This window comes from Arthrobacter glycogeni (assembly GCF_054511155.1).
Genome location: NZ_JBTNDE010000002.1, coordinates 57,672 through 114,178, shown reverse-complemented (window position 1 = coordinate 114,178; position 56,507 = coordinate 57,672). Strand labels below are relative to the sequence as shown.

Below are 56,507 nucleotides of genomic sequence, written 5' to 3'. Positions count from 1 at the left end.
AACGGCTTTGTTTCCAGGCATGAGCTTCCCTTCCAATTCCGAACAGCCCTGTCGTCGGTGACGGGGCCCATGGCGAACGTACCGTGAGGCGGGTTGCACGAAGGTTGCATTCAGGTTGCATGGCTGGTTAACGTTGCGTTCGCTGTTGCGTGGGCGTGTGGCAACCCTTCGAAGGTAGCCAGGGGTTTCGCTTCCTATAATGGGGGGACCACAGCAGTAGCCTTCTAATATTCGTGCACCGTCCCGACAGGCTTTTACACCAAGTCTCTGCCGAGATTGCTCAGCACTAACCGAGGCGCACAGCGCGAGCACCGCGGCTGACCCGGTCGGTTGCCAACTGCAAAGTAGTGGTTAGTACGTTCCAGGTCACGCCTGAGAAGCCGCCGATGAACAGTGCGATGTCAATGAGATCGATGTTCGAGGTCAAACCGGCTACGACAAACCAAATGGCCCAGCCGACCAACGACAGGATCAACAGCACCCGCATACTTCGGGCCCTTTTCCCGATACGGGTCTATCCGAATGGGCTGGCCAACTACCCGCGGCTGTATGTGTCTACATCGTATGGGGTTCCAAAATGGCGCGCTATGTGGCCGTTCGATGTAGCACCTTCAAGCCTCGTGACATTGCATTCGATGGCGTCGAGACGCAGCGGTTCTGAGAATCAGCTGCCCGCGCGGATCCCGTTTTGGCGAACTGGCCACCTGGCGAGGCCGGCTGCTCGAGACCCGGCCGGCGATAAAGACTAACGGGGTCTGTAAATGCTGGACCGGTGTTCGATGCGGTGAACGTACAGGATGTGTTTTTCGACATCGAGGGTGAACAGCACCCGGTAGTCACCCCGTCGCGCGGTGCGAAATCCCAGGACTTCATGGGGGTGCTTCGACGGCGTCGGCCAGGTCGTAGGTGCGGTCAATGACGGGCCGGTACCGACCGGTCTTCGCAAGGTGGACGACGAAGGCCAGGTTATCCGCTGTGAACGCTGCGCTCGCGGTGATCAGCTTTCCGCTCCTGCGGCTCCGGACGGACGCGAGCATCATGCCTTTGAGGCTGGAGGTGACTAGCAGCAGCGCCCCGCCAGGCTTCAGCGAACCCTCGGCCCTCTCAAAGCATGCGGTGCCTGCGCAGTCGACGACGACGTCGTACTTGATTCCCTCGGCGGTGAAGTCATGGCGAGTGTAGTAGATAACGCGGTCAGCCCCGAGTGATCGAACGAGCGTCGCGTTGGCGCCGCTGCACACGGCTGTGATCCTGGCGCCCGAGTGCTTCGCCAGTTGCACCGCCGCCGTTCCGACAGACCCGGAGGCGCCGTTCACGAGCACCGAATCGCCCGGATTGATTGGTACCCGATTCAGGAAGCCACGGGCCGTGGTGCCGCCGAAAACGAGTGTGGCGGCCTCTTCGAAGCCGAGGTTGCGCGGCTTGGCCGTAATGTGCCGTCCTCCGGTACGCACACGTACTCGGCGTGACCGCCGAACCAGGACCCGAGCATCGCGGTCACCTCGTCACCGGGTGTGAAGTGTCTGACGCCAGCGCCTACCGCCTCGATGACGCCAGCGACATCCATTCCCAGGATGGGCTGACGCGGCCTAAAGAAGCCGAGTGCGAGGCGTGCGAGGATCCCGAGGCCGGCGGGCACGTCGCGGGTGCGCGCTCGGTAATCGGCCGTGCTGACGGTGCTCGCGTGACTTTCACGAGGGCCTTGTTGCGGGTGGGATAGGGTGCTGGTTCCTCGGTGACCCCGACAACCTCCGGCGGCCCGAAGCGCCGGAGTGCCGCAGCTCTCACCGGGCGGCCGTGGCTGGGACGGGACCGGAGGCAGTGTTGGTGAGGATGCGCACCGGGCGGAAGCCCTTGACGATGAGCCACAGAGCCAGACTCAGCTCCCAGGCGAACACGGGCAGTGCGACGATCAGGCCAAGGGTGGAAAACTGTTCATAGGCGCCCAACATCACCGCGACTGCGGAGAGGGAGATCAGGAACCCGCCGGCCAGCCCGAGGGCGGCGATCGGGCGCGGTACCAGCCGTGATGAGTACATCAGGACGGCCAGCAACAGCGAGGCGGCGCCGAGTGCGAAGTTCGGTCCGAACAGGTAGGTCCACTCGCGCAGGGCCACCAGCGAGGAGCCGATGGTGGAGAGTACCTCCGGGTCAGCGCCTGCGTTTTCGGCGAACTGCCGACGTAGCGTGACGATCGACAACAGGCTGAGGGTTCCGACGAGAATGACTACCGCCTCCAGCAGTCGGGCTGCGACGAAAGCCAGAGCGAGCCCCTCGTTCTGGCGCTTCACGATCGGATAGAGCGTCACTGCGGTGCCGACGGCGGCGATCACCAGGAGTAGTTCGAAGAGGCCGCCCAGGAGAATCCTGTTGTCCACCCCGGCGCCGGTGATGTAGCCGGTGTCATTCAGGATCGGACTGTAGAGGGCGGCTCCTACAATGGCGCCCACTTCAGTGAGCAGGAAGAACACCCCGGCGGTGACGGCGGTTGGTCTGGACAGGTTCATGAGGATTCCCTTGAATAAGGGTGTACGGCATACACTAGGTGGGAACCACGCTAAGGAGTACGCTGCACTCCTGTCAAGAGGATCGTCGAGGTCATTTCCGGAGCATCGGGGAGGAATGCGGCGGATCCAGGGACGCTGCTCTCCACAGAAGTGGGGCCCAATACGGATCACGGATTGGCGCATCAACTCACCCGTAGGAGGACGGTGATTTTCGGCGGGTGACTGTCACTCCTTGATGGTGGTGACGTGCGGCGTATATCGTAGGCAATAGGGAGCAAGGTGAACGCTGTACTCCCCGCTAATGAACTCTTTGGTGGATGGCGGGAAGGCTGTAGGGAGTGACCGAAGAACCCGGATTGGACCAGCGTGTCCGCCTCAACAGGGATCGTGTCCTGCAGGCCGCCGTCTCTCTTGCCGACGAATTCGGTGTTGACTCGCTGAGCATGCGCCGGCTCGCGCGGGAGCTCCGCGTAGTGCCGATGGCACTCTACAAGCATGTTTCAAACAAAGAGGAGCTTCTCGACGGCATGGTCGAGACCATCGTCGCCGAGATCGATCCTCCTGCAACAGGTGTTGACTGGAAAAGCGCAGTCCGGCTGCGGGTGCTCTCGGCCAGGCACGCACTGCAGCAGCACCGGTGGGCGCGCCGGGTGATTGAATCCCGCACTACGAAGACCCCGGCCGTCCTCGCCTATATGGATACTTTCATTGGCATGTTCCTCGCGGGTGGCTTCTCCGCCGATCTCACTCATCACGTCATGCATGCTTTGGGCGGACGCATGTGGGGTTTCACTCAGGAATTGTTCGATGACCATGACACGTCCGTCGATCAGGCTGCGATGCCACCGGCAATCCAGGATGTGACGCTCCAGAGGATGTCCGAGTTTTATCCAAACATTGCTGTCCTCGCCGCGGCAAGCGCCCACGATAGTCTTACGGTTGTGGGACAGGGCTGCGACGACCAGTTCGAGTTTGAGTTTGCCCTCAAATTGCTCCTGGACGGGTTCGAGCGGCTGCACCAGGAGGGCTGGACCTCCCGGTCCGGACTGCGCGTCAAGTCGTAACCACCGGGATCTGACGACGTGTTGATCAACCAGCCAGACCGCCAGCCCCCTCCTTCCGCCAATCAAGCCAAGCCCCCTTGCCCCCAGAAGTGAGAACGACCCCTTGAATCCGGACCTCGCCGCGATCCGCAGCCTTGCCCAGCCGACCGCGACGTAGCCGTCCAATGTCGCCGATTAATGAAAATTGCCTTGCACCGAATGGATCGGTGCAAGGCAAACTGTTTATGATCTGGACCGACGGCCCCTCTAGGTGTTGGTTGATTGGCCACCTCCACGGTGACGGGCGATATGCGCGATGGCTAGAGCGCCGGCGATCAACGCGATGATCAGGTGCATCCAGTTGCCTGCCGCATTGAAGGACAGGAAGTTGGCCGTCGACTCAAGATCGATGACCACCCCGTAAATCCACATGACCAGGAAAAGGGCGCCGCTGCCCAACAGGAAATTACGGGCCCCCGTACTATCCCTGCTCATGATGACCCCGGCCGCTCCGACAATCAGATAGACGAGGTTGAGCAGGATGGACACCTGGAAGACGCCGAAAAGCAGCGCCTCGGAGCCGCTGGCGAAGGCCAGCGATCCGTACTGTGTCGTCAGTCCTGGCACGAAGGCCAGGACGCCCAAAAGCAGAAGGACTACGCCTATTCCCATTGAGCCGGTACGAACCAGCTCGTGGGTCACATGAAAGTCACGAGCATGTGGTGATGCGGTAGTCATTTCCCCTCCCTTGAATCGAGAAAAGAACCTGTGAAAATTGGAATCTATTCGCCGAGCTTTTACAGGGCCGTTGGCGCCGGGATGGCTACCGTGCCAGCAGTCCCATTTTACCGCCGGTAGCGGAAATGGGGGAAGAAAACGACTGCCAGATTTCGCTGCGCGAAACGATGGGAGGTGGTCGTCGTGACCAGGAGGCGGTGACCGACGGGCCCACTCTCGTTCCAAGGTGAGCCGGTCGGCACGGCGGACGGAGTCGGGCCAAACTCATTCCCGCATAGTGGCAGAATTTCGCTCCGGCGGACGGGAAAAGATTTGTTTACCCGGATCATATCCAGCGGACCTGCGGATCCATAGTATGAAGGTACCCGTTCAGACATTCCTTACAAGGAGGTAAGAAAGTGTCAGGCTACTTCAAAATAGTGGATGCGCACGATGGTGGTTACCGGATCAAACTGATGGCAGGTGACGGAGCACTGGTCGCCGTCTCCACATACTATCCAACCAAACCCGAGGCGGTCGCTGGCATTGAGCAGATGCGAGAGATCGCCGGTACCGGACCGGTCACCGATCAGAGCCGCGGAAATCACATCAGCGCAAGCGCCGCGGGGAAGAAGGCTTTCAGCGATCAGCGCCGGTAACTGAGATTCAGGCGGTGTCGTTCAGCCGGCGGGCCAGGTAGGGCGCCGTCCGGCTGACGGTGTTGGAGGCGACCGACGACGGCGTCCCGGCGGCGACAATCGTGCCGCCTTCATCGCCGCCCGAGGGGCCCAGGTCTATGACCCAGTCCGCCGCGGCGATGACTGACATGTCATGCTCCACGACGACGACGGTGTTGCCGGCGTCGACCAGGTTGTTGAGTTGAATAAGCAACAGTTGCACGTCTGCCGGGTGGAGACCGGTGGTGGGTTCGTCGAGCAGATACAGGGTGTGCCCGCGGCGGGCGCGCTGCAGTTCGGTGGCGAGCTTGATGCGTTGTGCCTCGCCGCCGGAGAGTTCGGTGGCGGGTTGGCCGAGCCGCAGGTAGCCCAGCCCCACCTGGCGGAGGGTGGTCAGGCTGCGCGCTGCCGCCGGAACACCGGCAAGGAACTCTGCGGCGGCATCGACGGTGAGTCCGAGCACCTCGGCGATGGTCTTGCCCTGGTAGGTGATCTCAAGGGTCTCCGGGTTGTAGCGTGACCCGGCGCAGGTGGGGCAGGGACCGTAACTGCCCGGCAGGAAGAGAAGTTCAACGGAGACGAACCCCTCGCCGAGGCAGGTCTCGCAGCGGCCGCCGGTCACGTTGAAGGAGAACCGGCCAGCCCCGTACCCGCGGGATTTGGCTTCGTCGGTGGCGGCGTAGACCTTACGGACGGCGTCAAACAGACCCGTATAGGTGGCCAGGTTGGATCGGGGGGTCCTCCCGATCGGGCGTTGATCCACCCGGACCAGCCGGTCAATCAGGTCGAGGCCCTCGATATGCCCCACGGTCATATGGTCGCCCGGTGCACAGTCGCGGTCGCTGCCGTCACTGTTGTTGTCACTGTCGGATTCCTCCACCGGGACGTCGGCGTGCAGGTAGTCGTTGACGACGTCGGCCAGCACCTGGGAGACGAGGGTGGACTTGCCCGACCCGGACACACCGGTGACAGCGGTCAGCACGTTGAGGGGGACCGCGGCGTCAAGGGCGCGGAGGTTGTGACGGGTGATGCCGTTCAACGTCAGCCAGCGCTCCGGTTGACGTTGAACCGCTTCGGCGGCGGTCGGTGCCTGTTCCGGGAAGAGGAACGGGCGGGTGACCGACTCGTCGACGCCGGCGAGGCCGGCCACGGCACCGCTGTAAAGGACCGATCCGCCAGCCTCACCAGCCCGCGGGCCAACGTCGACCACCCAGTCGGCGTTGCGGACCACATCCATGTCGTGTTCGACGACGAACACCGAGTTGCCGGACGTCTTGAGCTGTTGCAGGACCTCCAGGAGAGGTTCCGCGTCCGCCGGGTGCAGCCCAGCCGACGGCTCGTCGAGCACGTAGATCACCCCGAACAGGCCGGAGCGGAGCTGGGTGGCGATCCGGAGCCGCTGCATTTCGCCGGGGGACAGGGTGGGGGTGGGCCGGCGGAGGCTCAGGTAGCCGAGTCCCAGATCCAGGAGGACGCCGACGCGATGGTGCAGGTCCTTGGTTAGGGTGACCGCCACCTCGGTGGTCTCACCGGAGCTCAGCGCGCGGGAGCTGGATCCAGCGTGTTGCAGGGTGGCCGTGGGCTCGACGATCGCCGCGAGTTCGGCCAGGGGGACGGCGGTGAGCTCGGCGATCGAATAGCCGGCGAAGGTCACGGCCAGCGCGGCCTGCTGCAAGCCGCTGCCGTCGCAGAGTGGGCAGGGCCCGCTGTGCATGAATTGGAGGACTCGTTCCCGCATGGACTGGCTGGAGGAGTCGGCGAGGGTGTGCAGGACGTAGCTCTTCGCGCTCCAGAAGCGGCCCTTGTAGGGTTTCGCCACGCGGTCCCGTTGGGGGGTGACCTCAACTACCGGCTGTTCCTCGGTGAACAGGATCCAATCGCGGGATCCCTGGGGTAGCTGGTTCCACGGGGTGTCGATGTCGTGACCGAGTTCGCCCAGGATGTCGCGGAGGTTCTTGCCCTGCCACGCTCCCGGCCAGGCGGCGATGGCCCCGTCCCGGATGGTCAGCGACGTGTCCGGAACCAGCGATTCCTCGCTGACCGTGTGGGCGATGCCCAGCCCATGGCACTGGGGGCAGGCGCCGGCGGCGGTGTTGGGAGAGAAGGCATCGGAGTCCAGAGACTCGGCGCCGTCGGGGTAGGTGCCAGCCCGGGAGAAGAGCATCCGTACCGAGTTGGACAGGGTGGTGACGGTGCCGACCGTAGAACGGGAACTAGGAGTGCCCCGGCGCTGCTGCAGGGCGACCGCGGGTGGCAGGCCGGTGATCTCGTCGACGCGCGGGTTGGACCCCTGCTGGATCAACCGCCGGGCGTAGGGTGCCACCGATTCAAAGTAGCGGCGCTGCGCTTCGGCGTAGATGGTGCCGAAGGCGAGCGAGGATTTTCCCGACCCGGAAACCCCTGTGAAGGCCACGATGGCGTCTCGCGGGACGTCGACGCTGACGTTGCGGAGGTTGTTCTCGCGGGCACCCCGCACTTTGACGAATCCGGTGCTGGGGGAGATAGCGGGCAGGTCGGCTGATAGTTGTTGACTCACCCTTCGACTTTAGCCCTCCAGCAGGCCCCGGATGTCGTCGGCGGTTAGCGCGGAGCTGAAGACGGCGTCGTCGTCCAGCACTGAACTGAACAGCTTGGCCTTCTGTTCCTTGAGCTTCATGACCTTCTCCTCGATGGTGCCGGCGGCCACCATCCGGTACACCATGACGTTGCGGGTCTGGCCGATCCGGTGGGTGCGGTCGACGGCCTGCGCCTCGGTGGCGGGGTTCCACCAGGGGTCCAGGAGGAACACGTAGTCCGCCTCGGTGAGGTTCAGGCCGAACCCACCGGCCTTGAGGCTGATCAGGAAGACCGGGGCGTCGCCGTCCTTGAAGCCGTTGATCACGTCACCGCGGCGCAGGGTGGAGCCGTCGAGGTAGCTGTAGGCGATGCCTTGGGCGTCAAGCCGCTCGGCTGCCTTCTTCAGAAAGGAGGTGAACTGGCTGAAGACCAGGGCCCGGTGGCCCTCGGCGACCACATCCTCAAGCTGCTCGAACAGGACGTCGAGCTTGGCGGAGGGGACGCCGTCGTACGCCTTGTCCACCAGCGACGCGTCGAGGCTCAGCATCCGCAGCAGCGTGAGTGACCTGAACACGATCATCCGGTTGCGGTCCAGGTCCTCGATCAGGCCGAGCAGCTTCTGGCGTTCCCGTTGCAGATGGGTCTGGTAGATCTTCCGGTGCCGGGAATGCAGCTCCACCTCCAGCACCTGCTCCTGCTTCGGTGGCAGGTCGGAGGCGACGGCCTCCTTGGTGCGCCGCATCAGCAGCGGCCGGATCCTGCGGCGCAGCCGGGCGAGACGCTCGGTGTTGCCTGTCTTCTCGATCGGGTTGCGGTAATCCTCGGTGAACCGGCGGGCGGAGGGGAACAGGCCCGGCGCGGTGATGGAGAACAGCGACCACAGCTCCATCAGGTTGTTCTCCATGGGGGTGCCGGTGATGGCGAGCTTGAACGGCGCCGAAAGCTCTTTGGCGCACAGATGGACCTTCGCGGTCCGGTTTTTCACAAACTGTGCCTCGTCGAGGATTAGCCCGGCCCATTCCTGCGCCTGGTAACCCTCGAAATCGAGGCGGAACAAGGTGTAAGAGGTGATGACGACGTCAGCTCCTCCGATTAGGGTCGCCAGATCCGTGCCGCTTTTCGCCTGGGTGTCGGTGATGCCGGTGACGGAGAGGCCGGGGGCGAAGCGCTGGGCTTCGGACACCCAGTTCGGGACCACCGAGGTGGGGGCGACGACGAGGAAGGGCCTGGTTTCGCCGGTTTCATGTACATGGGTGAGGAGGGCCAGGGTCTGCAGGGTTTTGCCGAGGCCCATGTCGTCGCCGAGGACACCGCCGAGTCCGTGCTGATAGAGGAACGCGAGCCAGTTAAAACCGTCCTGCTGGTACGGACGGAGGGTGGCAAACAGGGTGGGGGGCAGGGGAGCGGGGGAGATTTCCTGTAGATCGTTCAGGCCCGCCACCGCTGACCGCCACCCCTGGGCCTCCTCGGTTTCCTCGGCCAGGTCCTCGAACTCGGCCCACAGCCCCGCCTGGTAGCGGCTGATCTTCAGTCCCGGTTCCCATTCGTTGAGGGAGCGGGCTTCCTCGATCAGTTCGCGCAGCTGTTCGAAGATGGGCTGGTTTATGGACAGGTAGCTGTTGTCCACCAGCTTGATTTTCTTTTTCCCCTGGGCGAGGGCACGGAAAATGTGGTCGAACGGGACCTTGCGGCCCTGGACGGTGACGAGCACGCCGAGGTCAAACCAGTCGCGGTTGTCGGTCTCGACGGTCGTGATGGTGAGCTGGGCGGGCTCGGTGAGCTCCTCATAGGTGGGCTTCTCGCCGATCACGTCAACCCTGATGCCGTCGAATCCCGTCAGCTTCGGCAGGGTGTCCTCGGTGAACTCGACGGCTGCCATGTCCTCCAGGGTGAGTGCCTTGAGCGGGGTGGACCCGAGCTGGGTGCGTGCGGCGTGGAGCAGCTCTTCCTCGGCAGCGGCGTCGCGGTAGTCCTGGGCGCCGGGTTCGGCGAGCAGTGATTTACGGGTTGGTCCGTCGCCGAGCCGGTACTCCCAGTCCCAGTCGAGTTCCAGCCGGTCATCCGCGGTGTAGTGGGCGGTGAGGATGAGCAGTGGGGGCGCGATGTCGGGGAAGTTGACCGACTCGTCGCTGCTGATGACCTCGATCGCCTGGCGAAGCCGTGGGTAGAAGCTGTCGAGGAAGAGGGGAGTTTCCTCGGCGGGGATGATTACCGGGGCAGTTTGCAGCAGGAGCCCGATGTCGTGATCGGTGAGCCGTTTCGCCGACGGTGCCAGTGTAATGACGGTGCTTCGGGTGGGAGTTCCGGGGTCGACGGTGTAGATGCCGTGGGTGCAGATTGGCCGGGCAGTGTCGGGCGGGTGCTGGTGACCGTCGATTTCCAGGACCGGGCATAGGCGCAGCTGGAGGTCGGTGGTGGCGGTGGCATCGAGTTTGAGGGTGGCCGTCCCGCCCAGCACCACTGCGACGCCCTTGGTGGAGCCGACAAATTCGATGCCGAGGCGCCGTGCTTCGCGCAGCAACTGCCACAGGAGCGGGTTGCTGAAGTCTTCGAGGTACAGCCAGGAATCGTTGTTGCCGAAGTAGCTGACCCCGGTTCCACGGTGGAGTGAGGGGAACTGGGAGAACCAGCGGTGCTGGTCGGGGTCGAGGAGGATGCCGTACGTCTGATAGCTGATGCTGCCCCAGGTCAGGTTGTTCTTGACCCAGTTGCCTTTGCTGTTGCGGACCACCGGGCGGACACCCAGCCGAGGCTTGGTGGCTTTTCGCGATGAGCCGTTTGACGACCATCCCGGGCGGGAGTTGGGGGCGGACCGGAGCTCAAACTGGAGCGCGAGAGGGGTGAACGCAGTGGCGGCCCGGGCGGCGTCGTCGGGCGCGGGCTCGATCAGCCCGGTGAGGGAGCTCTGCCAGCCCTGCGGCTCTGCTCGCCGAAGGGGGGTAGTGAGCTCCGCACGGGAAAGGAGATGCTCGGTGTTGCTTTGCAGCGCCGTGGCGGCCACATGCTTGCAGTCGAGGCTGATGGGGCAGCTGCAGAAGCTGTCCCTGAGGCGGTAGCGACCGTCGCCCTTTGCTGACAGGAAAAGGCGCGTGCGGTACGCGGCGGGTGAATTTCCCTGGACCCGGGCGTCAAGAGTATTGCTCGACGGATCCCAGGCAAGCTGGGACACTGCACCCTGCTTCGCGTAGGTCTGTCCACGCTGGAAGGAGGCGCCGCCCACCATGCGGATGATGTCGGTGACATCGATCATGGGAGAGCTGGTTGGGGGCATGCATTAATGCTCTCACGCGCTACTGGCGGAATTGTGTGAGGTCCGCGGGCCGCCCAGAAACTGTAGACCAAAAGCGGTGACGTGAAACCCGTCCGGGAGTAAAATTGCCCAAGAGGGCAGGGAGCGCGCCATGAAACTAGGCACAGGTGCACGTTGCAGATTGGTGTGTTGCGTAGCCATGGTGGGGCTCATCGCCCCGACCTTAACAACAGTGGCGGTGGCAGCACCACCCGGAGGCACGCAGCAGGAAAACCTGCGGTACTACCAGGCTGCGGTCAACCTCCTTCCCGCGACGGACGGAGCCTACGCCGGTGCGGTCTCCTTCCGGCAGGAGGTCGGTGCTGCTGCGACGGTTGATGTTTTCCTGTCCCGGGCGGCCACCATCACCTGCCCAGATCTGAGCGAAGACATCGCCACCACCACGGTCCAAACCGAAACCCGGGACGCGAGCGAGCCGGGTCCGGTAACCCTCGATATCGGGCATAGCCTCGACCAGGCCGTCGGGCACGCGGTCGTCAACCTGGTTGTCACCGCCAACCCCGGGTGCGGCGACACGGGATCAACCACGACGCTGCCCGCACAGGAGGTGCAGATTACGGTGATGGGTACTTCGGTCAGGTTCTTTACGGGTATCGGAGGCACCACGTCTGCTGGCGCCGATCGTACGACTGGTCGGTCCTACAGTTTCGCCCGCGATGGCACCGGCTCCGTTAGCGTGGGCTCGCTCATCGTTGAGGCGGAGAGCCCCGCGGCGTTCCTGAAGTACGCTGTGGAGCGGCAGCGAACCCACGGCGACGCCCCGGTTGCCCCCGACCCGGTCGCACCGCCGGGCGGCACAGGAGCGCGGGGCGACTACAGCGCCGAGTTTGACCCCACCGGTCCGGGTGTCCTCCTTGAGGACGCCATTGTGCAGGCCAGCACCACCAGCCCGCCGGGGCGTGCGACGACGGTCAGTGCGTCGAGCTTCACCGCCGAACTGATCGACTGTGGTGACGGTACGACAGGTGTCCGCGAGCAGTTCGTCGTCGGGTCGGGACCAGGGGTGCTGACCATCGGCCGCAAGCTGGGAACAGCCACCGCCTCCGGATCCATCCAGTTCGAGCGGTTCATCACTGACGAATGCCAGGGTGGCGTGACGGTATCCGACACGGTTATCCTTCCCGTGGCGCTGGACCTCGTAGCGACGGCGCCGATCGTGCGGGTCAGCGACACTCGATGGCAGGTCCAGCCTGGCGGAGGCACCGAGCGCATGCACGGATGGTACCTCGGGCGAGAGGCAACCGGCACAGTAGCGATCGGCGCGGTGACCGCGACGACTCATCTTGCTGCCATCGGTTCCTCTGGCCCCTGACCTGCCCAAAAGGTGCAGGCTGGTTTTGAGCGTACCGCGGCAGACGGAACGGCTGGCGGTGTCGATCGACACTGGTCACATGTCCAGCCGTCCCGTCCTGTGGCTAGTTCAGGGCCGGGGTATCGGCCGGAATGACCCCTGACCCGTATAGGTCGGTGGCGAGATCCCGAAGTGCGTGCAAGGCAACCCGCTGGGTGAAGGGTCCATAGGAGATGCGGGCTACCCCGAGGTCCTGCAGCTCGGCTGCTGCAAGGGCGCCGGGGGCTCCGATGACTGAAAGCTTTCCCCGTCCTAGGCCATCAACAAGAGGCTCGATAACGTCGCGGGTAAGAGCCCCGGGGACGAATACCAGGGCGGCGCCGGCGTCGAGAAAGGCCCGGCCCCGGCTGATGGCGTCGTCAATGCTGTCCTTCAGCGGGCGGTCACCGCCGCGCACAATCGCGTCCGTGCGCGCGTTGAGCTGAAATGCGATACCCTCGTCGTTTGCCGCAGCGACGATGGCGTGCACGCGGGCAACTGACTCATCAAAAGGTCGGAGCCGGTCTTCAACGTTGGCGCCAACGACGCCGAGCCCGATCGCCCGGCGAATGGTCTCAGCCGGATTCTCGTATCCGTCGTCGAGATCGGCAGTGACCGGGAGGTCAACGGCGTCAACGATCGTCTTCACCCCGGCCAGTGCTGTATCCAGCGGCATGGCGCCGTCGGCGTAACCGTAGGCCGCAGCGATCGAGTGCCCCGCAGTAGCAATCGCTTTTGTCTCCGGCAGCGCGGCGACAGTTGCGGCGCTGATGGCGTCCCAGACGTTGACTACCCGCAGGATCTCCGGTGCCGTGTGTAACGCTTTCAGCTGCTGGGCGCGGTCCAGTGTGTGTTTGTCAGTCATTGCTCTTCTCCGTTTTCTGTCGGTTACTTAGCGAGAAAGCTGAGGAGGATGTTGTTGACCTCAGCGGCATGCGTCCACAGCATGCCATGTGGGGCTCCCTCGATCTCAACGTAGTCGGCATCAGGGAGGGCTTTGTGGAACTCACGTCCTGTCGAGTCGATCGGCAGAATATTGTCTGCTGTGCCGTGCACGATCAGGGCGGGCACCGAAATCTTGGCTACATCTGCCCGGAAGTCGGTGAGCCAGGTGGGTTGCGCCCACACAGAGGCGTAGGACGAAGCCGCATTGGCAAGGTTCTTGTTTGCCGCCAATGCTTCCTCGCTGAGTCGGTTGCCGAGGGTGTCTTTGGTATTGAAGAAGTTGTCGAAAAAGTCGGTGAAGAACGCATACCGGTCCGATTTGGCCGCGTCAAGCAGCCCGTCAAAGACCTCCTGAGGAACCCCAGCAGGATTGTCATCGGTCTGCAGCAGGAAGGGCTGAAGCGAACCGAGGAATGCTGCTTTCGCGACCCGGTCCGAACCGTAGGTACCCAGGTAGCGTCCCACCTCGCCGGTTCCCATGGAGAACCCGACCAGGACTGCATCCCGAAGATCGAGCGATTCCATCACAGCCTGCAGATCAGCGGTGTACGTGTCGTAGTCATGGCCGGTAGTCGGCTTGGAAGACTTGCCAAAACCGCGCCGGTCGTAGGTAATGACCCGGTAGCCGGCATCCAGGAGGGCTGCGCTTTGTTTCTCCCAGGACGACCCGTCAAGCGGGTACCCGTGGATCAGGACGACTGGCTGGCCGTCCCCGTGGTCCTCGAAATACAGCTGAATAGGTGCTGAGTTTTCGTTTCCGGCAGTAATGAACGGCATTCTGTGTCCTTCCAGAGGATGGAGAACGTACGTTCTCCTGAATATTATTTTACGGGAACGATGGTTCTCCCGCAAGTACACTGGGGTAATGGATGAGGAAAAGGTGCGCAACAGGGTTATTGAGGCTGCTGACGAGCTGTACTACGGGCGCGGCATCCAGGCTGTAGGAATGGATGATGTGCGGGAAGCTTCCGGGGTATCCCTGAAGCGGCTATACCGGTTGTTTTCGTCGAAAGAGGCGATAGTGCTTGCGGTACTGCAGTATCGGCACCGGCTGTGGACCGACGGAGTCACAGCCTCCGTTGACCGAGCCGCCTCCCCGCGGGGCCGCCTCCTGGCTGTCTACGATTACCTCGCCGACTGGTTTGCCAGCGACTCATTTCGGGGCTGTGGATTCATCAACGCCTTTGGGGAGCTCGGCGCCGTTTCGCCTGCGGTCGCCGAGGTGGCCCGACTCCATAAGCACTCCTTTCAGGAATATCTCTCCGGCCTCGTCGCGGACGTCGGTGGGACAGCGGAACTTGCGGCCCAGTTGGCGATCCTGGCCGAAGGCGCGCAAACCACCGCCGCAATCAGCGGAACCACCGAACCCGCAAGGCAGGCCCGCCGGGCGGCTGAGATACTGATCGCCTCGTCGATTCCACACCAGGCTCAACCCTGACCGCACGGCAGCTATGCGCGCCGGTACGTCAGCCGGGACCTCCACCAAGAACGTCCACGTGCACATGATCGAGATGGCGCAGGATCTCGTTGCCGGGAGCAGGCGCCTCGTAGTCGTGCCACCGCCCGCGGGCGAGATGTGCGCTCCAGAACTTGTCATCGAAGATGACGTATTGGATGTCCAGGTCGTCCGCATGCGCAACGAGCCAGTGGGCAAGAATCCACCCCTCACGTCGATTCTCCTCGGTCACCGGGCGGTAAAAGACGTCGATGGCCCGGCCGTCATAGTGGGTAGACGCCTCGCCGTGGCCCTCGCCAACCCCTCCCGGGGCGAACCCGCCGAGGCTCTGCTCCCCGAACACCTCGGCCATCGCCTGCCGCACCTGTTCCGCGCGGGGCGTCAGGCCGGTGTCAGAGGGTGGCTCGATCTCGAGGTCAGTGGCGGCCGAGCCCCGGCAGTGAAAGCTAGGCCCTGCGTCGTCGGGCGATCCAGCTGTCAGCTGCCTTATGACTGCCGCGTCGATGGTTGAGGTATCCGGTGCTTCCAACCCCTGGATCAGGAGCGCGGCGGTGGTGGTGGCCCGCTTCGCCTCGTCGCCGGTGAGGCCGACGTCGCCGTTGGCGGTTTTGACTGTGCACTCGGAGCCGCTCAGGAGGGAACTCCCAAGGAGATTCATGCCGGTGACCAGACCGGGCCCGACGGACGCCAGCGCCCACGAGAGTATGCCGAGTAGCAGCAAGATCAGGAGGATCCGAAGCGGTGGGCGGCGGCGCTGCCGAGGCGACTCGTCAGAGGTCGAAGACATGCGCCAATGCTTTCATGCGTTTTCAGACAGTATGTGACGGCGGAGCGCAGCCCCAGACCGGTATGGAGGTTGCATACGCTCCATACCGGTCGAGCGGTCGCTAGCTGCTGCTTGTCGCCCGGCGCACCACGTAGGTGCTGCCTGCCGCCAAGGCGAGGACCAGCCCGCCGCCGAGAACAATCCCGCCAAGCGCACCCTCGGAAGGGGACTCCTGAGCGCCGGTATCGGCGCCGCCCTTGGGCATTTCGCCCATTTGGGACGTTGGAGTCGGGGTGGGGTCCGGGGTCGGAGCCGGGGTTTCGGCTGGGGCGGGGGCCGCCGCCGCCTCGACGACCAGGGTTCCCATCATGTTGCCGTGGAAGTCGCAGATGAACGGGTACTCGCCAGGCTCGCTGGGGGCACTGAAGGTAAGGCTGGTCCCGCCAGCGATTGATCCGGATTCCAGGGCGGTCGACGATACCGTGTGGGCTTCTGAATCGTTGTTGGTCACCGTCACTGTGGCGCCCGGGCTAACCGGCCCGGAAACATCGAAAGAGAAATCCGTGATGGTGATGACTACGTCCTCGGCCTGAGTCATCGCAGGCAGGGAAAGAGGGGCACTCGCAGGTGCTGCGACGGCCATGCCGGCTGTACCCAGGCTGACCGCTCCGGCGAGGGTGGCGGCGAAGGCCACGCTCAGGGCTTTGGAGGTGGTGTTCATGGTGTTGCCTTTCATCGGGCTTGGTAGCTACTGACTTTTGCGAACTGATGTTGTTGAAGCCGTCCACTACGAGTCGAGGACTGCTCGCTACATGTTCTTCGTCACAGACCGACGAGCGGATCGCTCCAGGTTCTCTCTATTTTTTGGGCGGCGCCCGCACCGCGGTTTTGCCTCCAGCAAAATCCATGTAGACTCTTACGCAGTTGTAGTGTTGCGCATTTTGTATTTCAAGCGGCGAAACCCAGACGGGCCAGCCGCTTTTTCTGTAGAAGCGGGAAACGAACGCCGCGACTGAAACTGCCCGACAGTCGGGATTGGTTTCATATTTCCAGAAGGATGATTAAAAATGGCAACAGGTACCGTGAAATGGTTCAACGCTGACAAGGGCTTCGGCTTCATCGAACCAGAAGATGGCAGCGCCGATGTGTTCGCTCACTTCTCCGCTATCAACTCGAGCGGCTTCAAGTCCCTCGACGAGAACCAGAAGGTTAGCTTCGAGACCGAGCAGGGCCCCAAGGGTCCTCAGGCCGTAAACATCCAGGTCGTCTAGTTCGACTTAGTGGTCACTGACCACTGAAATAGGGCGGGAAGCAATTCCCGCCCTATTTTGCGTTAATCGTCACATCTTTGATCCAAGGGGGTGGGCCGGAAATAGGTCGGAGTCACGCCGTCAACCCACTACGCTGCCTCCCCCCCACGGACGGGGGCTTGGTCGCCAGCCCTGGCTAGAGCGAATCATCCGTCCCCGCCATGCACAACCCGACAAAGGCTCCCAACTCCTCGAACTGTTCCGGCCGGGGCGGTAAATGGTGGGTGAGCAATGGCGAACGGATGATGACTGCCCGCCATTGCCCTCGCGACACTGCAACATTGACCCGGTTGCGGTTGAGGAGGAATCCGACCCCCCGGGGAGCCTCGACCGCCGAGGAGCAGGCCATCGAAACGATCACCACCGGAGCTTCCTGACCCTGAAACTTGTCGACGGTTCCCACCCTCACGCCCTTCAGCCCAGCCATCTTAAGGCGGGTCTGGATTTCCTGCACCTGGGCGTTGTAGGCAGCCACGACCAGTAGGTCGTCGGGCTCCAGCGGGCGAGGACGCTCGCCCGTGCCACCCGCCCATTGAAGACCGAGATACGCTGTCACCTGGGCGACCACCTCCGCGGCTTCCTCGGGCGACGAGGTGGTATTGCCGGCATGCTCCACCATGATGCACTCAACCCCTGCCGGTGGTCCCGCAAGGAAGCGCTGGGCGGCTGCAGGCGCCGACTCGAGCTTTCCGTCGTAGGACAGCCGGGACACGACTGCGCAGAGGTCGGGGTGCATCCGCCAGCTATCGGCCAGAAAGTAGCCGAGCTCTGGGGGAAGGGTCGCGTGACCCGCCGAGAGCCAGCCCAGCGCTGAGGTATCCACTGGTTCGGGGTGGGTTCCCTGGGTCACCTGCGGCAGCTGCTGCGGATCGCCCAGCAGCAGGAGGCGCGTGGCTGCCCGCGACACCGCGAGGGTGTTCGCCAGCGAGTACTGTCCTGCCTCGTCGATGACCAGCAGATCCAGGGAGCCGGCTGGGACCTTGCTGCCCGTCATCGTCCAGGCGGTCCCGCCGACCAGCGCTCCGCCTGGGGAAACGAGGAGCGCCGCAACGCCATCGTCGGTGGTGTGGGCCCACGGTGTCTGGGGATCTTTGGTCTTCTTCGCGGTGCGGTCAGCCGGGACACCGGCCGCGAGTGCCTGCCGGATCAGGTGCTCGACCACCTTGTGGGATTGGCCCACCACTCCTACTTTCCAGCCGCGGGCCACCAGCGCGGAGATGACGTGTGAGCCGACGTAGGTCTTGCCGGTCCCCGGCGGGCCCTGCACGGCCAGATAGCTGTGGTCCAGCGCGGTGACGGCGGCGGTGATGGCGGTGACGTAGTCGCCGTCGACCACCACCGGCAGGGACCCCACACCAGAGAGCCTGGGGTTGGCCCGGCGCAGCACCTCCAGCCCCGGGCTGCGGGGCAGGTCGGGCACCACTGACCCCACCTGGTGGGCCAACTCGGCCAACGCGGCGCGGATACTCTTCGTCGCGATCGGCTGATCGGGGGTCAGCGCGATGGGCGGTTCGCTATACACGGCACCCTTGGTCCTGAGCTTCTCGCGGATCACCAGCACGTCCAGGACGCCGTCGTGGTCCCGGGAGACTACCTCGGTGCCGAACCAACCGGCCCTGAATGAGGTCTCCGTCCCGGCTTCGGCAGCGAGGTCGTCCGGGAACGGCCGGTCATACAGGCGAAACAGGGTTTTCCCCGGCTCGAAGTCGGATCCCTCGGACGCCACGCCCGTCAATCGGAGTGTGCGGACCGGGTTGCTTCGAGAGGTGGGCTTTTCCCAGTCATCGAGAACCTCGGCCCCCTGCACCACAAAGACGTTGCGGGTATCCGGCCAGTCCTCGATCGCCGTGTCCAGCCGGTCGAAATGCTCCCACCAGAACTGCTTGTCTTCGCGGCGGTGATAGCCGACAGCTGCGGCGACCATCGCCACGGCCTGCTCATCAGCGGTCAGCTCGCGGGTCAGGGGGAGACCGTCAAGGTACGCCAGAAGTCGGGTCTCCTCGGGGGGTGGCTCCTGCAGTTCTGCCGGGGCATCCTGCCGGGGGCCGGGAGCGGCTGTGACGCCCTGTTCGGCGGCCCGGTCGAGCAGCCAGTCGCGGAGCCGGAGGGTCGAGAGGCAGTCGTACTCGTTATAGTCGCGGATTCCGGCGAGGATCTCAGCGGCGAGGACTTCATTACCGGAATCCCTGGCAGTGCAGTAGTCGGCGTAGGCAACCACTGAGGCTCCGGCGTCCTTAACATCCCCGCTGCGCAGATGTTCACCCATATAGAGGGGTTCGAGCTTCTTGATGCTGTAGGAATGCTCGGAAATCCTCAGGCTGTGGCGCACCGTCTCATACAGGTCCACGAGGACGCCTTCCCGAAGCAGGGCGTCCACCGCATCCTCGCCGACCACGTGGGTCAGCGACAGGTTGCGCAGCGCAGTCTTCTCATAGGAGGCGTAGTGGTAGATGTGCAGGTTGGGGTACCGGGCCCGGCGGTCGGCGACGTACTCAAGAAAGTCAGTGAAGGCGTGGCGCTCCTCGAGGCGGGAGTGCGCCCATAACGGCAGGAACGGGGGAGGGTCGCCGGGGCGGTCTGGGTTCTCGACGACGCCGAACAGATACTCAAGACCCCATCTGCCGGCACTGTCCTGCCACAACGGATCGCCCTCGAAATCGAAGAAGATGTCCCCCTGGCTGGGCGCAGGGAGGGTACCCAACGTGTGGTCGGGGAGAACTCGGTAGCTCAACGTGGTCGGCAGGCCCTCCTTGCCGGTGTAGACCACGCTGCCGTCGGGGTGGGCTGTGCCGGTCTGCATCCGCGCCTGATCTCCCAACCGAAGCAGGCTCTTGTTATTGATGGGAACGTCGAGGGCGGCCAATTGGTCAATGGTGCGAATGCCGTCCTGGTGGAGCTTTGCCCGGCGGGTGGTGCTCATTCCTGCTACCAGCAGCAGGTCCCGGGTTTCGACGACCTTCAGCTGGCAGTAGTTGCAGCGGCCGCACTCGGTGTGGCCAGCACGTCCCCACCGCACCGGTTCGGGCTGGCTGCGGTGCTTGTCGACCAGGCGCAGGAACCGTGCGCGGCGCTCGCGGAAGATGGGCAGAATGTCGGAGAGACTGTGGATGCTGTGCGCTCCGTTGCCCAGCACCAGCGTGACCTCGGGCGCCGTCGGGATGCCAGCCGCCAGCAACTGGTCACCGTAGGCAGCGAGTTGCAACAGGGCGCTTACCTTCGCGTGGCGGGCCAGTTTCGTGTCCCAGACCGCGTACTGTCCCTCAGTGGTTTTCACCAGGAAGTCGGATCTGCCGTGGAACTGGCCGTCGAAGAACGCCGCCTGGAAGACGACGTCGGCCCCCGACCTCAGCGCAGCAATCGATTCCCGATGCTTGTCCACCAAGGGGGTGCGGTGCATTCCCACGGCGGGGACGACGTCGTACACGCCAGTCTGGGTGTCAGGATTCCAGGGGCCGTGCTCAGCAATGAGGGCGTCGAACACGTTGCGTTCATGGACATCGCCGAGGACGGCGGTGCGCTCCAGCATGGCGTCGACGTCGAACACCGGCCGGGTGGAACGGCCCAGCTTCTCGTCGAGAGCGGAAAGCAGCCGGTACTCGCATTCGGCGGCAGTGACCAGGTCGGTGGCGGAAAAGACCAGGTCCGGCGGCCCACCGGGAAGGGTGGGGTCGAGAAGAAACACTGTGCCTCCCAGCAGCTGCAACCTTTGAGCGGTTTGCGGTATCAGGACTGTTTCAGCTAACCACGTGCCGCTGACAGTTTGGTCAGTAGCACGGCGAGGGCGTCCCGCTCATCGGATGATAGGGCGGAGAGGATCCGCTGTTCGGTCGCCAGGTGCTCGGGTAGGGCAGCGTCGATCAGTTTAAGGCCGTCGGGGGTAAGTGCCACCTGCTTGCCGCGTCCGTCGCCGGGGTCCTTGGCGCGGGTGATCAGCCGGCGTTCCTCAAGTCGGTTGAGGCGCTGGGCAATGGCGCTGGAGGTCACCATCGAACTGGCGGTGAGTTCGCGAGGGGTCAGAGCATAGGGCTGACCGGACCGGCGTAGGGTAGCGAGGACGTCGAAGCTTGCGGCGTCCATCCCATGGTTGAGGAAGGTCTGCCCAAGCTCCCGGTCGATTTGCCGGGACAACCGGGATAGCCGCCCGATAACCCCCATGGGGGAAGCATCGAGGTCGGGCCGTTCGGCATTCCATTGCCTGAGGATGCGGTCAACGTGATCGATCATGAACCAAGCCTAGACACTCGCTAAGCACTTAGCTAAACTAGCTAAGTGCTTAGCAATCGAATGATCCTGGGAATGACAGCTTTCGCTCCCGCCATCTGGGGGACAACGTATCTGGTGACCGCCGAGTATCTGCCACCCGACCGTCCACACCTCGCTGCGGTGCTGCGGGCGCTGCCCGCGGGGCTGGTCCTGCTGCTCTTGATCCGCCGGCTGCCGCAGGGTAGTTGGTGGTGGAAGGCCGCAGCCCTCGGGGTGCTCAACATTGGCGCGTTCTTCGCGCTGCTGTTCATCGCCGCCTACCGGCTTCCCGGCGGTGTGGCCGCCACAATGGGAGCCATCCAGCCGCTCGTCGTCGCCGTCCTTGCCTCGGTGGTCGTTTCGGAGCGGCTCACCGCGCGGAAAATAGTCGCGGGCATGGCCGGCATCCTCGGGGTGGCCCTGATGGTCCTGTCCGCCGAGGCCAAACTCGACCCTATCGGCGTCGCCGCGGCGCTTCTGGGCACCGCCTCCATGGGCACCGGGGTTGTCCTGCTGAAGAGGTGGGGGCAACCCGCGTCGCCCCTGACACTGACAGCGTGGCAACTCGTCGCTGGCGGCTTGTTCCTGATGCCGTTGGCATGGCTGGTCGAAGGGCCGCCGCCCGCAGTGCTGACCCCAGCGAATATTGCTGGCTACCTCTACCTCATGAGTATCGGTTCGGTCGTCGCCTATTTCCTCTGGTTTCGCGGACTGAGCCGGCTCCCGGCGTCGACCGCGTCATTCCTCGGCTTGCTGAGTCCTTTGACGGCGACGTTGTGCGGCTGGGTCTTCCTGAGCCAAACCCTCTCGGTTGGCCAGCTGGCCGGGGCAGTCATCATTATCGCCACGCTGATCACGGTGGCCCGGTCAACCGGCAGCCGTGATTCGGTGGGAAGGGGAGACCCAACAGCGACGGGCTTGCGGCGGCTATCCACACCAAAGGTACGGATGTGACGTGTCCAACGCCGGATGGGTGCGGGCGGGTGCAACGCCCTGCGGTAATTTGGAAGGACCGACCATTCTGGAGAGAAACGCATGAGCCCTCGCATCCTGTTCCGCACCGTCGCCGTCGCCGAGGCACTGACCTGGGCCTTCCTGCTCCTGGCCATGTTCCTCAAGTACGCGACCCAAACAACCGAGTCGCTGATCTCACCAGCTGGCGGAATCCACGGTTTTGTTTTCCTGGTGTTTGTGATGGTCACGATCTTCGTCTGGGTGAACCAGCGCTGGTCCTTCAAACTTGGTGTTGTGGGCCTGCTCTCGGCTGTTGTTCCTCTTGCCTCGGTCGTGTTCGACCGGTCAATGGAACGCCGCCGGAAGCTCGACGGCGGGTGGCGGCTCGCCCCGGGCGCCGCCACCCCGCGCGGCCCGGCCGAGCAACTGCAGGCCTGGGTGCTGCGCAAGCCCCTGCTGGCTGCGGTGGTGTCGGTCGCGGCGGTCGCCGTGGTCTTCGCGGCACTGTTGGTCGTAGGTCCGCCGGTCCCCAACAGCTAGTAGGTTGGTACCCTTAGCCAGCTACGCAGACCAAAGGATGAACCTATGTCCCAGAACTACCCCGGACAGCCCTCCCACTACGGGCCAACGCACACCATGCATTCCCAGGGTGCGATGCAAGGGCAGAAGCACGCCCAGCTGTCTCTGGTGTTTGGGATCATCGGACTGTTCTTTTTCGGCATTGTCTTCGGACCTCTGGCCATCATCCAGGCCAGCAGAGCCGAAAAGTTCAATCAGGCGGCCACCATCGGCAAGGTGCTCGGGTGGATTTCGACCATCTGGGCGGTCCTCCTGATCGTAGGATTCTTCCTGTTCTTCGGGGCGCTATTCGGGCTGCAGGCTAGCCAGTGACCACCCAGACGCCCGACGACGACCGGTTCTTCCTGCATGAAGGCAGGAAATGGCGCCGCGCCGATCCCACCCTGCCCGACGACGTCGCCAAGCAGCTGCTATCCCAGCTGGGCCGCGCCCGCTCGGCCGTCAACAAGCACCGCAAGGCCAAACAGGAACCCAAGGTGAAGGAGGCGCGTCGCCGCGTGCAGATCGCCAAGGAAGGCCTCGGCGAGCGGGGCACACCCTGGTGGGAGCAATCACCCGCCGAACGGCAGACGCGCTGGGAAAAAGCCATTACGGCCCTCGATGAGCTCAGGTCTCACGAGGATCCAGCGAAGGACGGCGCCGCACCCCAAAACGCTCCACCAGGGGATTCCTCGCCCAAGGACTCTGCACCCGGGGATTCTGCACCCAAAGACTCCTAGCGGATCCCGGTCTTCGCTGGCGGGTTGTGCCCGGCGCAGATCCACCGCACACCACCGCAGGCGATCCTGGCCCACAGCAGATCCTCGGTCTGCCGGGCCCGCGCTGGATCGCTGATGGTCAGCCGGTAGAACTGCCTGAGCTCACCGTTCGCCGACACTGCCACCGCATCGCCGGAAAAGAGCACCGCACTGAACTGGAACGCCATGTGCCCGGGGGTGTGGCCCGGCGTGGGAAAGGCTGTGAGACCCTCGGCTACGGTTTGTTCGCCGGTCAGCTCAACGACCCCCGCCGGGTAACCGGTCGGGAAGACCCGGGCGAGGAAACGCCGGAAACGGGTGGGTGGAGGAACGTCCCCGCGCAGGATGGCGGCGTCGGCAGCGCCGAGCCAGACCGGCACCCCAAGCGTCTGTTGCAGTTGCTTTGCCACCCGCGTGTGGTCGGCGTCGTAGTGGGTCAGGAGGATATGGGTGACCGGACCAATCACAGGCTCTGCATCGCGCAGTTCGGTGAGCAGGGCATCGTAGCCGCCCGGCATGCCCGGGTCGATCACCGCGGTGAACCCGGGGCCGCTCACCAGATAGCCGTTCGACCCCCTGGACTTTTCAAGCTGGTAGCAGTTTTCGGCTATGAGGCGCACTGTGGTTTCTCCTGGCGGTTGGTGTAGCGGCACCGGCAGCGGATCCTGGCAGCATATTCCGCCACCGGCACCGGTACCGGTACTGGTACTGGAAGCCTACCGGCGGGCTGCCTCCTGCGGCGGAGCGGTGGAGGAGCGGACGATGAAGTCGAGCGGCAGTGGATCGTCTGGCATGTCGGCGGTGTCTCCTGAAAGTTGCTGCAGAATCCGGGCGACAGCTTTGGCACCCTGATCGTGAGTGTGCTGGTCAATTGTCGTCAGACCAAAAGACTCGCCGTTCGGGTGGCCGTCAATGCTGACGACGGATAGCTCGGCTGGGACCCTAATGTTCAGTTCACGTGCCGCGAGGATTGCTCCCATAGCCATTTCGTCGGAGGCGCTGAAGATACCAGTGGGACGGTTGCGGGGTTCGGCCAGCAGATTCTTTGTCTGCTGATAGGCATCATTGAGGGTGAAATCAGCGATCAGGGAGTAGTCGGGGTCGGCGGGGATCCCTGCGGCCTGTAGGGCGTCGAGGTAGCCGGCGCGACGGTCGGTGGAGGGCTTGAATTGGCGCCCGTGTTCATGGACGCCGCCCAGGTGCGCGATTCGGCGATGCCCCAGACCGATGAGGTGATCGGTGGCACGGCGACCCGCGGCATGTTCGTCGATGTAGATCGAATCCACGCCAGCGATGCGCCCGCCAATGCCGACCAGGGGGATGCCTGCCGAGAACAATTGCTCGGTCTCGTGGTCGTTGAGATGCAGCGAGACGGCAATGGCAGCGTCGAGTCGTTTCCGGAGCAGGAAGTCAGTGAGTACGGTTTCGCGGTACTGATCTCCCTCGAAGTTGTAGAGCGACAGGTCATACCCGGCCTCGATCATTGCTCCGGCTGCCCCTTCGAGAACGGCGGAGAAATACCAGCGGTCAATGTAGGGCAGGACGATACCGATGGTGCGGCTGCGACCGGTCGCCAGACTTGATGCGTGGTAGGACATGACGAAACCCAGATCGCGGGCTGCCTGCTGCACCCGTGTCCGGGCCTTGGTCGACACCTGCCCGTTGCCGCTGAGCGCCCGGGAAACAGTCGCCGTGGACACACCCGCAAGGGCCGCTACGTCCTTGATGCGGGGCGGGCCCACGTCGGCTCTGCCGCGGGTTAGTCCAGGTGAAGCCATATGCATTCCTCCGAGGACAGCATACGGGAGGAGTCGGCGGCCGGGTTGGAGCGCAAAAGGATGGGTAGATCCGGGATCTCAAGGTCCGTAGGGCTCATATTGAGCAGGACGAGGACAGAGTTGTTGACATATCCAAGGCAACCCTCAGCGAAGTAGTCCTCTGCCCAGGCGAGCGACCCCGAGCCCAGCTGGTGCAGCCGGCGTTGAGCAAGCGCATTTTTGTACAGGGAAAGGACAGACCGAGGGTCCTTCTGCTGGGCCTCCCGGGACAGTTCGGCCCACCCCTCCGGCTGGGGGAGCCATGATTCCCCGGTATGGCTATATCCGAGGGAAGCCCCTTCAGTAGTCCAGGGCAAAGGCACCCGGCAGCCATCGCGGCCGAGCCTGTTTCCTTCGGTGCGGTGATAGGACGGATCTTGTCTGTAGTGATGAGGCATTTCCGTATGATCAGGGAGTCCCAGCTCCTCACCCTGATAAAGATAGACCCCGCCGGGTAGTCCGAGCATAAACGCTGAGGCGGCAGTAGCCCGCCGTAATCCCAGCCGGTGGTCCGGTTGCTCGTCGTCGGGTCCGATGCCGTCGCCCTGCCGCCCCGCTTCTGTGGGGCCCTGACCGAGGCGGGTGGGATGCCGGACGACGTCGTGGTTTGACAGTACCCAGGTGGTTGGAGCGGCGACCCGGTCGAAAGCTTCCAGGGACGCGGTGATGATACGGCGCAGTTCAGTGGAGTCCCAGGGCGCCGCGAGGTAGGAGAAGTTGAAGGTCTGGTGCATCTGGTCTTCGCGCACCCAATCGGCGAGCCTACTCAACGGGTCGACGCTGGCTTCGGCACACAGGATACGTTCGCCGTCGTACTCACCGAGAATCGACCGCCAGCGACGAAAAATGTCGTGGATTGCGGGCTGCCCGAACATGGGCGCTTCAGTGAAGGGGAATCCCGGGGTGCTGCCCCCGTCGGCCCGCCCGCCCCAGTCGGGTAATCCATCGGCCTTGATCAGTGCGTGGGCAACATCCACACGGAATCCCGCGACGCCTCGGTCCAGCCAGAAGCGGAGGATGCGTTCGAACTCATCGTGCACTGCCTGGTTGTCCCAGTTGAAATCCGGCTGGGAAGAATCGAACAGGTGCAGGTACCACTGGCCGGGACGCCCATCAGCTTCCACAACCTGCGTCCACGCCGGTCCGCCGAAGTGGGATTGCCAGTTGTTGGGAGGGAGTGTGCCCCCCTCGCCGCAGCCGTCCCGGAAGATGAAGACCCCGCGTTCAGGGCTGCCGGGTGCTGCCGCCAGGGCGTTCTTGAACAGCTGGTGTTCCTGGGAGCAGTGATTGGGAACGAGGTCGATGATGACGCGGAGGCCATGCGACGTCGCTTTGGTCACCAGGGCGTCAAAGTCTTCAAGGGTCCCGAAGATGGGGTCCACATCGCAATAGTCGCTGACGTCGTACCCACCATCGAGCTGCGGGGAGCAGTAGAAGGGTGATAGCCACAGCGCATCGATATCCAGCTCAGCAAGCTGGCCCAGTTCGGCGGTGATGCCCTTGAGGTCTCCGATGCCGTCACCGTTGAGGTCCCGAAACGACCGCGGGTACAGCTGGTAGATCACGGAGGAACGCCACCACTGCTGAACGTCGTCCCTTTCATGGAGAGGGGAGAGCTGGAGCTGATCGGTGATTGAACTTGAAAGCATGTCGACAATCTTAGGCCCGAAAGAACCTCAATGGAACCGGTTGCGCAAATGACGACTCAGACAATGAATTCGCTACTGCACCATTTGTAGGTATTGGACGTCACAACTGTAATCGCTTACAGTTGTGACCCATCACACGCTTTCGCAGGTTTACGGCTTCCACCTACTCCTTCGGATAGCGGTATTCAGTTGGTCCTCGCGGCCCCTTGATTAGAAAGGCGCATCGATGCGCATTATCACTTCAGGCATGTCTGTTCAGCGGAGGGCGAGATCGGCAGCGATGGCGTTCGCGGCCGTATCGCTGGTCATCGTTTCCTCCGGGTGTTCCGCCCCATCGGCCCCTACCTCATCCGCTTCCGGTGCGGCGTCCACTGAAGACGCACCGGCCGCAACGGGTGCCCCCGACCGCGGAGATGCGGACCTGGTGATCTGGGCCAATGGGCCATTCGTGCAGGCGATGCAGCCGATCGCGGACAAGTTCGGCGAGGAAAACGGCATCACCGTCGAGGTACAGACGGTGGCGACTGACCTGCAGACCAACTTCGTGACTGCAAACGCCTCAGGGAATGGGCCGGACATTGTGGTCGGCGCGCATGACTGGATCGGCAATCTGGTGCAGAACAACTCGATCGACCCGGTGCAGATCAGCGCGGATCAGAAAGAGGCACTGATTCCTATCGCAGCCGAAGCCGTCACCTACAACGGGCAGACCTACGGGATGCCCTACTCCATTGAGTCGCTGGTACTGATCCGCAACACCGATCTGGCACCCGACGCGCCCTCAAGTGTGGAAGAGCTGCTGAGCATCGGCCAGGCTGCCGTCGACGCGGGAACCGCAGACAGGGCACTGAACCTGCAGGTCGGTCCGGAAGGGGATGCGTATTACATGCAGCCCTTCTTCTCGTCGGCGGGCGGCTACCTGTTTGGCCAGAACGCTGATGGCAGCTACAACCCCGAGGACCTTGGGGTGGGTAAGCCCGGATCGATCGCGGCCGCCGAGAAGATCTCCGAGCTGGGTGAGACCGGCACCGGCGTTCTCACCCAGTCGCTCACTTTCGACAACTCCATCGCGCAATTCAATGAGGGCACGATCCCCTTCATGGTCAACGGACCCTGGACCCTCGGGGACATCCGTGAGGCGGGGATCAATTACGAGATCAGCCCCATTCCAGGCTTCGAGGGGATGGACCCGGCTCAGCCTTTCACCGGCGTGCAGTCGTTCTACGTCGCCTCCCAGGGCGAGAACAAGTCCTTCGCGCAGACGTTCCTGCAGACAGTCGTCGGACAGGATGAAACGCAACGCGCCCTGTACGAGGCCTACGGTGTGCCCCCGGCAACGTCGGCACTCCTCGAAGAGGTGTCCGCTGAGGACCCCGACGTCAAGCTCAGCGCTGAAGCAGCCTCGGCTGGCATCCCGATGCCGGCCCTTCCCGCCATGGCAGCGGTCTGGACGCCCCTCGGGCAAGCCGAAGCAGCCATTGTCGGGGGCGCCGATCCGGCGCAGACCATGACCGATGCCGGCGAGACCATCGCCGACGCTCTCAAGTAAAACGCTATGTCGACCGGACTGAAGCCCGCTCCGGTACGGAAGGTGGGGCCCCGCTTCTCGCTGGGCCCCACCGCCTCTGTACCCGCCCTTCTCGCCAAGGTTATTGGCCTCGGCGCTGCCCTCGGCGCCGGTATCTCCCTCACGCCACTTCTCGTCGCGGCAGAACAGTGGGGGATGCTCGTTGGCGTCTGGGCGGGCGTCGTGGGTCTGATCGCCGTCTACTCGACCCGCCGCGTCATTCCGTTGAAGTATCTGCTGCCGGGGACCCTGCTGCTGTCGGTTTTCGTCATCCTGCCCATCCTCGCTACGGTGCAGCTGTCGTTCACCAACGCCGGAGACGGCACGCGCGGCACCAAGGAAGAGACAATCCAGGCCATCGTTGGCAATTCGGTCACTCCTTTACCTGGCGGCACCATCTACAACATGACAGTCGGCACGGTTGGCCCCACTACCACGGGTCCCTTCACGCTGTATCTGGTCGACCCCACCACCAACGAAGCGTTTGAAGGAACCGAAGACGGTCTGGCGTCACTTGAGGGCGGCACCATCAAGGACGGGTTCGTCCGCGACGTGCCCGGGGTGACCATCCTTACTGGCAAGGAGGTTAACGACGCCGGCGGCCAGCTCACTGAGCTTTCTGTCCCCACCGAGGGCGGAGCCATCCGCACCCAGGGGATCAGCCAGGCCTTCGAAGGGGTTCAAGCCCTGCACTATGACGAGGCATCCGACACTCTCACGAACACGGCAACCGGTCAGAGCTTCACCCCGCAAACCTTCGGCGACCGCGAATATTTCGCCGATGGCCAGGGTGCACGGGCCTTCGACCAAAGCTGGGAGCAGAATGTTGGGGCCTCGAACTATGTCCGCATCTTCAGCGACCCCCAGATTCGTGGCCTGTTGCTCGGGTCGTTTATCTGGACGTTGACCTTCGCCGTGGGATCGGTGCTGACCACTTTCGTCCTGGGACTGCTGCTGGCGGTCACCCTCAACGATCCACGGGTGCGCGGGTTGAAGCTCTACCGCGCAGCAATGATCGTCCCGTACGCCATCCCTGTGTTCATCTCATTCCTGGTCTGGCAGAGCTTCTACAACCGCGATTTCGGGTTGATCAACGCAATGCTTGGTGGCGCCCGGATCGACTGGCTCGGGGATCCGTTCCTCGCCAAGATCGCTGTCCTGCTGACCAACCTTTGGGTCGGCTTTCCCTACATGTTCCTGATCAGCACCGGTGCCCTCCAGGCACTGCCGCAGGACATCAACGAGGCGGCCAAGATCGACGGCGCAAACGCCTGGACTACCTTCACGAAGGTCCAGTTTCCGCTTCTCCTGGTCGCCGTTGCACCCCTGCTGGTGGCCTCGTTCGCCTTCAACTTCAACAACTTCAACGTCATCCAGCTGGTCACGGGCGGCGGGCCATTCCCGGGTGGTGGCGGTGTGATTGGTGCCACGGACATCCTCATCAGCGGCGCCTACCGGATTGCGTTCGGGCAGGGTGGAGCCGAGTTTGGGTTCGCGTCAGCGGTCTCGGTGGTCCTGTTCATCATCACTGCGGTCCTCGCCGGACTTCAGTTCCGCTACACCAAAGCATTGGAGGACGTGCGATGACTACCACCCAGGTGGCACCGGTCCGGGCTGCCACAGTCGAGACCAAGCCCCGTAGGCCCTCGAAAGTTCGTGGCGGGATCGAGGTTCCGCGGGGCGCACGCTGGTGGAGCGAGGTCGGATGGCGCCATCTGGTCGCCCTGGCCGGTGTCGCCTTCGCGCTCTTCCCGGTGCTCTACATCATCTCGGCGGCCCTGAACCCGCTGGGTAGCGTCGCGTCCACGCAGCTGCTCCCCACCACCTTCAGCCTGGTCAACTTCGAGAACCTGCTCAACGGATCCAACGGCCCATTCACCCAGTGGTACCTCAACACCTTGATCCTGTGCACCGCGGTCTCGCTAGCCCAGGTCTTCCTGAGCACGCTCGCCGCCTACGCTTTCTCCAGGTTTCGATTCACCGGTCGGCGTACCGGACTACTGGCGCTGCTGCTGATTCAGATGTTCCCCCAGTTCCTGGCCATCGTCGCCTTGTTCCTGCTCGTCGCATCCTTCGGCGAAGTGGTCCCCGCGATCGGGCTGAACACGTTGCTGGGCTACGGTCTGGTGCTGATGGGCGGGGCCCTGGGCCAGGTATGGCTGATCAAGGGGTTCTTCGATTCAATTCCCACCGAACTCGATGAGGCCGCGCGCATCGACGGGGCCGGACACTTCCGTATCTTCGTGAGCATCATCCTGCCGCTGATTCGACCCGTCCTCGCGATCACCGGTCTTCTCGTGTTCGTGGCGGTGATCGGAGAATACATCCTGGCCAGCATTTTCCTCACCGACAGTGGCGTCCAGACCCTCGCCGTCGGAATGTTCGGGATCATCGCTGGCGACCGCAGCAACAACCTTGGCATCTTCGCTGCGGGATCCGTGATGATCGCGGTGCCGGTGCTGCTGCTGTTCCTCTACCTCCAGCGGTTCATCGTCGGCGGGCTGACCTCCGGGTCGGTCAAGTAGCGGCACCGGAGGCCTACCGGCGGGTCGCCTCCTCCAGCAGTTCAAGGACATGCCGATAGTCCTCGCCGGTGGCTCGGGTCATCCCCAGTTCGCAGGTGCGGTTGCAGGAGGCGTGGGCGGAGGCGTCGAAGGTTGCGACGTCGGCGGCCTGCCGGTGGGTGGCCGAGGCGGTGAGCTCAGGGTGGAGCATCCCGCGGTCACCGGCGAAGGCGCAGCAACCCCAGTTTTCGGGAATCAGGACCTCTACCGCGACGGCGTTGGCCACCGCCTCCAGTGCCGGGTTGAGCCCCAACCGGGTTGACGAGCAGGTGGGATGCAGGGCCAGCGAGTCGAGTTGCCCGACCACACCCAGCAACGGCAGGACCCGCTCCGCCACGAACTGCACGGCATCCATCACCACCAGCGGCCGACGGCCGGTCGCTTCCAGCTCTCCGGAGGCCTCCCCGAGTGCGCCGATCAGCCCTTCGGTGCAGGAAGAGGCGTCGCAGACGATCGGGAGTTCGCCGTCGTGGGTGGCCTCCCGCAGCGCTGCGACTGTCTTCGCCCGCATCGTCGCCTCACCGGCAGCCATGCCCTTCGACGACCACGGCGTCCCACAGCACAGCCCGTCGATCCCGGTCGGCACCAGCAGCGAAAGCCCTGCGCGCTCGCAGAGCAGCGCGAAACTGTCCTGTACTCCCGAACCGTTCCCCGCGGGGCCGAACATCGCCCCCACACACGCCGGGAAGTACACGGCGTCGGGTGCCGCAGCGGGAGTCGGCCGTGCCCGGGCAGCCCCGCCCGACGGTAGATCCGAGGAATACAAGGGCACTGTGTCGTCGCCAAGGACGGTCCGCGCCAGTTTATTGGCTGGGACGACGACGGCGCTCGGAACCTTCGCGGCGGCGTCGAGCACCAGCCCGGCACCGCGGGTGACGAGCTTCCACCGGTGTGCGGCGCCCGCCCAGGCCAGGTTCTCCGCCCGCCCGGCGTCGTCGCGGCGCAGCCGTTTGACCAGGGACCCCGTGTTGATTTCGACGGGGCACGCGGTCTGGCACATGCCGTCGACGGCGCAGGTCTGTACCGACTCGTAGTCGTAGTCGTTCTCGAGCTGTGCCGCCAACCCGGTGTCCCCGTCGAGCCGTGCCTGCTCAATGGCACGCAGGGTCACAATGCGCTGGCGTGGGGTGAGGGTGATGTCCTTGCTGGGGCAGACGGGCTCGCAGAACCCGCAGGAGACGCAGCGGTCTACCTCGGGAGCCACCAGTGGGGTGGTCTTGATGTGCCGGAGGTGGGCCTGCGGGTCGTCGTCGAGGATGATTCCCGGGTTCAGCATGCCGGCCGGATCGAACACCTGCTTGAGCTCCCGCATGATCGAGTACAGCTCATCGCCGTACTGCCGACGGACGTAGGGCGACATCATGCGGCCGGTTCCGTGCTCGGCCTTCAGCGACCCGTTCTCGCCCAGTACCAGGTCCACCATGTCCTCGGTGAACGCCCGGTACCGTTCCAGCTCGTCGGGGGCCGCGAACCGGTCAGTGAGCATGAAGTGGATGTTCCCGTCTTTGGCGTGCCCGAAGATCACGCTGTTGCTGTACCGGTGTCTGTCGAACAACCGGGTCAGCTCGGTGCAGGTGCGGGCCAGCGCCGGGACGGGCACCACCACATCCTCCAGCAAGGCCGTGGTGCCCGGCGGTCTGGCCCCGGACACCGACGCATACAGTCCCTTGCGAAGCTGCCACAGGCTGGCCCGGGTCGCCGGGTCGGTGCTGAACCGGGTTGGCCCGCTCAAACCGAGCCCGCCCAGCAGCTCCTGGCTGCCGCCCTGTAGATCGGCAACTTCAGCCGCCGAGCCCGCCGAGTATTCGACCAGCAGCGCCGCCTGGTTGACGACGGCAAGGCTGCGGACGACGTCGGGAGTCCCCGTCAGGGTTTGTCCCACCTTCAGCGAGACGGCGTCCATCAGCTCGGCAGTCGCCGCTCCGGAGTCGACCAGGGCTGGCAGGGCCGCAGCGGCAGTCTCAAGATCGGGGAACACCAGCAGGCCCGTGGTCGCGAACGCGGGGCGGGGAATGGTGCGAAACACTGCTTCGGCGATGAACCCGAGGGTTCCTTCACTGCCCACGATCAGGTGGGCGAGCATGTCGGCGGGGGTGTCGAAGTCCAGCAACGCGTTCAGGCCGTACCCCATCGTGTTCTTCATGGAGAACTGGTGCTGCACAGTCCGCACCGACGACGGGTCGTCCCGCAGCCGCCGGGACAACCGCAGCAACCCGTCATGGAGATCGGGCTCGAGGGACCGCAGCCTCGCATCGGCATCGACGGACCCCGTGTCGATCACGGTGCCGCTCGGCAGCACCACGGTCACCGACTCAAGGGTCCGGTAGGCGTTGTCCGTGGTGCCGCAGTTCATCCCCGACGAGTTGTTCGCCACCACCCCGCCGATGGTGCACGCCGCTTCGCTGGCCGGGTCGGGACCGAATTTCCTTCCGTACCGGGCCAGCCGGGCGTTGAGCGCCCTGACGGTGACGCCCGGCTGCACGCGCACCCGGGAACCGCCGTCGAGCACCCCGATCTCACGGAAGTTCTTGCGCACGTCAACCAGCACGCTGTCGGTGACGGACTGACCACTGAGACTGGTGCCACCGGCCCGGAGAGTCAGTGGAATGCCCTGCGCCGCGCTAGCCTGCAGCAGGCGCCCCACCTCCGCGGCGTTGGACGGAACCACCACTGCCTGCGGGATGAGCAAAAAGTGTGAGGCGTCGTGGGCGTTGGCGTGCACGTCGATGGCCCGGGTTTTGACCTGCCCCGGGTCAGCGACTGCCGAGCGCAGGGCATCGATCACCCGCGCCGCCCCGGTAGTCAGTGCTTCGCCTTGTACTGCACGGGTTCGGGCAGCCCAGCCCGGCTACGGATCCCGGCGGAAAGCCGTTCGATCGATTTCAGGGCGCTCGTCAGATCGTCGACGCCCACAGGGAAGGGCATATTGTGGATGGTTTCGCCGGGCACGGTAGCGGCTTCGGCTACCCGCCGGAGGTCCTCGTCGTCGTCGGGGGACAGGCCCACTTCCGTCAACGTGTTGGGCAGGCCCACCCGGGTGGTGAATTCTACAAAGTCCCTGATGTCGGCGCTGGGTGCACCTTCCAGGACCAGCTGAGTGAGGGACCCGATGTTGACCTTCTGGCCATGAGCCAGCCCGTGGGTCTGGGCGGCGGCAGTCAGGCCGTTGTGGATGGCGTGGGCGGCGGCCAGCCCGCCGGACTCGAACCCCAGCCCGGAGAGCAGCGTGTTGGCTTCCACTACCTTCTCCAGTGCGGGGGTGACCACGTTGTCACGGACGGCGTCGAGCGCCGGGAGCGCGTTTTCCCACAGCACGTCCCAGGACAGCCGGGCGAGGGCCGTGCCGGTCAGGGTGGGCAGGCCGCCCGCCATGGTGGCGGCAAAGGCCTGGCTGGTGGCACGGGCTTCCAACCAGGTGGCCAGGGCGTCGCCCACTCCTGCGGCAAGGAACGACGCCGGCGCATTGGCCACCAGCTGGGTGTCCACCAGGACCAGGTCAGGGTTGCGGGGGAAGAAGCGGTACTCCTCGAAGACGCCGTCGTCGGTGTAAATCACTGACAGGGCGGACGTGGGTGCGTCGGTGGAGGCGACGGTGGGTACGGTGACCCACCGGATCCCTGCCGCGAAGCCGGAGGCTTTGACGGCGTCGATGGTGCTGCCGCCGCCCACCGCCACAATCACGTCCGCCTGGTGTTCGGTGATGAGCCCGGTCAACCGGTTGACCTCGTTGGCGCTGGGAACACCGCCGAACCCCACCCGGGTGGTGGGCAGGCCAGCGGCAGTGAGGGAGGCTTCGACGTCGTGTGCGACGAAACCCCAGACCAGATCGTCGGCCACGATGAGCGGCTTGCTGCCCAGCGGCGTCAGGAACTCGCCAACCCGATGAATGGCCCCTTTTCCCTGGACATACCGGGCCGGGCTGATCATGGTGCGGACCTGCAGAGGATGACTCATCTCAATCTCCTTCGATAGAGGGCTGTTCCAATGTCAGCGTAGGCGTGTGCGGGGTGGATGACGCCGGGCATTCTCACGAGGCGAGAACCGGAGTTGGAGGCTGCGGTGATTAACGGCAGACTGCTGGAAACACCGCTTCATCCCCACCACCCAAGGCAGGCGCGCAGTGATCTTCATCGTCGTCAAATTCAACGTCAAACCCGACTGGACGGACCGCTGGCTCGACCTTACCCGCGACTTCACCGAGTCCACCCGGCAGGAGGCGGGAAACCTGTGGTTTGACTGGTCACGCAGCGTTGAGAACCCCAACCAGTTCATTCTGGTCGAAGCGTTCCAGGACGATGCCGCCGGTGATCACGTCAACAGTGAGCACTTCCAGCAGGCCATGAAGGACATGCCGCAGGCGTTGGTGGAGACCCCGCAGATCATCAGCGAGAAGATCTCCTCGGACGGTTGGGGGCGCATGGGTGAGCTGACCGTCGAATAGCCGGGTGTCCCCGCTATTGCGGGGCGTGTTTGGCACAGGCCTGGCCCAGGTGTTTGGCATTGGGTTGACCGACCGGCGAAGATGGGGTCATGGGACGCAATGATGCCCTTACCGGCATGGCTTCGGTGCAGAAGGCTTTCGCGCTGCTCGACGTCGTCGCGGCCGACGAGCGTGGCCTGTCGGCCAAAGAAGTCGCCGCCGCCCTGGACATGCCGCTGCCCAGCGTGTATCGGCTCCTGAAAACCCTTGTCGAGTCACGGCATCTGGTCCATCTCAAGGATGAGAGTAGGTACGCGCTCGGCTACAAGTTGCACGCCCTGGATGCCTCCCTGCACCGGCAGGTCGGGACGCCGTCCGCAGTGGCCCGGCTGGTGCTCGAACTACATTCACGGGGCGACGCCGCCGCCTACTACGCGGTGCACCGCGGCGATCATATTGTGGTGGCGCACGTGGTGGACTCCCCGGCCCGACGGCGCATCACCCCGATGGGCTTCGGGTTCAACGACGCAGCGCACGCGACGGCGTTCGGGAAGATCCTGCTGGCCGGCATGGACCCGGCACAGCGCCGGGTGTTCCTGGGCAGGCATGGTCTGCCGGCCATGACCGACAACACCATCAGCACCTTGGAAGACCTGGAGCTGGAACTGGACCGGGTCAGAGAAGGCGGGATTGCCGTCGAGCGCGAGGAATTCATGATCGGATCTTCCTGTCTGGGCGCCCCGGTGCGGAATGCTGCCGGTCAGATTGTCGGATCCGTTGCCGTCTCGCTCGACGCAGCAGAGTTCGATCAGCGGTCCGCGCGGATCGCCGTGCTGCTGCGTGACACGGCCGACAAGGTGGGCCGGGCGCTTCGGGCCACGTCGGTGTTGCCGCAGCGTCAATAAATACTCGATAGCATCAAACTATGGAGAACCAGTCTCAGTTGTGGGGTGTGATTACTGAGGTACTGACGTGGGTGGGGCTCGTGCCGGGGATTCTGCTGATCCTGACCGCCTGGATTATCCGCACCTCGCAGCTCGGCTGGACCGCCACGCACGCGGTTGTTTTCGTGACCGGTGAAGGCATCGGCTACCGCTGGCACGACCAGGACTATGAGATCCGCGAGGCCCTGTTTTCCTTCAGGGAGGGCAAGGACCTGGTGCCGGGGACCGAATTCACCATCTACTACAACCGGCGCGATCCGGGACTGTACTCGCTGACCGAACCGGTGCCGCCGGCCCATGCTTTCAGGATCCTGGGCTGGGTGCTCACCGGGATCGGTGTGGCGGCTGCGGTGGTGGGGTTTGTGCTGATCTTCGTGTGATGCTCGCGACCGGGTCCCGAGCCTGGGCTCGGGACCCGGTCGCGCAGTGACGACGTCCTTGGATGGCCGGCGGTCCTACAGGGACGACGTCGCCAGCTGCTCCGCGATGTACTCGGCCTGCCGGATCGCCAGAGCCACGATGGTGAGCGTCGGATTCGCTGCCGCCCCCGTGGTGAACTGTGACCCGTCCGACACGAAGAGGTTCTTCACATCGTGGGTCTGCCCCCATTGGTTGACGACGCCGTCTTCCGGACGTTCGCTCATCCTCGCGGTTCCCATGTTGTGGGTCGCGGGGTACGGCGGGGTGTGGTGCGAGGAAAGCGCGCCCACCGCTTCGTAAAGCAGCGACGCCTGCTGGTAGCCGTGGTTGCGCATCGCAGTGTCGTTGGCGTGGTCGTCGAAGTGGACGTTCGGCACGGGCAGGCCGAGGCGATCCTTCACACTGGTGTTCAGGGTGACCCGGTTGGTTTCCTGCGGCATGTCCTCGCCGACAATCCACAGACCCGCCGTGTTCTCGTAGTCGTCGAGCAGTGACGCGAAATTCGGGCCCCAGGCTCCGGGGTCCGCGAAGCTGGCCAGGAACGCCGGCCCCAGTGCGATGGTTTCGAGGTAATAGCCGCCCGAGAAACCACGGTCGACGTCGTGCCGGGACTCATCAGCCACCAGGCCGGCCATCGTCTCCCCGCGGTACATGTGGACCGGTTTGTCGAACTTTGCGTACACCGAACCGGTGGTGTGGCGCATGTAGTTCCGGCCCAGCTGGCCGGACGAGTTGGCCAACCCATCCGGGAACATGGGGGACCCGGAGAGCAGCAGCAGCCGCGGCGTCTCGATCGAGTTCCCTGCCACCGCCACGAGGCGGGCCTTCTGGCGTTGGAGGTTCCCGGCGTCGTCAATGTACATGACGCTGTCCACAGTGCCCTCGGGGGTGTGGGTGATCTGTACGGCGTGGCAGTTGGGCCGGAGATCGAGCTTGCCGGTGCGCAGCGCCTTGGGGATCTCGGAGACGAGGGTTGACCATTTGGCCTTGCTCTTGTCGCCCTGGAAGTTGAAGCCGTCCTGGACGGAGGCGGGCCGGCCGTCGTAGGGCTCCGCGTTGGTGCCGTACGGGCCGGTGGCGTAGTGCCGGTACCCGATGCGCTCGGCCCCCGCAGCAAGTACCTTGTAGTTGTTGTTGGCGGGCAGTGCCGGCCGGCCGTGGCGGTGGGTGCTGCCGATCTTCTGTTCGGCCTTGTCGTAGTACGGTGCCAGGTCCTCAAGGGTGATGGGCCAGTCCAGCAGGTTGGCGCCGTCGATCCGCCCGTAGGTGCTGCGGGTCTTGAACTCGTGCGCCTTGAACCGCGGGGTGGCGCCGGACCAGTGGGTGGTGGTGCCGCCCACTGCTTTCACAATCCAGGCGGGCAGGTTGGGAAAGTCGCGGGCGATCCGCCAGCTGCCCGACGTCGTCCGCGGGTCCAGCCAGGCCATCTGGTTGAACGACTCCCACTCGTGGTTGATGTATTCGTCGTTGGTGATGTGGCCGCCCGCTTCGAGGACCACTACCTTGATGCCCTTCTCGGTGAGTTCATGGGCGAGGGTGCCGCCGCCGGCGCCGGAGCCGATGATGACGACCACCGAGTCGTCGTCCAAGCCGAAGTGTGCCGATGTTTCAGTGCTCATATGGTTCGTGCTCCTTCAACTTTGTTCTGACCCTTGAAGAGGTCCTCGACCGGCTCTTCATCCGTGCTGTCCGAGGATTCCTGTACCCGCTGGGGTGCCTGCTGAGAAATGTCGTAGCCGAGCGGGCCGATCTCGGTGAGCGGTTCGTCGGCTTCCTCGATCCTGGGGCTGGGCAGCCAGTCCAGGTCATCGAATCCGCGGTGCAGATAGCCGCCCTTGGAGAAGGATTCGCCTTCGTAGCCGAAGACTCCCCACACCTCGGGGTCGTCGTAGAAGTTCAGGACCGTGGTCCGCCGGATGAAGCCAAAAAACTCCAGGTCGGCGATGCGCTGCAGCACGGCGAGGGCCCGGTCGTCGGAGAGGTCAAGGAAATTCTCGCCGCCCTGCTGGTTCAGGGTCAGCAGGCCCTGGGTCAGCGCCACCCTGAACCAGGTGGACTCGTTGGATTCGGTGATGATCTTGTCGGCCATGCGCTCATAGGGTCCGTCCGGAATCTTCGGGTGCGGGAAGGCCACCCTGATGATCCGGACCAGGATCCGGCGGGCCTCCTCAGTGAGCTGAAGCTCGTTGAGGGTCGAGTATTTCGCGGGATACGCCATTGTTATCTCCCTTGGGTGAGGTTGGGGACGAGGATGCCACGGCCGACCAGCTTGCCGCTGTCCAGGTCATGCATGGCCTGGACAGCATCTTCGAGGTCGTACGTCTGGGTGTGCAGGGTGACTTTGCCCTGGGCGGTGAGGGTCATGAGTTCCACGAGGTCGAGGTAGGTACCCACGAGGTTTCCCACGATGTTGATTTCCCGGGAGATGATCTCGATGGTGTCGATGTTCACCGCTCCGCCGTAGCCGATCGTGTAGTAGCTGCCCCGGTTACGCAGCGCGTTCAGTCCGAGCTCCTCGGTGCCGTGCTCCCCGACGAAGTCGAAAACCACGTGAGCGCCGCCCTCGGTGATCTCGAGGAGCTTCCCGCCGTCGCCAGCTTGTGACAGCGTGTGGTCGGCGCCGAGCGTCCTTGCCAGCTCAAGTGCCTCCTCGGAGGTGTCGACGACGGTGATCTGCGCCGCGGTGAGCGCCTTCAGGGATTGGATGCCGATGTGGCCCAGCCCGCCGCTGCCGATGACGACGGCGTGGGTTCCGGGGTGCAGCAGTGGTGCGGCTTTGCGGACCGCGTGGTAGGCGGTGAGGCCAGCGTCGGCGAGGGCGGCAATGTCAGCAGGCTTGAGGGATGGATCGAGTTTCACCACTGAGCGGGCGTTGGTCTTCATCACTTCGGCCATCCCGCCGTCGACATTCAGCCCGGGGAAGGTGGAGTTTTCGCAGTGGGAGTCCTGTCCCTCGCGGCAGGCCAGGCACAGCCCGCAGGTGACGATCGGGTGCATGATCACGGTGTCGCCGGGCTGGACGTTGGTGACGGCGGAGCCCACCTCGCGGACCCAGCCGGCGTTTTCGTGTCCGAGAACGTAGGGGAGTTGGGGGTGCTGGATAGCGTCCCACTGGCCCTCGATGACGTGCAGGTCGGTGCGGCACAGGCCTGCAGCGCCGATGTCGACGACCACGTCCCACGGGCCGGTTGCCGTGGGCTCCGGCACGTCGTCGATCAGCGGGTCTTCCTGGTAGCGGTGTACCCGAACGGCTCTCATGGTCCTCCTCAGCGATGACTGACGCGGGCAGGCTCCGACGGACGTCAGGCGCTCCCAGCGGTGAACGAGTGCTGATGCAAGTGTGCCCGCGCTCACACTCGTTGGGAAGAGAGTTTCTCGCCGGGTGAGAAAACCTCGCGGTTCCGGGTGGGCGTCGTTTGCCGGGAATCCTGCGCACGGAAAAGTGGCTGCCCTGCAGGTGAGTGGTGGCGCAACCACTTTGCCGCGGGGAAGCCACTTTTCTGGCCGTGAAATCTGGCCGCGTAATCGAATGTGTACGACTGTATACAGATTATTTGCGTTTCAGGATAGGATGGATCCAAAGGCTTCACTGATCCTCGAAGGGATACCTGCAAATGACTGCTGTGGACACATTCGGCTCCAAAGACATACTCGAGGTGGCGGGGGCTGAATATCAGATCTTCCGCCTCGACGCTGTAGAGGGATCGGAGAAGCTCCCCTACAGCCTCAAAGTTCTGCTGGAGAATCTGCTTCGCACCGAGGACGGCGCCAACATCACCGCCGACCACGTCCGTGCCCTGGCCAGCTGGGACCCCGAGGCTGAGCCCGACACCGAAATCCAGTTCACACCGGCCCGCGTCATCATGCAGGACTTCACCGGTGTGCCCTGCGTCGTCGACCTGGCGACCATGCGCGAAGCAGTGGTTGAGCTCGGCGGCGACCCCAAGCGCGTCAACCCCCTGGCACCCGCCGAGCTGGTCATTGACCACTCGGTGCAAATCGACTTCGCCGGCAACGCCGACGCCCTCGAACGCAACATCGAGATCGAGTACCAGCGCAACGGCGAGCGCTACCAGTTCCTGCGCTGGGGCCAGACCGCGTTCGATGACTTCCTGGTGGTCCCACCGGGGATGGGGATCGTGCACCAGGTCAACCTGGAGTACCTGGCCCGAACCGTGATGACCCGCGAGGTCACCAGCGGCGGCACCACCGCGCTCCAGGCTTACCCCGACACCTGCGTCGGCACCGACTCGCACACCACAATGGTCAACGGCCTGGGCGTCCTCGGTTGGGGCGTGGGCGGCATCGAAGCCGAGGCGGCCATGCTGGGCCAGCCCGTCTCCATGCTCATCCCTCGCGTGGTGGGCTTCAAGCTCACCGGCGAGATCCCTGCTGGCGCCACCGCGACCGACGTCGTCCTCACCATCACCGAGAAGCTCCGTAAGCACGGTGTGGTCGGCAAGTTCGTCGAGTTCTACGGCGAGGGCGTCAGCGCCGTCCCCCTGGCGAACCGCGCGACCATCGGCAACATGAGCCCCGAGTTCGGTTCCACCGCCGCAATGTTCCCGATCGACGACGTCACCATGGATTACCTGCGTCTCACCGGTCGCCCTGAAGAGAACCTCGCACTGGTCGAGGCGTACGCCAAGGCGCAGGGCATGTGGCACGATCCGAGCAAGGAGATTGCCTTCTCGGAGTACCTGGAACTGGATCTGTCGACCGTGGTGTCGTCAATCGCCGGTCCGAAGCGCCCGCAGGACCGTGTCGAGCTGACCAACGCCAAGCCTCAGTTCCGCAAGGACCTGGAGAACTACGTGCACCGCTCGATCGAGGAGGAAGGCGCCACGGTCGACGAGACACTCGAAGAATCCTTCCCCGCCTCCGACCCGCCCTCCTACACCGAGGCCGACACGAAGGTTGTCGACGCCCCACACGAGGTGGTGACCGCCACTGAAGCCAACCGCGATTCCAGCCCGATCGAGGTGACTACCGCCGACGGCCGCAGCTTCACTCTCGACCACGGAGCCGTCACCATCGCCTCCATCACCTCCTGCACCAACACGTCGAACCCTTCGGTGATGATGGCAGCGGCGGTGCTGGCCCGCAACGCGGTCGACAAGGGCCTCATGTCCAAGGCCTGGGTCAAGACCTCGGTCGCCCCAGGCTCGAAGGTAGTCACCGACTACTACGAGAAGTCGGGCCTGATCCCGTACCTGGAGAAGCTCGGCTTCTTCGTGGTCGGGTACGGCTGCGCCACCTGCATCGGCAACTCAGGCCCCCTCGACGAGGAGATCACCCAGGCCATCCACGACGCAGACCTCGCCGTCACCGCCGTCCTGTCCGGTAACCGCAACTTCGAGGGCCGGATCAATCCGGACGTCAAAATGAACTACCTGGCCTCACCGCCCCTAGTGGTTGCCTACGCCCTGGCTGGCACCATGGACTTCGACTTCGACGCCGATCCACTCGGCCAGGACGACGACGGCATCGACGTTTTCCTGCGCGACATCTGGCCGAACCCCGTCGAGGTGCAGCAGATCATTGACGACTCCATCGACAAGGAGATGTTCAAGGCCAGCTACGACACCATCTTCGACGGCGACGAGCGGTGGCAGTCCCTGCCCACCCCGGCCGGCGACACCTTCGAATGGGATCCGGAATCGACCTACGTCCGGAAGCCTCCGTACTTTGAGGGAATGAAGGCCGAGCCGGAGCCCGTCACCGACATCGAGGATGCACGCGTCCTGCTGAAGCTGGGGGATTCGGTCACGACCGACCACATCTCACCCGCCGGTTCCTTCAAGTCCGACACCCCGGCGGGCCGGTACCTGCTGGAGCGAGGTGTGGAGCGCAAGGACTTCAACTCCTTCGGTTCGCGCCGTGGAAACCACGAGGTGATGATTCGTGGCACCTTCGCGAACATCCGCATCCGCAACCAGCTCCTCGAGGACGTCGAGGGTGGTTTCACCCGTGACTTCAGCCAGGCCGACGCGCCACAGGCTGCTGTCTACGATGCCGCGATGAACTACCAGGCTGCGGGAACCCCGCTGGTGATCCTGGCCGGAAAGGAATACGGTTCGGGTTCGTCCCGTGACTGGGCAGCCAAGGGCACAGCACTCTTGGGTGTCCGCGCGGTCATCACCGAGAGCTACGAGCGGATCCACCGCTCCAACCTCATCGGGATGGGCGTGCTGCCCCTGCAGTTCCCTCAGGGCCAGAACGCCGAGTCGCTGGGCCTCACCGGCACCGAAACGTTCGCGGTGTCCGGCGTGACCGAGCTGAACAACGGCACCACCCCGAAGACCGTCACCGTCACAGCAACCCCCGAAGGCGGCGGCCAGCCCGTCACCTTCGATGCCGTGCTCCGGATCGACACTCCAGGCGAAGCCGAGTACTACCGCAACGGCGGCATCCTGCAGTACGTCCTCCGCCAGATCGCCGTCTAACGGCACAATACCCGGCGTAGACGTCGACGCGTCCCACCCCCGTTCCCCGTTCCATGAGTATTGTCCTAGCCCACACCCGTGGCTAGGGCGCCTACTGTGCAGGACCTACTTATAGGAGCACCCAGTGTCTGAACCGGTTGAAAGTGTCTGATCCGGCAGATTCGACGGGACGCGTCGACGGCTCGGTGGTCTTCCGCGTGCTCCGCAGCGAGATTCTGGCGGGGATTCATCCTCCCGGAACGCCGCTGCGCGAGGTGGGGCTCTCTGCGCGCTTCGGCGTCTCCCGGACCCCCATCCGCGAGGCGCTCAGCCGGTTGCAGCACGAGCGGCTGCTTGAGCGTGCCGCGCGGGGCCTGCAGGTCCCGCAGATCGACCCGCAGGAAGTCATTCAGATTTATGACCTGCGGGTGATGCTCGAGCAGGAAGCTGCCGGGCAGGCGTCCAGCAGCCGGACCGTCACGGACATCATGCGGCTGGAGGCGCTCGTGGAGCGGGATCGGGAACTCGACGCCCCGGACGACCAGACCCGTATCCGCTGCAACGTCGAATTTCATGCGGCGGTCAGCGCCGCCGCGCACAACCGGGTGCTCCAGGACCTCCTCGAACGGCTTTCCACCCATCTCATCAATACGCCGCGGTCCACGCTGTCGGTGGGGAACCGGTGGGACGATGCACTTGACGAACACGAGGCGCTGGTGAGGGCCATCATCGCGCAACGGGCCGACGACGCACGACAGATTGCCCGGCAGCACATGGAAACGGCCCGCGCCCTGCGGCTGGAGCTGCTGAAGTCGGCAGCGAAGACCGAGTAGCGGCCGGTTCTCGCGCCAAAAAGTGCTGCACCCGCAGATACGCTGTGGGCCAACCACTTTCCTGCTGTTACGGCACGCTTCTGCCGGGTCCGGGGTGGGTGGGTCCAGGGTGGGTGGGGGCCGGGTCTGGAACGGCGGCCGGCACGGGATCGAACGACATATGGGCCCCCACCTTCCCCAGCAGCACCGCTGGGGCATCGAGCAGATAGTTGGTGCCGACGGTCCACGGCCGTCCAGACCCCTGCCGGTGGAAGGCATCCGCCGCACGCTGCACGTACCCCGACGACAGGTCCAGCAGCGGCCGCCGTGACATTCCAGGAGCCGGCACCGGGATCGCTACGGAATGCCCGTGCCGGTTCATGTGGTTCAGTAACCGGCACACATACCGCGAACTCAGGTCCGCCCGAAGTGTCCACGAAGCATTCGTGTACCCCACGCAGTACCCCAGGTTGGGCACCCCGCTCACCAGCACCCCCCGGTACACCCACGCGTCACCCAGGTCCACGGGGACGCCGTCCACGGTGAGTTCAGCACCACCGAGCGGCTGGAGAGCCAGGCCGGTGGCGGTGACGACGACGTCGGCCGCCAGTTCCTGCCCCGACGCCAGCTTGATCCCATCCGGTGTGAACCGGTCAATCCGGTCGGTCACCACCGAGGCCCGCCCCGATGCCAGTGACCGGTAGAAGTCGCCACCTGGCGCGACGCAGAGGCGCTGCTCCCACGGGTTGTAGGCCGGCGCGAAATGCTCGTCGACCTGCTGTTCATCGCCGAGGAGGTCGAGGGCCTGGCCACGCAGGAACACCCTCGCTATCCGGGGCCACCGCTTACACAACTGGTAGAACGCCTGCGGGTAGACCACGTTGCGGGCCCGGGCCACCCGATGCGCCGCGCGTGCGGGCAGCACCCGCCGGACGGCGTCGGCGAACCTGTCTCGGCGCGGTACCGACACGACGTAGGACGGCGATCGCTGCAGCATCGTGACGTGGGCTGCGGTGTCGGCCATTGCCGGAAGGAGGGTGACGGCTGTGGCGCCGCTGCCGATCACCACCACCTGTTGACCGGTGTAGTCCAGGTCCTCTGGCCAGAACTGGGGGTGGACCAGGTCGCCGGCAAACTCTTCCATGCCGGGGAAGTCCGGTTGGTAGCCCTGGGCGTAGCTGTAGTAGCCGGTGCAGGCATAGAGGAACGAGCAGGTGACAATTCGGCGGTGGGCGGCGCCGTCGCTGCCGGTCTCCAGTTGCAGGGTCCAGCGCGACGTGGTGGAGGAGAAGCCGGCGCCCACCAGGCGGGTGTTGAAACGGATGTGAGGGCCCAGCCCCGATTCGTTGGCGGTGTCCTGAAGATAGCTCAGGATGGAGGAGCCGTCCGCGATGGAGTCCGGGTGGGTCCAGGGACGCCACGGGTAGCTCAAAGTGAACATGTCGGAATCCGACCGCACACCCGGGTAACGGAACAGGTCCCAGGTGCCGCCGATCGCGCCGCGCGCCTCGAAAAGGGCGAATGATTTGTCGGGGCACTCGGTCCGCAGCCGATGCGCCGCGCCAATCCCCGAGAGACCCGCCCCGATAATGGCGACGTCGAGGTGCTCTGCGGGAGGGGACATGACTTCATTATCGCGGTCGACGGGCTCCGGTAACCAACATAGTGGGTGACCCGCAGCCGCGGCGTTGGGCGACCGCTGTTGTGGGGCTCCGCCACTATCGTGCGGCTACGCCACTATCGTGGCCGACGGGCAGTAGTCTCGACAGGTGAAACCGTTTCTGCTGATAGCCACCCGTGCCGAGGACGACGCCGCCGACGGCGAGTATCAGGCGTTCTGCCGCTTCGGTGGCCTCAAGGGGGATCAGCTGCACCGGGTCCGGGCAGAGGCTGGGCCAGTGCCGCACATTGACCTCGCGAGGTATTCGGGGATCATCGTGGGAGGGAGTCCTTTCAACTCCTCCGACGCCGAAGAGGTCAAGTCCATCGTTCAACGGCGGGTGGAACGCGAGATCGGTGAGCTGCTTGACCGGGTCGTAGCGGCCGACTTCCCGTTCCTGGGCGCCTGCTACGGCGTCGGGACGCTCGGGCGCCATCAGGGAGCGCTCATCGACAGGACCTTCGCCGAACCCATCGGGCCGACGCCGATCACCCTGACCCCCGCCGGCGCAGCCGACCCGCTGCTGGCGGGCCTGCCGGCGTCGTTCGCTGCCTTCGTTGGCCACAAGGAAGCCTGCACCACCCTGCCAGAGGGGGCGGTGCTGTTGGCCTCCTCGGACGGTTGCCCGGTCCAGATGTTCCGCATCCGCGCGAACCTGTATGCCACCCAGTTTCATCCTGAGCTCGACGTCGACGGGCTGGTGCAGCGGATCGATGTCTACCGCAATGCCGGGTACTTTCCGCCGGAGGAGGCGGAGGACTACATGGCCCGTGCCCGGTCCTCCCGGGTGGAATGGCCGGCGGCCATCCTGCGGAACTTCGTGGACCGGTACGCGGTGGAGTAGCCCGCGGAGAGTTTCACGCTCCGTTTACCCGGTATTGATGTCGGGGATGCCCTGGTGCGGCAGGGTCTCTGAAGGAGGGGATCACGCCCCTCCACAACGAAGGGAACATCTTCTATGGCATCCCGTGTAGCCAAGACCCTCACCAGCACAACCCTCACCAGCAAGATTCTCAACAGCAAGACCCTGACCGGCGCAGCCGCCGCAGCGGTAGGACTCACCCTCCTGGCAGCACCCGGCGCGTCGGCGCAAGTTCCCGCGCAGGCTCCGCTGAACGAGGATGCATCACCCATCCTCATCGGACACCGTGGTGCCGCCGGAACCGCGCCGGAGAATACTGTTGCCGCGTTCAAGGACGGCCGCAAATCCGGGGCCGACTTCTTCGAAATTGATGTCCAGCTCAGCTCCGACGGTGTGCCGTTCATCTTTCACGACAACACCCCGGCACGCACCACCAACGTCGAGGACGTCTTCCCGGACCGTGCCACCGACCCAATTACGTCCTTCACCTGGGCCGAGCTGCAGCAGCTCGACGCGGGATCCTACTTCGACGACCAGTTCGTTGGCGAGCGCATTCCTCACCTCGACGACGCCGCGAAGGTCGCGACCACCAAAACCGGCGTGTACATCGAGATCAAGTCGCCGGTGAACTCGCCGGGCGTCGAGCAGCTGGTCGCCGACGAATTGCGCACCGACAAGACCTGGCAGCGCCTCGTGGCGGCTGACAAGGTGCAGGTCCTGGGCTTCGATGAGGCCTCCAACCGCACGTTCGCTGAGCTCGCTCCGGAGATTGAACTGCAGCAGCTCGCCGGGGTTGTCCCCAGCCCGGCAGTGCTGGAATCCTGGGCTACCTTCGCCGACTCGGTGGGGACCAACTATCGCGTGCTGACCCCGCAGAATGTCAGCGACGTCAAAGCGGCAGGACTGGTGCTTGGTGTCTACACCGTGAACTCGCCCGAGGCGGTCCAGGCATCAATCGATCTGGGTGTCGACGCCGTCACCACCGATTTCCCCATCCAGAACGCCCGGTACCTCGAGGGGGCGCCGGTGTTTCCAGGCAGCAGCGTGGAGATTGTTGATTCGGTGAACAACCCAGCCGGCGACGACGTCCAGCCCGAAACCGGCGAGCATGTTCTCCTGCGCAACACCAGCGACAGGACCATCGACGTCAGCGGATACCTCCTCCGGGACGCTGCCAACAACATCCTCACCGTGGGTGATGGCTACACGCTCGCAGCAGGCGCCGAACTGCGGGTCTACACCGGTCCGGGAACCAACTCCCCGGAGGCCTACTACAACGGTGGAACGGCATCGGTACTGAACAACGGCGGCGAATCGTTGGGTCTCTGGACCTCACGGGACAAGCTGCAGGACGTCTTCGCCAACTAAAGCGTCGCTGACCCGAAAGGGTGTCCCTCCCGAAAAGTGCATGCAGTGCCTGCGTTGCATGCACTTTTCGAATCCCGGGTGCATGCGTTGCATGCAGTGCATGCACTTTTAGATTGTTACCCCGTCGGGAGCTAGGTCAGATCAGGAGTCAGGTCAGATCGGCAGTAGAGAGGTAATACGGGGCGCTGAACCGGAGCCCGGCATTCACGACGCTCAGGGCGACACCCGTGTCAATCACGGTGCGGCTCTGTAGCCGGTGCTGCAGGCTGTCCCGATGGAGTGTCGCAGCGGGGTCCTGCAGGATGGCAGACCAGACGTCTGCGACAGTGGTGCAGTGGAGGACAACGCCCGTGACGCCTCGCACCAGCCAGGTATCCCCGGCAGCCTGGACGCTGGGGATACCTGGCAGGCCGTGGCATAAGGCGTTGATGGTCTGCGCAGCGATCAGCCGGTGACGGAGCGTGCTCACCGGTCCCAGCACCTCATCGGCAACGACAGTCCGGCCGCACACGCCACACATCTAGCTGCCGCACCTTTCGTCCACGAAGAACCGGTCAGTAAGAATCACTGCATCACGTCGCCGGAGTTGGGTCCCAGTGTCTGGCCGACGAAGAGGTTGCCGCCGGGGTCGCTGGCCAGTAGTAAGGCGACGGGGGCAACCTCGGCTGGCGTGCCGAAACGACCCAAGGGAAGCTCCTTCCGTTTGGCAATCTTCCAGTCTTCGGAAATTTTCTCGACCAGCGGCGTCTCGATAGGTCCCGGAGCTATGCAATTGACCAACACATTGTCACCAGCCACCTCCAGGGCGAGGGACTTGGTCATACCGATGACGCCAGCTTTCGCCGCACTGTAGTGACTGAGGCCGGTGCCGCCCTTGATGCCCAGCTGGGACGAGATATTGATGATCCGTCCCCACTTGTTCGCCCGCATGTCGGCGACCACCTCACGGCAGCACAGGAAGACCCCGGTCAGGTCGACCGAAATGGTTTCCTGCCACCGGGCCAAAGACATGTCCTGTAGTGGTGATTCGGTGAGCAGGCCAGCACTGTTGACCAGGATGTCGATCCGACCCAACTCGGTCCGCGCCGCGGCGAAACCAGCAACCACACTTGCCTCGTCCGCCACATCGACAGTGATCGAGTGGGGCGAAGGCGTCCGGTCCAGCACCACCACCCGGGATCCGCTCGCCCGGAAAGCGGCGGCAATAGCTGCCCCGATGCCGCTACCGCCGCCGGTGACCACCACTGTCCGCGCGCTCATGCCTTCATCTTGACAGTGAGGCCGCCGTCGACAATCAGGGATTGCCCGGTCACGTAGGCGGCGTCGGCCGAGGTGAGGAACCCGATCACGCTGGCTACCTCCTCCGGCCGGCCCACGCGACCCCACGGGATGTCCTGCCCCGCGCGTTCCAGACCGTCCGGGCCCAGCGAGTTTACGGGATCCAGGGACTGCGGGGTTTCGATCAGTCCGGGAATGACCACATTTGCCCGGATCCGGCGGGGACCCAGCTCGACGGCGATGCTCCTGACCAGCCCGAGGATTCCCGCTTTAGCCGCCGCGTAATGCGCGTGATCCTCCCAACCGTAGACTCCGCCCGCGATGGACGAGACGGCGACCATCGCGCCGCCGTCGTCCATCCGGGTGGAACCAGCGCGGAGAGTCCGTAGCACGCCCGTCAGATCGACGTCGAGCATGTCGTTCCAGCGGGAGTCGGTGAGCTCATCCAGGGGTGCGTTGCGCAGGATACCGGCGTTGGCCACCGCGTAGTCCAGCCGCCCGAACTCGTTGAGCGCCCGGTCCGCGAAGGTCTCCACCGACTCGGTGTTCCTGACGTCCACTTCCTGGACGACAGCCTGACCCCCGGCCCGCTCGGCCAGGCGGAGCGTCTCCTCCGGGTCGTGCGGATCGCCGGGAAACGTGCCGATGACCGAGCGGACCCCGCGTTGCGCGTAATGCACGGCGAGAGCACGTCCAATACCGCTGGCGGCCCCGGTAATGATGGCGACCGGAGAATCAGACACTCGGGTCCTCCAGCAGCTCCTTCGGGATGGGCTTCGCCATCATCATGAGTAGGCCCGAAACGAGGGTGCCAAGGGCTCCGACCCACAGGGCCGCCGCCGTGGTTCCGGCCGCCGCGGTGACAATGGTGAACAGGGCGCCACCAAGGATGATGCCGGGCTGGCTCATGGCACCGATGAACGCGAGTCCGGTTGCCCGGCAGCTGACGGGGTAGCACTCGGCCATAAAATACTGGATGGCTGCGTAGGGTCCCACCAGGAAGAAAAGCCCGACGCCGTAGGTGAGGATGATGAGGAAAGGGGTGGAAGCGATGGGGCTGAGCATGACCGAGAAGGAAATACCCGAGATGATCCAGCCGATGATGATGGTCTTCTTCCGGCCAATGACATCGCCGAACCAGCCGTGGAAGACGTAGCCGAAATAGGCCAGTGCGTTGATGACGATCAGCATCCAGAAGGCGTCGGACAGTTCCACTCCGCGGGAGTTCACCAGCACCGAGGATCCCAGGATGCTGAAGACCATGATGCCGAAGAAGTTCACAATCCAGGCCAGGGAGAAGACGATGGTGTTGCGTCGCAGCTGTGGTTCCCAGATGCGCTTCAGGGGAGCCGTGGAGGAGTGCTGGACGCCGAAGGAACCGGCCAGTGCGTGGGCTTCGTCGACATTGCCGGACTTCTCCAGCTGGGTCAGTTTCTCGTGCAGTTCAAACTGGGGAGTCTCTTTGAGCTTCTTCGCGATCAGGTACACGATGATTGCCGCGGGGATGGCCGCCATGATGTAGAGCGCGCGCCAGCCGAGAGACGGCAGGAAGGCGAAGGCGAGGGCTGCGGCCAGCAGGAAGCCCAGTGGCCAGCCACCCTGGACGAAGGAGTAGTAGAAGCCGGGACGCTTACGCTTCTTCTCGTCTTCGGTGACCTGGAAGACCTCGTTCATGTAGGTCGCATTGACTGCCTGCTCGGAGAACCCGAGTCCACCGAAGGAGCGGACCACCACCAGCATGGCGTTGCTGATGAAGCCCAGTCCCGCAGGGATCACCGAGGTGAGAGCTGAGACGACGGCGGTGCCACCGACTGTGAGCATCATTCCCTTGCGCCGGCCGAGCCGGTCAATCACCGGTCCGACGCCGAAGCAGACGATCGCCGTACCAACGGCAATCCAGGTGTTGATCGCGTAGGCCTCGGTCTCCGTCCAGCCGAATTCTTCCTGCATGGCGGGAAGCAATGTGCCGAACAACCCGTAGTCGAAGACCGCGATGGTCCATGCAAGCAGTGCCAGGATCATTGCCGTGTTGGTGTTCTTTTTGCTGAAGATGGGCAGCGCGCGTTTTTCGCCGCCGGTGGGTGCGGATAGGTCGATGAGTGCCGGAGCCTTCATGAGTTGGCTTCCTTTCTGGGATTGTCGGACAGGAACTTGTCGGCGATCTGGTCGAAGGTTCGCCAGCTGACGCCGTCGTGCGAGTTGAAGTGCTGAATGAGGCGCTCGAGCATGAGCAGCACCTGGGGGCGGCCCGACACGTCAGGATGAATGGTCATGGTGAAGACGGCCTCGTCCATTTCCTGGTACACCCAGTCGAACTGGTCCCGCCACATCTGCTCGATATCACGGGGGTTGACGAATCCGTGGGAGTTGGGAGCGGCCTTGATGAACATCATTGGAGGCAGGTCGTCGAGATACCAGTTGGCAGGGATTTCGACCAGGTCAGTCTCGTGGCCGCGGACCAGCGGCTTCATCCAGGCCTCAGCCGGCTTGCTGTAGTCGATCTTCGTCCAGCTGTCGCCCACCCGCACGTAATAGGGTTCAAAGTCGTTGTGCATCAGGGAGTGGTCGTATTTGATGCCCCGTTCGAGCAGAATCTCGTTGGTGATGGTCGAGAACTCCCACCACGGCGCCACATACCCGGTGGGTCGCTTCCCCGAGACCTGTTCGATGAGTTCAATCGACCGATCGAGGATGGCGGTTTCCTGCTCACGGGTCATCGCGATCGGGTTTTCGTGGGAGTAGCCGTGAACGCCGATCTCGTGACCGGCTTCCACCACCATCCGGGTCAACTCGGGGAAGGTCTCCAGCGAGTGTCCCGGGATGAACCAGGTGGACGGAAGGTTGTACTTTTCGAAAAGCCGGAGGAGGCGGGGGCCTCCCACCTCACCGCTGAAGAGCCCACGGGAGATGTCGCAGGGGGAGTCCTCACCGCCGTAGGAGCCGAGCATGCCAGCAACGGCGTCGACGTCTACGCCGAATGCAAGCTGTATGTTTTTTGTCATGGGTCAGCCTTTCGATGGGGTCAAAGCGGTCAAGGTGTCGCTCTCCTGCGGGACCAGCGGGCCCCGAAGGTGGAATTGCTGTTCGATGAGGGGGCGGCTCATCCGGAGGGTGAGGAGCAGTTGCAGTAGGATTCGCGCCTGCCCCGGCCGGAGGAGGCCGGAGGGGATGGCTCCCGCAGCGAGAAGGTCCTTTCCGCCACCGGTGCCATACACCGGCACCACAGGGCCGGCATGCACGCGCGTACTGGTGACGACGACGACGCCCCCGGATGTCGCGTCTGCCACCGCCGTGCACATGACGGGGTTCGCGTTGCCGATCCCGGTGGCCTCCAGCACGATGCCTGCCGCTCCCGCCGCCCGCGCCGCGTCGATCAGCACGGCGTCGGCGCCCGGGTAGGAGGTGACGACGTCGGTCCGGGGGAGACCGACGTCGTCACCGGTCAGAGAGCCCGGCAGGGGCAGGGGGTCGAAGCGTGCCGGGCGGGTGCCCATTGACACGCCGCCGGTTTCGGTGACGCTGCCAGCTGGGTGGGTATCAGGGCTGTCGAAGGCCGCGTGGGCGGTGGTGTGAACCTTCCGCACGCCTGCCGCATGGAAGATTTTCCCGGCGAAGCTGACCAGGGCGCCGCGGCCGCCCGCTTCGGGGGAAGCAGCGACCGCGATAGCCCGCCGCAGGTTGTCCGGCCCATCGGGCGTGAGGTGATCGGCAGCCAATTGGGCGCCGGTGAAAACAACAGGCCGCCAGTCGTCATGGAGCAGGTCGGCCAGATACGAGGTTTCCTCGGTGGTGTCGGTTCCGTGAGTGACGACGACGCCGACCACCAGTGGATCGCTCAGCGCAGCTTTGACCTCCGAACAAATCTGAAGCATGTCCGGAAAGGTGAGCCGGTAGGAACCCTTCCGCATCACGTCGACCACCTTCACCGGGACCGACCCCGGACCGGTGCTGTGCAGGAGCGCCTCGCCTGAATCTTCAGCTATGGTTGCGCCCCCGGCTTCGGCGGAGTTGCGGGAGGCAATGGTGCCGCCGGTAGCCAGCAGCACGACGTACTGTTCCTCGCCAGCGTTCACGGTCACCTCCATTTCGTTCGACACACGTGTTTACACAATCGTTTGGGTAACCGGCAATTCACGTGCCGGCAGATCTTCCGACCGGTGTCGATCGCCCCAGACGGCTAAGGTAACCCCTAGTGGTTCTGCAACCCAATCGTTTGGGTTGCGCTGAGGAACAGACTAGGATGTGATCTGGGTCTCGTCAAGAGGTGAGGCAAAAGTTTTACGTCTGAGACAATCGGTCTACCACGCGGGTGCTGGAAGAAGGGGGAGCTTCATGGACGCATCAGGATCAAGCCGTACGCCAATCACGTTGAAGGACCTGGCCAGTGAGCTGGGCATTCACCCGTCGACGGTGTCCAGGGTCCTGCACTCGACGTCGGATGTAGCCCGTGGTGCCGCGTCGTCCGCCACGGCCCAGAAGGTGCGGGACCTTGCCCGCGAGCGCGGCTACTCGCCGGACCCCCAGGCAAAGAGCCTCAGGACCCGGCGCACCCGGGCCCTCGGCGTCATCGTGCCACGACTTTCCGACCTGGTGCTGGCTACCATGTATGAGGGCATCGAGGAAGCGGCAGCCGAAAACAACTACTCGACATTCGTCATGAATTCCCATGACAGCACCGATGAGCAGCGCCGCAAAGCCGAGATCATGCTGGCCCGCCGCGTAGATGGTCTCATCCTCGGCGACGTGCACGCCGGCAGCGACCTGTTACCGGACCTTCGTGCCCGGCAGATCCCGTTCGTGCTGATGAACCGGCGGCACCCGGGGTTCCCGTCGGCAACCTGCGACGACGTCGTCGGTGGTGAGTTGGTGGCCGACCACCTCTGGCGGGCGGGCCACCGGCATGTCTCGCTCATCGCTGGCGAACCCTATGCGAGCACCGCCCTCGACCGCACCGCGGGCTTCCGGCAGCGCTGGCAGGTGCTCGGCGGCGCGCTGCCGGACAGCTCGGTGACCTGGTCGCGCTTCGACACCGAGGGCGGCAGGGAGGCGGCGGAAACCATTCTGGCGCAGCCCGGCCCGGCGCCGACAGCGGTCTTCGCGGTGAACGACTTCGCCGCGATCGGGGCCATGGGAACCTTCCGTGCCCACGGCCTGACGGTGGGCCAGGACATCGCTGTCGTCGGCTTCAACGACACCTCCCTCGCGCCGCAACTTCCCATTCCGCTGTCCTCGGTACGCTCGCCGATGTTCCAGATTGGCCGCCAGGCGATGCTGATGCTCCGGCGGATCATCAACGGGGAGAAGGTCGAGTCCGTCAGGATGACCCCCGAACTCTTCGTCCGCGAAAGCAGCGCAGCGGCCCCCCTCCACGAATCGCACCGTTCACTGGCCAGCTGACCCCCAGATCCGAGACCGGATTGCCTTCCCTTCCGCGCGGGCGGCGAGGGCTTCCTCCATGGTGACCGGCGTGAAGGTGGTCTGGGTTCCGGGAGCACTCCGTGCCAGCAAATCCATGTCGGAACTGATGACCGTGGCCACCATGGCGTAACCCCCGCCGGAAACGGCATCGCGGTGAAGCACAATCGGTTCCTTGCCGCCAGGAATCTGGATGGAGCCGATCGCGTAGCCAGCGTCAACGATGTTCGACGGATCGGATCCCGCACCGAACGGCTGAACCCGCGGCTTCCACGAGACGGACGGGCCGGCATACCGCAGACCCGTACGATCCGCGACAGGCGTCAGCTTCCAGGTGGCGCTGAACAGCGTCGCCAGCCCTTCCTCGGTCAGCCTGTGGTCGTAAAGACCGGGCAGGACCCGGACGGTGATCTCCTTGCCGAAGGTTGGCCGGAGCGACTCATCGATGAAATCCGCAGCCGATGCACGGCGCTCCGCCCCGACAGTCCCGACCGTCCCGACAGTCCCGACCGTCCCGACCGTCCCGACGTCGAGCGTGTCGCCAGCTGCGAGGGTGCGCCCCTTGAATCCGCCCATGGCACCCAATGCATAGGTGGAACGGCTGCCCAGTACCACCGGGACGTCGATTCCGCCCTGGACGGCGACGTAGTAGCGGGTTCCGGCGCGGATCATCCCGAATGACACCTCATCGCCGGCGACCAGCTCAAGCCGGGTCCACTGCTCCCGGGGCGTCCCGTTGACGAGGACGTCCACCGGGGCGCCGGCGACGGCGATGACAGCGTCGTCGTCGGTGGTGAACCGGGGTCCGATGTAGGTGCATTCCAGGACGGCCTCAGCTGGCGTGTTGCCGGCGAGGGCGTTAGCCATCTCCGCCGACAGCTGGTCCATTGACCCGCCCTGGGGGATGCCGACGTGGTAGTAGCCGGGTCGGCCCGTGTCCTGGACCGTCGTGGCCAGCCCGGGCTCAGTGATCCTGATGGCCATTGAGGTGCTCCATGATCTCCTGGTTGTATTCGGTGGGGTGGGCGAGCGCCCGTTCAAGGTCGAACACCACCGGCGCCTGCCGGTAGGTAAATGAACCGTCGGACACCTGTTGCTGGATGCGTCGGTATTCGGCTTCGTCAACCGGTGTGAACTTCACGATGTCCCCTGGTTTGAAGAAGATCATGAAGTCGTCGAAATCCGGGAGGCGCTGGGCAGGATCGAAGATCGGCGCCGCGGCGATCCCGAACATCTGGTACCCGCCGGCGCCGCGGACCGAGTAGATGCAGGCAAAGCAGCCGCCGTGGCCAACGGTCAGGGCTGGAGTGTCGGTGCGCGGGCTCAGATACTTGGGTACCTCGAGCTGTTTCTCCTGCGGGACAATCTGGAACATGAACGGCAGGCCGGCCACGAAGCCGACCATCGATACCAGCCACGGCGACTCATGATGGCGGCTGATGAACTCGGCCGGCGACGCCAGATTGTTCTCCTCGGCCGCGAAGTCGAGATCATTGCCCTCCGGGCGCTGGTGCCCCGAGCGGAAACGCGCCCCCGTTTCCCGGGTATACGGATCGTCGTACCAGACGGGTACCTCGATGATGCGGGTCTGGAGGGTGTGCTGCGACATCTGCGCCACCTCGGCCTCGACGCCGCGGACCGCGTCTTCGAGGGTGCCGGGCGGGAGCTCGTCCGGGTTGAACCGGATCAGCAGGGACGCGTTGGCTGGGCAGATGTCGGTGATCCCCGGCAGGTCGCGGGATCCCAGGACCGCCGCCATCGCGTTGGCCTTGAAGTTGGCTGCGAGACTCATCCCCTCGGCGATTTCGACGAACAGGAACTCGTCTCCACCCCAGGTGTAGCGGGCCGCGTCCAGGTGCAGGGCTGTGTCGCTCATGCACTCGCTCCTAACAGGTCGGGTGTTGTTTCAATGAATTTGGAGTGATGCTCGACGGCGGCCACTTCGCTCCGGGCGAGGACGGCCTTCAGCAGCGGGAGAGTGGTCTTCACCCCGTCGATGAGGACTTCGCCCAACGCTCCAGCGGACCGGGTCATTGCCTGTTCCCTGCTGGAATCCCAGACGATGAGTTTGGCCAGCAGGGAGTCGTAGAACGGCGCCACGGCGGATCCGGCCACGACGCCTGAGTCGATGCGGATGCCCGGCCCGCCGGGCCACTGGAGCCGTTCGAGGGTGCCCG

At 64.4% G+C, this 56,507-nt stretch carries 54 protein-coding genes (2 of these 54 cut by a window edge); 21 read left to right on the top strand and 33 right to left on the bottom strand.

All coding sequences use genetic code 11. The features are described 5' to 3' along the window. The 5 genes from fdhA to ACX80O_RS02045 all read right to left on the bottom strand — a co-directional run. On the bottom strand, positions 1-21 hold the beginning of the coding sequence (fdhA, locus tag ACX80O_RS02065) for a formaldehyde dehydrogenase, glutathione-independent (protein WP_459305229.1). 1,197 nt of this gene lie to the left of the window's left edge; only the first 21 of its 1,218 coding nucleotides appear in the window; the start codon lies at positions 19-21; its stop codon lies off the left edge, out of view. 265 nt (positions 22-286) lie between these two features. Then, positions 287-487 carry a hypothetical protein gene (locus tag ACX80O_RS02060; protein ID WP_459332349.1) on the bottom strand — a complete coding sequence of 67 codons (201 nt, stop codon included), beginning with the start codon at positions 485-487 and terminating at the stop codon, positions 287-289. Between the two features lie 258 nt (positions 488-745). Continuing rightward, complete coding sequence (locus ACX80O_RS02055) at positions 746-829, bottom strand: hypothetical protein (protein WP_459305347.1); 84 nt, start codon at positions 827-829, stop codon at positions 746-748. Positions 830-869: 40 nt separating this feature from the next. Beyond that, on the bottom strand, positions 870-1,454 hold the full coding sequence (locus ACX80O_RS02050; RefSeq protein ID WP_459332348.1) for an NAD(P)-dependent alcohol dehydrogenase: 585 nt from the start codon (positions 1,452-1,454) through the stop codon (positions 870-872). Then, positions 1,352-1,567 (bottom strand): alcohol dehydrogenase catalytic domain-containing protein, encoded by a 216-nt coding sequence (locus tag ACX80O_RS02045; RefSeq protein ID WP_459332438.1) that lies wholly within the window; start codon positions 1,565-1,567, stop codon positions 1,352-1,354. Before ACX80O_RS02045 ends, ACX80O_RS02050 begins: the two co-directional genes overlap by 103 nt. Between ACX80O_RS02045 and ACX80O_RS02040 the strand changes: the two genes are divergently transcribed. Continuing rightward, positions 1,466-1,720: a hypothetical protein gene (locus ACX80O_RS02040; RefSeq protein ID WP_459332444.1), complete on the top strand. Its 255-nt coding sequence runs from the start codon at positions 1,466-1,468 to the stop codon at positions 1,718-1,720. The genes ACX80O_RS02045 and ACX80O_RS02040 overlap by 102 nt on opposite strands. 64 nt (positions 1,721-1,784) lie before the next feature. Here the strand turns inward: ACX80O_RS02040 and ACX80O_RS02035 are convergent, their stop codons facing one another. After that, positions 1,785-2,507, bottom strand: a complete 723-nt coding sequence (locus tag ACX80O_RS02035) for a DUF4386 domain-containing protein (RefSeq protein WP_459332347.1) — start codon at positions 2,505-2,507, stop codon at positions 1,785-1,787. A gap of 338 nt (positions 2,508-2,845) precedes the next feature. On the opposite strand from ACX80O_RS02035, the gene ACX80O_RS02030 reads away from it, so the two are divergent. Next, positions 2,846-3,571, top strand: a complete 726-nt coding sequence (locus ACX80O_RS02030; RefSeq protein ID WP_459332346.1) for a TetR/AcrR family transcriptional regulator — start codon at positions 2,846-2,848, stop codon at positions 3,569-3,571. A 246-nt stretch (positions 3,572-3,817) separates the two neighbouring features. On the opposite strand, the gene ACX80O_RS02025 is transcribed toward ACX80O_RS02030, so the two are convergent. After that, a complete protein-coding gene (locus tag ACX80O_RS02025) occupies positions 3,818-4,288 on the bottom strand; it encodes a DUF4383 domain-containing protein (RefSeq protein WP_459305224.1) in 471 nt (156 codons plus the stop codon). A gap of 398 nt (positions 4,289-4,686) precedes the next feature. Here ACX80O_RS02025 and ACX80O_RS02020 point away from each other — a divergent pair, with 398 nt between their 5' ends. Continuing rightward, entirely contained in the window at positions 4,687-4,926 is a 240-nt protein-coding gene (locus ACX80O_RS02020) for a YegP family protein (RefSeq protein WP_459332345.1), read from the top strand. Positions 4,927-4,933: 7 nt separating this feature from the next. Here ACX80O_RS02020 and uvrA read toward each other — a convergent pair whose 3' ends face one another. Next, positions 4,934-7,480 (bottom strand): excinuclease ABC subunit UvrA, encoded by a 2,547-nt coding sequence (uvrA, locus tag ACX80O_RS02015; RefSeq protein ID WP_459332344.1) that lies wholly within the window; start codon positions 7,478-7,480, stop codon positions 4,934-4,936. Between the two features lie 9 nt (positions 7,481-7,489). Beyond that, on the bottom strand, positions 7,490-10,771 hold the full coding sequence (locus ACX80O_RS02010) for a DEAD/DEAH box helicase (protein ID WP_459332343.1): 3,282 nt from the start codon (positions 10,769-10,771) through the stop codon (positions 7,490-7,492). 217 nt (positions 10,772-10,988) lie between these two features. Here ACX80O_RS02010 and ACX80O_RS02005 point away from each other — a divergent pair, with 217 nt between their 5' ends. Continuing rightward, entirely contained in the window at positions 10,989-12,122 is a 1,134-nt protein-coding gene (locus ACX80O_RS02005) for a hypothetical protein (protein WP_459332342.1), read from the top strand. Between the two features lie 103 nt (positions 12,123-12,225). Here the strand turns inward: ACX80O_RS02005 and ACX80O_RS02000 are convergent, their stop codons facing one another. Together ACX80O_RS02000 and ACX80O_RS01995 are read right to left on the bottom strand one after the other, a co-directional pair. Beyond that, complete coding sequence (locus tag ACX80O_RS02000; RefSeq protein WP_459332341.1) at positions 12,226-13,005, bottom strand: isocitrate lyase/PEP mutase family protein; 780 nt, start codon at positions 13,003-13,005, stop codon at positions 12,226-12,228. Between the two features lie 23 nt (positions 13,006-13,028). Continuing rightward, positions 13,029-13,862, bottom strand: a complete 834-nt coding sequence (locus tag ACX80O_RS01995; RefSeq protein WP_459332340.1) for an alpha/beta fold hydrolase — start codon at positions 13,860-13,862, stop codon at positions 13,029-13,031. Positions 13,863-13,950: 88 nt separating this feature from the next. Between ACX80O_RS01995 and ACX80O_RS01990 the strand changes: the two genes are divergently transcribed. Then, positions 13,951-14,523: a TetR/AcrR family transcriptional regulator gene (locus tag ACX80O_RS01990; RefSeq protein WP_459332339.1), complete on the top strand. Its 573-nt coding sequence runs from the start codon at positions 13,951-13,953 to the stop codon at positions 14,521-14,523. A 28-nt stretch (positions 14,524-14,551) separates the two neighbouring features. Here ACX80O_RS01990 and ACX80O_RS01985 read toward each other — a convergent pair whose 3' ends face one another. Together ACX80O_RS01985 and ACX80O_RS01980 are read right to left on the bottom strand one after the other, a co-directional pair. Continuing rightward, positions 14,552-15,328 (bottom strand): VldE C-terminal domain-containing protein, encoded by a 777-nt coding sequence (locus ACX80O_RS01985; RefSeq protein WP_459332338.1) that lies wholly within the window; start codon positions 15,326-15,328, stop codon positions 14,552-14,554. A gap of 100 nt (positions 15,329-15,428) precedes the next feature. Next, positions 15,429-16,028, bottom strand: coding sequence for a cupredoxin domain-containing protein (locus tag ACX80O_RS01980; RefSeq protein ID WP_459305215.1), 600 nt, complete (start codon positions 16,026-16,028; stop codon positions 15,429-15,431). 346 nt (positions 16,029-16,374) lie between these two features. On the opposite strand from ACX80O_RS01980, the gene ACX80O_RS01975 reads away from it, so the two are divergent. Continuing rightward, entirely contained in the window at positions 16,375-16,578 is a 204-nt protein-coding gene (locus ACX80O_RS01975; protein WP_019483883.1) for a cold-shock protein, read from the top strand. A 175-nt stretch (positions 16,579-16,753) separates the two neighbouring features. On the opposite strand, the gene ACX80O_RS01970 is transcribed toward ACX80O_RS01975, so the two are convergent. Next, positions 16,754-20,299 (bottom strand): TM0106 family RecB-like putative nuclease, encoded by a 3,546-nt coding sequence (locus ACX80O_RS01970; RefSeq protein WP_459332337.1) that lies wholly within the window; start codon positions 20,297-20,299, stop codon positions 16,754-16,756. Between the two features lie 56 nt (positions 20,300-20,355). Beyond that, complete coding sequence (locus tag ACX80O_RS01965) at positions 20,356-20,841, bottom strand: MarR family winged helix-turn-helix transcriptional regulator (protein WP_459332336.1); 486 nt, start codon at positions 20,839-20,841, stop codon at positions 20,356-20,358. A 45-nt stretch (positions 20,842-20,886) separates the two neighbouring features. On the opposite strand from ACX80O_RS01965, the gene ACX80O_RS01960 reads away from it, so the two are divergent. From ACX80O_RS01960 to ACX80O_RS01945, 4 genes are all read left to right on the top strand, one after another. After that, positions 20,887-21,813 carry an EamA family transporter gene (locus ACX80O_RS01960; RefSeq protein WP_459332335.1) on the top strand — a complete coding sequence of 309 codons (927 nt, stop codon included), beginning with the start codon at positions 20,887-20,889 and terminating at the stop codon, positions 21,811-21,813. Between the two features lie 81 nt (positions 21,814-21,894). Next, entirely contained in the window at positions 21,895-22,353 is a 459-nt protein-coding gene (locus ACX80O_RS01955; protein WP_459305211.1) for a DUF3817 domain-containing protein, read from the top strand. Between the two features lie 45 nt (positions 22,354-22,398). Then, positions 22,399-22,704: a hypothetical protein gene (locus tag ACX80O_RS01950; RefSeq protein ID WP_459305210.1), complete on the top strand. Its 306-nt coding sequence runs from the start codon at positions 22,399-22,401 to the stop codon at positions 22,702-22,704. Further along, positions 22,701-23,111 carry a 2-polyprenylphenol hydroxylase gene (locus ACX80O_RS01945; protein WP_459332334.1) on the top strand — a complete coding sequence of 137 codons (411 nt, stop codon included), beginning with the start codon at positions 22,701-22,703 and terminating at the stop codon, positions 23,109-23,111. Before ACX80O_RS01950 ends, ACX80O_RS01945 begins: the two co-directional genes overlap by 4 nt. Here ACX80O_RS01945 and ACX80O_RS01940 read toward each other — a convergent pair. The 3 genes from ACX80O_RS01940 to ACX80O_RS01930 form a co-directional block, all read right to left on the bottom strand. Then, complete coding sequence (locus ACX80O_RS01940; RefSeq protein WP_459332333.1) at positions 23,108-23,749, bottom strand: MBL fold metallo-hydrolase; 642 nt, start codon at positions 23,747-23,749, stop codon at positions 23,108-23,110. The genes ACX80O_RS01945 and ACX80O_RS01940 overlap by 4 nt on opposite strands. Before the next feature lie 96 nt (positions 23,750-23,845). Next, complete coding sequence (locus ACX80O_RS01935; protein WP_459332332.1) at positions 23,846-24,907, bottom strand: LacI family DNA-binding transcriptional regulator; 1,062 nt, start codon at positions 24,905-24,907, stop codon at positions 23,846-23,848. Further along, positions 24,889-26,595 carry a glycoside hydrolase family 13 protein gene (locus tag ACX80O_RS01930; RefSeq protein ID WP_459332331.1) on the bottom strand — a complete coding sequence of 569 codons (1,707 nt, stop codon included), beginning with the start codon at positions 26,593-26,595 and terminating at the stop codon, positions 24,889-24,891. The genes ACX80O_RS01935 and ACX80O_RS01930 overlap by 19 nt, the downstream gene beginning before the upstream one ends. A gap of 226 nt (positions 26,596-26,821) precedes the next feature. Between ACX80O_RS01930 and ACX80O_RS01925 the strand changes: the two genes are divergently transcribed. The 3 genes from ACX80O_RS01925 to ACX80O_RS01915 are packed head-to-tail and all read left to right on the top strand — an operon-like array spanning position 26,822 to position 30,687. After that, positions 26,822-28,144, top strand: coding sequence for a sugar ABC transporter substrate-binding protein (locus tag ACX80O_RS01925; RefSeq protein ID WP_459332330.1), 1,323 nt, complete (start codon positions 26,822-26,824; stop codon positions 28,142-28,144). Between the two features lie 6 nt (positions 28,145-28,150). After that, entirely contained in the window at positions 28,151-29,749 is a 1,599-nt protein-coding gene (locus ACX80O_RS01920) for an ABC transporter permease subunit (RefSeq protein WP_459332329.1), read from the top strand. Continuing rightward, a complete protein-coding gene (locus ACX80O_RS01915; RefSeq protein WP_459332328.1) occupies positions 29,746-30,687 on the top strand; it encodes a sugar ABC transporter permease in 942 nt (313 codons plus the stop codon). The genes ACX80O_RS01920 and ACX80O_RS01915 overlap by 4 nt, the downstream gene beginning before the upstream one ends. Positions 30,688-30,700: 13 nt before the next feature. Here the strand turns inward: ACX80O_RS01915 and ACX80O_RS01910 are convergent, their stop codons facing one another. Continuing rightward, a complete protein-coding gene (locus tag ACX80O_RS01910) occupies positions 30,701-33,511 on the bottom strand; it encodes an FAD-binding and (Fe-S)-binding domain-containing protein (protein WP_459332327.1) in 2,811 nt (936 codons plus the stop codon). Between the two features lie 17 nt (positions 33,512-33,528). Next, on the bottom strand, positions 33,529-34,680 hold the full coding sequence (locus tag ACX80O_RS01905) for a glycerol dehydrogenase (protein ID WP_459332326.1): 1,152 nt from the start codon (positions 34,678-34,680) through the stop codon (positions 33,529-33,531). A gap of 166 nt (positions 34,681-34,846) precedes the next feature. On the opposite strand from ACX80O_RS01905, the gene ACX80O_RS01900 reads away from it, so the two are divergent. From ACX80O_RS01900 to ACX80O_RS01890, 3 genes are all read left to right on the top strand, one after another. After that, on the top strand, positions 34,847-35,167 hold the full coding sequence (locus ACX80O_RS01900) for a putative quinol monooxygenase (RefSeq protein WP_459332325.1): 321 nt from the start codon (positions 34,847-34,849) through the stop codon (positions 35,165-35,167). Positions 35,168-35,256: 89 nt separating this feature from the next. Next, positions 35,257-36,051, top strand: a complete 795-nt coding sequence (locus ACX80O_RS01895) for an IclR family transcriptional regulator (RefSeq protein ID WP_459305201.1) — start codon at positions 35,257-35,259, stop codon at positions 36,049-36,051. Between the two features lie 20 nt (positions 36,052-36,071). After that, a complete protein-coding gene (locus tag ACX80O_RS01890; RefSeq protein WP_459305200.1) occupies positions 36,072-36,470 on the top strand; it encodes a hypothetical protein in 399 nt (132 codons plus the stop codon). A 75-nt stretch (positions 36,471-36,545) separates the two neighbouring features. Here ACX80O_RS01890 and ACX80O_RS01885 read toward each other — a convergent pair whose 3' ends face one another. From ACX80O_RS01885 to ACX80O_RS01875, 3 genes are read right to left on the bottom strand one after another with little or no spacing between them, the layout of a single operon-like run. Beyond that, the gene (locus ACX80O_RS01885; RefSeq protein WP_459332324.1) at positions 36,546-38,129 is read right to left on the bottom strand and encodes a GMC family oxidoreductase; all 1,584 of its coding nucleotides are present in this window, start codon (positions 38,127-38,129) and stop codon (positions 36,546-36,548) included. Then, the gene (locus tag ACX80O_RS01880; protein WP_459332323.1) at positions 38,126-38,728 is read right to left on the bottom strand and encodes a gluconate 2-dehydrogenase subunit 3 family protein; all 603 of its coding nucleotides are present in this window, start codon (positions 38,726-38,728) and stop codon (positions 38,126-38,128) included. The genes ACX80O_RS01885 and ACX80O_RS01880 overlap by 4 nt, the downstream gene beginning before the upstream one ends. A gap of 2 nt (positions 38,729-38,730) precedes the next feature. After that, entirely contained in the window at positions 38,731-39,768 is a 1,038-nt protein-coding gene (locus ACX80O_RS01875; RefSeq protein WP_459305195.1) for an NAD(P)-dependent alcohol dehydrogenase, read from the bottom strand. Positions 39,769-40,124: 356 nt separating this feature from the next. Between ACX80O_RS01875 and ACX80O_RS01870 the strand changes: the two genes are divergently transcribed. After that, positions 40,125-42,956 (top strand): aconitate hydratase, encoded by a 2,832-nt coding sequence (locus ACX80O_RS01870; RefSeq protein WP_459332322.1) that lies wholly within the window; start codon positions 40,125-40,127, stop codon positions 42,954-42,956. Between the two features lie 143 nt (positions 42,957-43,099). Continuing rightward, the gene (locus ACX80O_RS01865; RefSeq protein ID WP_459332321.1) at positions 43,100-43,768 is read left to right on the top strand and encodes a GntR family transcriptional regulator; all 669 of its coding nucleotides are present in this window, start codon (positions 43,100-43,102) and stop codon (positions 43,766-43,768) included. A gap of 67 nt (positions 43,769-43,835) precedes the next feature. Here ACX80O_RS01865 and ACX80O_RS01860 read toward each other — a convergent pair whose 3' ends face one another. Continuing rightward, positions 43,836-45,371: a flavin-containing monooxygenase gene (locus tag ACX80O_RS01860; RefSeq protein WP_459332320.1), complete on the bottom strand. Its 1,536-nt coding sequence runs from the start codon at positions 45,369-45,371 to the stop codon at positions 43,836-43,838. A 145-nt stretch (positions 45,372-45,516) separates the two neighbouring features. Here ACX80O_RS01860 and ACX80O_RS01855 point away from each other — a divergent pair, with 145 nt between their 5' ends. Both ACX80O_RS01855 and ACX80O_RS01850 read left to right on the top strand, forming a co-directional pair. Further along, the gene (locus tag ACX80O_RS01855; RefSeq protein ID WP_459305191.1) at positions 45,517-46,251 is read left to right on the top strand and encodes a glutamine amidotransferase; all 735 of its coding nucleotides are present in this window, start codon (positions 45,517-45,519) and stop codon (positions 46,249-46,251) included. Between the two features lie 114 nt (positions 46,252-46,365). After that, a complete protein-coding gene (locus ACX80O_RS01850) occupies positions 46,366-47,637 on the top strand; it encodes a glycerophosphodiester phosphodiesterase family protein (RefSeq protein ID WP_459332319.1) in 1,272 nt (423 codons plus the stop codon). Between the two features lie 148 nt (positions 47,638-47,785). Here the strand turns inward: ACX80O_RS01850 and ACX80O_RS01845 are convergent, their stop codons facing one another. Genes ACX80O_RS01845 through ACX80O_RS01820 form a run of 6 tightly spaced genes read right to left on the bottom strand, consistent with a single transcriptional unit; the run spans position 47,786 to position 53,012 of the window. Further along, the gene (locus ACX80O_RS01845) at positions 47,786-48,148 is read right to left on the bottom strand and encodes a hypothetical protein (RefSeq protein ID WP_459332318.1); all 363 of its coding nucleotides are present in this window, start codon (positions 48,146-48,148) and stop codon (positions 47,786-47,788) included. Positions 48,149-48,201: 53 nt separating this feature from the next. Then, entirely contained in the window at positions 48,202-48,897 is a 696-nt protein-coding gene (locus ACX80O_RS01840; protein ID WP_459332317.1) for an SDR family NAD(P)-dependent oxidoreductase, read from the bottom strand. Further along, positions 48,894-49,658, bottom strand: a complete 765-nt coding sequence (locus tag ACX80O_RS01835; RefSeq protein ID WP_459332316.1) for an SDR family NAD(P)-dependent oxidoreductase — start codon at positions 49,656-49,658, stop codon at positions 48,894-48,896. The genes ACX80O_RS01840 and ACX80O_RS01835 overlap by 4 nt, the downstream gene beginning before the upstream one ends. Beyond that, positions 49,651-51,030, bottom strand: coding sequence for an MFS transporter (locus ACX80O_RS01830; RefSeq protein ID WP_459305186.1), 1,380 nt, complete (start codon positions 51,028-51,030; stop codon positions 49,651-49,653). Before ACX80O_RS01830 ends, ACX80O_RS01835 begins: the two co-directional genes overlap by 8 nt. After that, the gene (locus tag ACX80O_RS01825; RefSeq protein ID WP_459332315.1) at positions 51,027-51,917 is read right to left on the bottom strand and encodes a polysaccharide deacetylase family protein; all 891 of its coding nucleotides are present in this window, start codon (positions 51,915-51,917) and stop codon (positions 51,027-51,029) included. The genes ACX80O_RS01830 and ACX80O_RS01825 overlap by 4 nt, the downstream gene beginning before the upstream one ends. 3 nt (positions 51,918-51,920) lie before the next feature. After that, a complete protein-coding gene (locus tag ACX80O_RS01820; protein WP_459332314.1) occupies positions 51,921-53,012 on the bottom strand; it encodes an asparaginase in 1,092 nt (363 codons plus the stop codon). A gap of 235 nt (positions 53,013-53,247) precedes the next feature. Between ACX80O_RS01820 and ACX80O_RS01815 the strand changes: the two genes are divergently transcribed. Further along, a complete protein-coding gene (locus tag ACX80O_RS01815) occupies positions 53,248-54,312 on the top strand; it encodes a LacI family DNA-binding transcriptional regulator (protein ID WP_459332313.1) in 1,065 nt (354 codons plus the stop codon). On the opposite strand, the gene ACX80O_RS01810 is transcribed toward ACX80O_RS01815, so the two are convergent. The 3 genes in view from ACX80O_RS01810 to ACX80O_RS01800 are tightly spaced (each overlapping or abutting the next) and all read right to left on the bottom strand, a layout consistent with a single transcriptional unit that may run on beyond the window. After that, positions 54,298-55,314 carry a 5-oxoprolinase subunit C family protein gene (locus tag ACX80O_RS01810; protein WP_459332312.1) on the bottom strand — a complete coding sequence of 339 codons (1,017 nt, stop codon included), beginning with the start codon at positions 55,312-55,314 and terminating at the stop codon, positions 54,298-54,300. The genes ACX80O_RS01815 and ACX80O_RS01810 overlap by 15 nt on opposite strands. Next, complete coding sequence (locus tag ACX80O_RS01805; protein ID WP_459332311.1) at positions 55,295-56,206, bottom strand: 5-oxoprolinase subunit B family protein; 912 nt, start codon at positions 56,204-56,206, stop codon at positions 55,295-55,297. The genes ACX80O_RS01810 and ACX80O_RS01805 overlap by 20 nt, the downstream gene beginning before the upstream one ends. Continuing rightward, positions 56,203-56,507: the 3' portion of an acetyl-CoA carboxylase biotin carboxylase subunit gene (locus ACX80O_RS01800; RefSeq protein ID WP_459332310.1), read on the bottom strand. The gene runs 1,057 nt beyond the window's last position; only the last 305 of its 1,362 coding nucleotides appear in the window; its start codon lies off the right edge, out of view; it ends in the stop codon at positions 56,203-56,205. Before ACX80O_RS01800 ends, ACX80O_RS01805 begins: the two co-directional genes overlap by 4 nt.

What these genes read in the sequence shown, in the direction of transcription:
- ACX80O_RS01875 (WP_459305195.1), bottom strand. Translation starts at nt 39,768, where the DNA reads ATGAGAGCCGTTCGGGTACACCGCTACCAGGAAGACCCGCTGATCGAC.
- ACX80O_RS02035 (WP_459332347.1), bottom strand. Translation starts at nt 2,507, where the DNA reads ATGAACCTGTCCAGACCAACCGCCGTCACCGCCGGGGTGTTCTTCCTG.
- ACX80O_RS01935 (WP_459332332.1), bottom strand. Translation starts at nt 24,907, where the DNA reads ATGGCTTCACCTGGACTAACCCGCGGCAGAGCCGACGTGGGCCCGCCC.
- ACX80O_RS01920 (WP_459332329.1), top strand. Translation starts at nt 28,151, where the DNA reads ATGTCGACCGGACTGAAGCCCGCTCCGGTACGGAAGGTGGGGCCCCGC.
- ACX80O_RS01860 (WP_459332320.1), bottom strand. Translation starts at nt 45,371, where the DNA reads ATGTCCCCTCCCGCAGAGCACCTCGACGTCGCCATTATCGGGGCGGGT.
- ACX80O_RS01930 (WP_459332331.1), bottom strand. Translation starts at nt 26,595, where the DNA reads ATGCTTTCAAGTTCAATCACCGATCAGCTCCAGCTCTCCCCTCTCCAT.
- ACX80O_RS01815 (WP_459332313.1), top strand. Translation starts at nt 53,248, where the DNA reads ATGGACGCATCAGGATCAAGCCGTACGCCAATCACGTTGAAGGACCTG.
- ACX80O_RS01850 (WP_459332319.1), top strand. Translation starts at nt 46,366, where the DNA reads ATGGCATCCCGTGTAGCCAAGACCCTCACCAGCACAACCCTCACCAGC.
- ACX80O_RS01915 (WP_459332328.1), top strand. Translation starts at nt 29,746, where the DNA reads ATGACTACCACCCAGGTGGCACCGGTCCGGGCTGCCACAGTCGAGACC.
- ACX80O_RS02045 (WP_459332438.1), bottom strand. Translation starts at nt 1,567, where the DNA reads ATGGATGTCGCTGGCGTCATCGAGGCGGTAGGCGCTGGCGTCAGACAC.
- ACX80O_RS01885 (WP_459332324.1), bottom strand. Translation starts at nt 38,129, where the DNA reads ATGAGCACTGAAACATCGGCACACTTCGGCTTGGACGACGACTCGGTG.
- ACX80O_RS02000 (WP_459332341.1), bottom strand. Translation starts at nt 13,005, where the DNA reads ATGACTGACAAACACACACTGGACCGCGCCCAGCAGCTGAAAGCGTTA.
- ACX80O_RS01880 (WP_459332323.1), bottom strand. Translation starts at nt 38,728, where the DNA reads ATGGCGTATCCCGCGAAATACTCGACCCTCAACGAGCTTCAGCTCACT.
- ACX80O_RS01975 (WP_019483883.1), top strand. Translation starts at nt 16,375, where the DNA reads ATGGCAACAGGTACCGTGAAATGGTTCAACGCTGACAAGGGCTTCGGC.
- ACX80O_RS01810 (WP_459332312.1), bottom strand. Translation starts at nt 55,314, where the DNA reads ATGGCCATCAGGATCACTGAGCCCGGGCTGGCCACGACGGTCCAGGAC.
- ACX80O_RS01890 (WP_459305200.1), top strand. Translation starts at nt 36,072, where the DNA reads ATGGAGAACCAGTCTCAGTTGTGGGGTGTGATTACTGAGGTACTGACG.
- ACX80O_RS02010 (WP_459332343.1), bottom strand. Translation starts at nt 10,771, where the DNA reads ATGCCCCCAACCAGCTCTCCCATGATCGATGTCACCGACATCATCCGC.
- ACX80O_RS01825 (WP_459332315.1), bottom strand. Translation starts at nt 51,917, where the DNA reads ATGACAAAAAACATACAGCTTGCATTCGGCGTAGACGTCGACGCCGTT.
- ACX80O_RS01805 (WP_459332311.1), bottom strand. Translation starts at nt 56,206, where the DNA reads ATGAGCGACACAGCCCTGCACCTGGACGCGGCCCGCTACACCTGGGGT.
- ACX80O_RS01980 (WP_459305215.1), bottom strand. Translation starts at nt 16,028, where the DNA reads ATGAACACCACCTCCAAAGCCCTGAGCGTGGCCTTCGCCGCCACCCTC.
- ACX80O_RS02060 (WP_459332349.1), bottom strand. Translation starts at nt 487, where the DNA reads ATGCGGGTGCTGTTGATCCTGTCGTTGGTCGGCTGGGCCATTTGGTTT.
- ACX80O_RS01905 (WP_459332326.1), bottom strand. Translation starts at nt 34,680, where the DNA reads ATGAGTCATCCTCTGCAGGTCCGCACCATGATCAGCCCGGCCCGGTAT.
- ACX80O_RS01925 (WP_459332330.1), top strand. Translation starts at nt 26,822, where the DNA reads ATGCGCATTATCACTTCAGGCATGTCTGTTCAGCGGAGGGCGAGATCG.
- ACX80O_RS01990 (WP_459332339.1), top strand. Translation starts at nt 13,951, where the DNA reads ATGGATGAGGAAAAGGTGCGCAACAGGGTTATTGAGGCTGCTGACGAG.
- ACX80O_RS02025 (WP_459305224.1), bottom strand. Translation starts at nt 4,288, where the DNA reads ATGACTACCGCATCACCACATGCTCGTGACTTTCATGTGACCCACGAG.
- ACX80O_RS01870 (WP_459332322.1), top strand. Translation starts at nt 40,125, where the DNA reads ATGACTGCTGTGGACACATTCGGCTCCAAAGACATACTCGAGGTGGCG.
- ACX80O_RS01965 (WP_459332336.1), bottom strand. Translation starts at nt 20,841, where the DNA reads ATGATCGATCACGTTGACCGCATCCTCAGGCAATGGAATGCCGAACGG.
- ACX80O_RS01955 (WP_459305211.1), top strand. Translation starts at nt 21,895, where the DNA reads ATGAGCCCTCGCATCCTGTTCCGCACCGTCGCCGTCGCCGAGGCACTG.
- ACX80O_RS01830 (WP_459305186.1), bottom strand. Translation starts at nt 51,030, where the DNA reads ATGAAGGCTCCGGCACTCATCGACCTATCCGCACCCACCGGCGGCGAA.
- ACX80O_RS01840 (WP_459332317.1), bottom strand. Translation starts at nt 48,897, where the DNA reads ATGAGCGCGCGGACAGTGGTGGTCACCGGCGGCGGTAGCGGCATCGGG.
- ACX80O_RS01895 (WP_459305201.1), top strand. Translation starts at nt 35,257, where the DNA reads ATGGGACGCAATGATGCCCTTACCGGCATGGCTTCGGTGCAGAAGGCT.
- ACX80O_RS01950 (WP_459305210.1), top strand. Translation starts at nt 22,399, where the DNA reads ATGTCCCAGAACTACCCCGGACAGCCCTCCCACTACGGGCCAACGCAC.
- ACX80O_RS01985 (WP_459332338.1), bottom strand. Translation starts at nt 15,328, where the DNA reads ATGTCTTCGACCTCTGACGAGTCGCCTCGGCAGCGCCGCCGCCCACCG.
- ACX80O_RS01995 (WP_459332340.1), bottom strand. Translation starts at nt 13,862, where the DNA reads ATGCCGTTCATTACTGCCGGAAACGAAAACTCAGCACCTATTCAGCTG.